This is a genomic window from Rhizobium sp. CC-YZS058 (assembly GCF_034720595.1).
Classification (GTDB): domain Bacteria; phylum Pseudomonadota; class Alphaproteobacteria; order Rhizobiales; family Rhizobiaceae; genus Ferranicluibacter.
In genome coordinates this window covers 1,332,653-1,388,998 of record NZ_JAYESJ010000001.1, presented here as the reverse complement: position 1 = coordinate 1,388,998, position 56,346 = coordinate 1,332,653, and the positions used below count along the sequence as shown (strand labels likewise).

The window sequence follows — 56,346 nt, the reverse complement described above, 5'->3', positions numbered from 1 at the left end:
GTGCCAAGGGCGACACGGCGCTGACGGGCACGGTGGTATCGACCAACTTCCTGGGCTCGGTCATCCGCACCCGCATGGCGGTCGGGCAAAGCACCATTTCCTTCGACATGTTCAACAGCCCCGGACTGACGCCGCCGGCGATCGGCGACACGGTGACGCTGCGCTTCACCGCCGGCGATCTCCTGATCGTTCGGGACTGACCGTCCCTCCTCCGCCCCGCCTGCGGCAAGAACACGCAGTTGCGATTTGACGGCGCGCCGCAAATTCGGCCAGAGTCGGCGCCAGTTTAGCGCGATCGGCGGCCGGGTCTTCCGGTCGCAACCGCTTATCCGGAGCTCTGGCCATGCTTGCTTCTTCCCGCTTCCGCGTTCTCCTGTCCGGCCTGGCGCTCGGACTCGGCATCGTCGCTGCAGCCGTCACGCTGCCCTCGCTGCCTGCCGGCGCCGCCGAGGAAGCCTTCGTCATCCCTGCCCCGTCGCGCGACGTGAAGGCCGAGAGCGGCACGGCCAAGGCCGTCTTCGCCGGCGGCTGCTTCTGGGGCGTGCAGGGCGTGTTCCAGCATGTCACCGGCGTCAAGAATGCCGTGTCCGGCTATTCCGGCGGCGCGAAGGAGACGGCGACGTACGAAACGGTCAGCTCCGGCACCACCGGCCATGCCGAGGCGGTGGAGGTCACCTATGATCCCGCCAAGGTCAGCTATGGCCAGCTTCTGCAGATCTACTTCTCCGTCGCCCATAACCCGACCCAGCTGAACTATCAGGGGCCGGACCACGGCACGCAGTATCGCTCGGAAATCTTCGCCGCGACGCCGGAGCAGGAGGCGGTCGCCAAGGCCTATGTGGCGCAGCTGGACAAGGCTGGCGTCTATCCGGACAAGGTGGTCACCAAGGTCTCGAGCCTGAAGGCCTTCTACCCCGCCGAAGCCTATCACCAGGATTTCCTGACGCTCAATCCGACCTACCCCTACATCGTCTATAACGACCTGCCGAAGATCGAGAACCTGAAGACGATCTTCCCCGCCGTCTATGCCGCCAAGCCGGCCCTGGTCTCGCAGGCGAAAAGCTGATCCACCCTTGTCGCGCCTCATGGGGCGTGGCGGACCGGCCTGAAGTTTGCACGTGCCGGATGCCCTTCATGGCCACGACCCTATATGTCGGGTTCGGGTCGAGAACGGAGCAGCAGGCATGGCAGGCGATCAGGTGGATGTGGCGATTGTCGGGGCGGGTTTTGCCGGTCTCTCGGCAGCGCATGCGCTGAAAGACAGGGGCTTCACCATCGCGCTTCTCGAGGCGCGCAATCGCGTCGGCGGCCGGGTCGAGCCGGTGGAAGCGCCCGATGGCAGCCGCTGGGATGCCGGCGGCCAGTTCCTGTGTGACGACATGCCAGAAGTCACCGCGCTCGCCCGACGCTACGGTCTGGAGACGATCGAGACCCGCTGGCGTGGCGAAGCGCATATGGTGCCCGAAACCGACACGGATGCGGCCTGCGAGGACCTCGACGCCCTGTTCGACGCGCTCGACCACGCCGACCCTTCGGACCCGGCCCTCGATGACGTCAGCGTTGCCGACTGGCTCGACCAACGGTCCGCCTCGGCGGAAGCCAAGCGCCGCTTCACCAGCATGGTCGAGGGGCTTTGGTGCCTGCCGCCGCAGAGCATTCCGTTCTGGCATCTCGCCGAAAGCGACCAGCGCAACACGGCCTCGGTTTCCGAACTGCAGTTTTTCTTGAAGGACGGAATGGCCGGCCTCGCCCAGGCCATGGCCAATGACCTCGCCCCTCATATCATGCTGGGGAGGCCGGTCGAGCGGATCGAGGTCGGCGACGATCGCGTCACCCTGCACACGCGCCAGGGAACACTGACTGCCCGCCATGTCGTCGTCGCCGTGCCGCCGGCCAAGGCAGGCGCGCTGGCCTACGCGCCGCCGCTTCCCGCGCCGCTCGGCAAGGCGCTGTCCGCCTGGAAGAGCGGCATGGTGATCAAGATCCTCATCCTCTACCCGCGCCGTTTCTGGCCGAAGAGCGTCTCCTCCGGCCTGATGTGGCGGGACATGCTCGGTCTCTTCGTGTTCGACGGCAGCGTCAGCGACGAGAGGGCCTGTTTCATCGCCTTCATCGGTGGCCCTCTGGCCGCGCAATGGCAGGACCGCGGCGAGGGTTTCATCCGCGCCGAAATCCTGCGCCGGCTCACGGCCCTGCTCGGGGCAGAGGCCTCGGCGCCCTCGGCCTTCCTGATGCGGGACTGGATCGACGACCCCTGGAGCGGCGGCGGCTATAGCGATGTCATCGTCGAGCCGGACGCGCGGGATGCGGAAACGCGGATTCGCGCCGGCCTGCCGCAGATCACCTTCGCCTGTTCGGAAATCTCGCCCCGTTTCCCCACCTATGTCGAAGGCGCGATCATCGCTGGCCGCGAAGCCGCCGACCGCGCTGCTGCCGCCGTGAAGGCCCCCCAGGTCAGGCCGGGAGAGCGCAATCCGGCGATCTCTCAAACACCGGACGTTTCGGCTGGCCGTGACTCAGCGATCTAGGAAGCTCGGGCGCAGCTTCTCGCCGATCAGGCAATCGCTCGTCTGCATTCCGATGATCGGGACGACGGAGGGTTTTGGCGCGAGGCCGCTGACCTCCAGGACCAGTTTCTGGCGGATGGCGATGGCGAAATCCTCGGCCCTCTGGACCGGAAGGACGAAGGCACCCGGGCCGCCGATGACGCAATCGGCATAATAGCGGTCGAGCGGCGGGCCGGAGGCCGAACCGGATGGCCGCAGCATGATGGCCAGCCCGTTGACGACGACCCCGCTGCGCACCGCGGCATCACGCGCCGGCACCACCGGAGGCCCAAGATTGTTCGGCCCGTCGCCGGAGACGTCGATGACGCGGCGCAGGCCGGAATAGGCGTTGTCGACGATCAATCGGGTGGCGAAATCCAGAGCATTGGAGATAGAGGTCCCGCGCCGCGTCGCCGTCGGGCGTGCCTCGATCTCGCGGGCAAAGGCCTCGGCATCGGCGGCATTGGCAATGACCCGCCACTCGACCAGTGAGGCCGGATTAACGGTGCCGGCCCATTCCACATAGCTGAGCGCGATCCGGCCGGTGAGACCGCCGGTCGCGGCTTCCAGGAATTCCGGGTGACGAAGGGCCTCGACATAGCCTGCCTTCTGCACCCGCGCCTCCTCGATATCCATCGATCCCGACATATCGACCGCCAGAACCAGCTCGACATCGACCTCCGTGCCGGTTGGAGCTGCAGCCGGAAGGGCAGTCAGAGCAAAAATGAGCGGAAGTGCAGCGAAGATCATGTCATCCAATCCCGGCCTTCGTTCGTAATCATACTCCTAGCCGCGACAGACGCGCGCGCGCCAAGGATAGATCAGACCGGGCTTCGACGCGATCTGTAAGTCTCGCCTACCGGTCAAGAATGAGTGAAACCTGCCGCAAGGCAGGGGAAAGAAAAGACGCCTCTTCATGCTCGTTGCCGATACCCCACAGGAGACCCTGCTCGACCAGCTCCAGCAGGGCGCGTTCCGCTACTTCGATGTTCACCGCAGCGAAACGACGGGGCTGATTGCCGATGCTTCGCAGCCGGACATTCCCGCCAGCATCGCCGCCACCGGCTTCGGCCTGGCCGTCGCCTGCATCGCCGCCGAACGCGGCTGGCTGACCCGGCAGGAGGCCGCCCGCCGCGTCGCCACCGCGCTGCGATTCTTCGCCGCCAGCGAGCAATCGCGCGACCGCATGGCGACTGGCTATCGCGGCCTCTACTACCACTTTCTCGACATGGAGACCGGCAAGCGTGCCTGGCGCAGCGAACTGTCGCTGATCGACTCGGCGCTTCTCCTGGCCGGCATGCTGACGGCCGCCGCCTATTTCTCCGCCGACACGCCCGAGGAACGCGAGATCCGCGACCTTGCCGACATGCTCTACGCCCGCGCCAACTGGGCCTGGGCGCTGGACGAGTCCGACACGCTGGTGCTCGGCTGGAAGCCGCGCGGCGGGTTTCTGCCCTATCGCTGGCAGGGATATAGCGAGGCGATCATCCTCTATGCGCTGGCGCTCGGCTCCCGCTCCTACCCGATCCCGGCCGCCAGCTACGAGAGTTTTTCCCGCCAATGCGGCTGGATGGATGTGGACGGCGCGCCCTATCTCTATGCCGGGCCGCTGTTCATCCATCTGTTTTCGCACGCCTTCATCGATTTTCGTGGCATACAGGATGCCGGCATGGCGGAGAAGGACAGCGACTATTTCGTCAACACGCAGCGTGCCATCGCCGTGCATCGCGACTATGCAATCCGCAACCCGCATGGGTTCACCGGCTATGGCGAAGACCTCTGGGGGTTGACCGCCTGCGACGGACCCGAGCGGCCGCGCCGGCTGCGGGATGGACGGCAGCAGGCCTTTTCGGGCTATCTCGCCCGTGGCGCCCCGTTCGGCCCGGATGACGGCACGATGGCGCCCTGGATTGCCGCGGCCTGCCTGCCCTTCGCGCCGGATGCGTCCTTACGCTCGCTCCGCCATATTCTGGAAACCTATCCTGGCGTCATCGACGAGGCCGGCTTCATCGGCAGCTTCAACCCCAGCATTTCCGGAAAGGACCCGGAAGGCTGGCGGAACAAGCGCAGGATCGGCCTCGACCAGGGGCTGCTGATCATGATGATCGAGAACCACCGCAGCGAATTCTTCTGGTCGCTCCTGCGCGCCAACACCGTGCTGCGCCGCGGCTTGCAGCGAGCCGGCTTCTCCGGCGGCTGGCTTTAAAGCGTGCGGGCCAGCTCGGCAAGCTGGTCGGCGCAGGTGCCCCAGCCCTCGTGGAAACCCATCTGCTCGTGGGCATCGCGGTCGGTCTTGGTCCAGTGCCGCACCCGCGCCGTGTAGCGCGTCTGGTCGCCTTCGGGCTCGAAGGTGATGATGACGGTCATGAACGGCTTTTCCGAGGGTACCCAGGCTGCAACATAGGCGTCGGTAAAGACCAGTTTCCGGTCCGCCACCACCTCGAGATAGACGCCGCGATTGGGCATGTCGACACCCTCCGGGCTGCGCATGACGATGCGGTTGGCGCCGCCGGCGCGGAGATCGATCTCGGCCTCGGCGATCGTCCAGGGCTTCGGCACGAACCATTGCTTGAGGAGATGCGGCTCCGTCCAGCAGCGAAACAGCACGTGCGGGCTGGCATCGATCAGGCGGGTGAGGACGAGTTCGAGCTCGTCGGCGGTTTCAAGGGTCATCGGCTCTCTCCTGCTGCATGGTCCGGCGATGTCGCCCGGCCGGTTGAAATCGAACGTCGTCACCGCCCGTCCGGCAAGGCGCGGATGCGACCGGCTGTCGCGGTGAAACGTGGCGCCTGCGGCGGCTCACCCTGGCGAAAGGGGAAGACGAGCGTGACCTTCAGTGGCACCGAGCGCCCCGGCGGCAGCCGCGCGATCACCAGCGCCTGATCCCGGCCCACGGCCCGGCAGGGCTCGGTGGCGCAGTCCTCCAGCCGCACGTCGAGATCGAAATAGTCGAGGAAGGCGGCACTGTCGTTTCGCACGGTTCCGCTTGCCACATAGCTGCCGGCTGGCTGGATCGGCGTGAAGGCAAGATCGATCAGAGCAATATCCTTCGCCTCGATCTGCACCTGCCCGCTGGCAGGAGCCAGGGCCGTTGCCGGATCGCGTTGCGTGTCCGTCCCGTCATTCAGCCAGACGATGAAGGCGGAGAGGAGAAGCAGGGCGACCAGCACCGAGAGAACAGGCTCGGCCACCCTTCGAAACCGTGTGAACCGCGTGGCAAACACCACGATCATCAAGCCCGCAGCCGCGAGCAGCAGTAAAACCATCCATCGTCCTCCTGCCGCCACTATAGGGGTCCCCTCGCCGGGGTCAAAGCGCGAAGAGGTGATGAGAGATTCCCGCATGACGAGTCGGAACAATCGCCCGGGGCACTGGTTCTCAGGGCGTCGAACATATCCACTCCATCCGAGAAAGGATTGAACCCATGGCTCAGAAGGCCCTTGAAGATCTGTTTTACGACATGCTGAAGGACGTTTACTACGCCGAGCGCAAGATCGCCAAGACTCTGCCGAAGATGATGCGTGGCGCGCAGGATGCCAAGCTGAAACAGGCGTTCGAGACCCACCGCGAGGAAACCGAAGGCCAGATCGAGCGCCTGCAGAAGGTGTTCGAAATCTTCGGCAAGCGCGCCGTCGGCAAGACCTGCGCCGCCATCGAAGGCATTATCGAGGAAGGTGAAGAGATTCTTGACGAATTCAAGGGCTCGCCCGCCATCGATGCCGGCCTGCTGGCCACCGCACAGGCGGTCGAGCATTATGAGATCGCCCGGTACGGCACGCTGAAGACCTGGGCCGGGCTGCTCGGCCTCGACGAGGCCGTGAAGCTTCTCGACCAGACGCTGCAGGAAGAAGGCAAGACCGACGAGCTGCTGACCCAGCTGGCCGAGACCGCCGTCAACAAGACCGCCCTCGGCAAGGCCGCCTGAGGTCCACCCTCTCCCTCCGGCACCTCCCGTCGGTGCCGGGACTCCCTTGATCCCCGTCGGCCGGGCAGCGCTCCGGCCGATGCAGACGTCAGTTCTCCGGCAGGCTCGCCCAATAGGCACCCCGGAAGGGAACCGCCGCGAAACGCTGGTTGATCTCTTCCAGCGTCGCCTGCGGATCGACATCCGCAAACAGATCCGGACGGATCCAGGTCGCGAAGGCCTCCGCCGCGACGATGTTTAGCGGCACGGCGTTGAAGAAATTCCACAGACCATGGACCCGCTTGTCGCGAATGGCCTTCAGGTTGGACAGGACCGGCATGGCCGTGATCCCTGACAGCCCCTTCCGGGCATCGTCAAGTGCAACACCAGGACCGATCGACAGGGGGCTGTAGGCACCGCCGGGCGAGGATGTGGCGATATAGACCTCCGGCTCGGCTGCAATCAGATATTCGCTGCTGACCATCCCGCCCTGTGGCGGCAAGTTTCGATCGGCGACATTGCGTCCGCCGGCAAGCGTGATGAATGCGCCGAGTCCACCCGTTCCATAGGCGTAGCAGCATTTTTCCGCATTCGGGAATGCGTCCATCAGCACGGTCGGCCCCTGCCGGGCATCGGCAGCCACACGGTCGCGAATGCGCGCGAGACGCTCCTCATAGAAGGTGGCGAAAGCCTCCGCCTCCGCCGCGCGATCGAGAACGGTGCCGAGCAGTCGCATGGCCGACGGTGTGTTGCCGATCGCGTTGCTGTTGAAATCGACGACGACGACCGGCACTCCCGTCTCCTCGAGCACGGCGATCAGCCGCCGGCCGTCCTCCGTTTCCGCCTGCCAGTTGGCGAGAATGGCGAGGTCGGATCTCAATGTCAGGATCACCTCCAGCGACAGGCTGCCCCCCGTTCCGTCCCCGATCGCCGGCAGATCGGCGAGTTCTGGAAAGCGGGTAGCAAAATCGGCATAGAGCTCCGGATTGTCGCCCTTGAGGTCGGTTGACCAGCCGGCGAGGCGCCGCACGGGATCATCCTCGATCAGCGAGAGGGCAACAAGATTGAAGCCGCTGCCGAGCAGCACCGCCTCCGGCCGCGCCGGGATCGTGACCTGGCGGCCAAGCGAATCCGTTACCGTCACCGGATAGTCGGTCGCCGAAGCGAGGGCCGGAATTAGGCAAAGACAGAGGATCATGAGCAGGCGGACCATCGCGGGCTCCTTCCGATTGGGGTCAGTGTCGCTGGGCGGGCAAGGCGCAGAGCGCGCCGCAGCTCGGAATGCCCGGCAGCAGATAGCGCAGGCAGCACACCTTCCGCCGGCAGACGAGCTGTCCCTGATCCGGGCCGCTCGTCTCTGCCTCGCGTCTCAGGCAGCCCTTGAACGGGTTCGGCCCGCCATCGGCAAGACGGTCGGTCTCGAACAAGGATCGCGATGGCCAGGCGGATGCATCCGCGGCCCGAGCGGTCGCATTGAAGGCATAGTCGAGATAGACGGCGGCGTTGTTCCAGGCGAGCTTGGGCGCCATGCCGGTCGCAGCACTCAGGCGCTCGATGGCCGGCGCCAGATGGTCGCGCACCAGCGGCACGACCACCTCGTCCAGATGCTCCGCGCCCTCCTCGCTCCAGACCCCTTCGTCGCGAAGGCCGAAGGCGCGCGGCAAGCCGTCCTCGCCGAGCGCAAGGCTCATCGTGTCGAGCGCGACGGGCAGCAGCCGGTCGGCCCGCCGCGCAACGATGAAGGGGATGGCGAGCGCCGAAAAATAGTAGAGCGACCACATGGACGCGACGGCCCGCCGGTCGCCCCCCTTATGGGCCGCGCCATAGCGGTCAAGCGCGGTGCGCAGCGCGCCGGAGGAGAAGAACTCGGAGAGCGGCACGGCATCGGCAAGCGCTGCCGAGACCATCATCTTCTCGCCACACCACGCATGCTCGCCGGAAAAGACGCTTTGCAGGCCGGGTGGGTCGAAGGCGGTCTCGGCGCCGAAGGTCGGTGAACCGTCCATGCCGCCTACCAGCTGTATTTCAGCGAGCCGATGACCGCGCGGCCCTGGTCGCGGTAGCAGAAGCCGGCCGAGCAGACGGGGTCGCGTCGGTCGAAGAGATTGGTGGCGTTCACCTGCAGCCGCAGGCCGTCATACTTCGGATCGAGCGCGGCGAAGTCGTAATGCACCGCCGCATCGACCAACGCCCGGGCGCTGTTCCGGAGCGTGTTCTCGTCATTGCCATAGCTCGCACCGATGAAGCGCACCCCGCCGCCGAAACCGAGGCCCGACCAGGCGCCATCGGCCTGCAGCGTGTAATCGGCATAGACCGAGGCCGTGTGCATCGGCACGGAGGAAACGAAATTGTCGATCGTCGCGTCCGGCCCCTCGATGATCTTCATGTGGGTGTAGCTGTAGGCCGCCGTCAGCGACAGGCCGGTGTCGAGACTGGTCACCGCCTCCAGCTCGAACCCGCGCGAACGCAGCTTGCCGCGCTGGACCTGGATATTGGCGGGCCCGGTCGGCAGGTCCACGACCTCGTAATAGAGACCATCCTTCTGGTCGATGTTGAAGACCGAGGCGGTGACGAGGGTGTTGCTGTCGGGCAGGAGAACCTTGACGCCCAGTTCCTGCTGCTCGCTCTTCGTCGGATCGAAGGGCGCCCCGGTTTCCTGGCTGACGCCGGCATTCGGGGAGAAGGCGGTGGAATAGCTCGCATAGGGCGCGATGCCGTTGTCGAACTGGTAGGTCAGCCCGATGCGGCCGGAGAAGGCCTTGTCGGTCTGCTCGGTGCGGGTCAGCGCGTCGGTGGCGAGGTCCGTCGAGCGGGTGGTGGTGTCCACCCAGTCGTAGCGGCCGCCGAGCGTCAGCGTCCAGGCGTCATAGCGGATCTGATCCTGGACATAGGTACCGAGCTGCCACTGGTCCTGCTTGACCTTGGTCTGGAACGGAATCCGATCGACGGGATCGCCGCGATCGGGATCATCGAGATCGAGCGGCGGGGAAATGCCGTTGCCGTTCAGCGAGTGATAGCGCAGCGTCGTCGCGTCGATGCCGACGAGCAGCGTATGGTCGAGCGCGCCGGTGTCGAACTTCACTTCCAGCTGGGTGTCGATGACGCCGGCGTTCAGCCGCTCCTCGAAGGTGCCGGCGCTGCGGTCGATCAGGCGCGGGTCGAGCGCGTTCGGCGCATAGGCAAAGGCCCAGTCGGCATCGGTCTTCAGGGTCGAGAACCGGGCGTTCTGGCGGATGGTGATCCCCTCATCGAAGCGGTGCTCGAACTCGTAGCCGATACGGCCCTGATGCTGGACGCTGTCATTGAAGGCGGGATTGCCGCCGAAATAGTCGGTCACCTCGTTTCTGGCAGCGTCGTAATAATAGGCCGCCGTGCCGCCGGTCTTGGTGCGGGAATATTCGCCGAGCAGAGTGAGCGTCGTGTCTTCATCCGGCTTCCAGGTGACGGCGGGCGCGATGTAGGCGCGGTCGTCCGCGACGGAAATCTGCTCGGTATCGGCGCTTCGGAGCAGGCCGGTCATGCGATAGAGAACGGCCTCGTCCTCGCCGAGCGGGCCGGAGACATCGAACTGCCCCTGCTTGCGCGCATGCGAGCCATACTGGACCTGTACCTCGTGCAGCGGCTCGACCGTCGGGCGCTTGGTGATCAGGTTGTAGAGGCCGCCCGCACCCGATGCGCCGTAGAGCGCCGAGGATGGGCCGCGCAGGATCGATACGCCTTCCAGCCCATAGGGCTCCGTCTTGAACAGCGACGAGCCGGCGCCCGGCTGGCGAAGATTGTCGCGGAAGATGCCGCTATAGGTGACATCGAAGCCACGCACCGTGAAGCTGTCGAAGCGCGGATCGAAGCCATAGGCGCCGATGCGAGTCCCCGGCGTGTAGGCGAGGGTTTCGACCAGCGTCTGCGGATTACGGTCCTTCAGCTGCGATTCGGTGACGGAGGAGATGGACTGCGGCGTTTCCAGGAACGGCGTGTCGACCTTGGCGCCGGTGGCGCTTGCCGTCCCGACATAGCCCTCCGCGGTGATCGTGCCGCCGCTGCCGCTCTTGACCACCAGTTCCTCAAGCTCCGTCGGAGCCTCCTGCGCCTCGGCGGCCAGCGTCAGGGCAAGAAGCGAGGTGCCGGCCGTCAGGACCATGCGGAGGGCGGAGAAGGCAGGGCGAGAAAGGGAGAGAGGCATGCGCAGCGATCCGAGAGAGAAGTTAAGATGAGTCCTTCTATCAAGTTTTTGCCGCAAAGAAAGCCGAATGGTGACAAATTCAGTCAACTTTCTTTCGCTCCTCGCGTGGCTGCCTGCAGGGATACGAATAGCCATGCCGCGACGATGCGCCCGCGACGGCGCGACGATCGCTTAAATTGGGCCGAGCCAGCCTCCTTCGGAAGGGTAGAAAGTAAGGCATGAACCCGGTGGAGCCGATCCCTCGGAAGAGCCTTTCATCCCGGGGTGAGAAGAGACCCTCGGTGCTGGCAGTTTTGAGGGAATGGGGTTCGATCTTTGCTGCAGAGCCTCAACCCGCCATCGCCCTGCCGCGCCTCGCAGGCCTCGAACGTGATGGAATGCGCCAAGGAAGAAGCTCGATCGACGACAGCGACATGATCGTGCCGGCTGCGGCCGGAAACGCGCCGCGGGTAGCCATCGCACACGCTGATTGCGCATTTGCCCAGCACCCGGACACCAGGCAGACCATACCCGGGAGAGCAGCGCGCTTAGTGCGGGGCGAAGGAGGCCATGGCGCCGGAATAGGGTTTGGCGAGCGGGGCGGCGTAGGATCCGCGCTTGCTGGTCGTCAGGCGCTGCGCGACCAAGGCTTCGGCCTGTTTCACCGCTGCCGAAACGCCGTCGATGACCGGGACCTGGTAGATCTGCTGAAGCTCGAAGGCGAGATCGGCCATGCCGGCGCAGCCCAGCACGATCGCCTCCGCCCCGTCCTCATGCAGGGCCCGCTCGATCTGATGGCGCAGCTTGTCGAGCGCGCCCGACCCCTCCTCCTCCAGGTCGAGCACTGGAATATCGGCGGCGCGCACCTTTACCCGGCCGCCGAAGCCGTAATGCCGGGTCAGGTTTTCCAGCAGCACGCGGGAGCGTTCCAGCGTGGTGACGACGGAGAAGCGCTGCGCGAGGAAGCCGGCCGTCATCAAGGCGCTTTCGCAGAGACCGAGGACGGGGATCGAGGCGAGCGACCGGGCGGCGTCGAGGCCGGTATCATCGAAACAGGCGATGACCGCGGCGTCCGCCCCCTGCGCCTCGCCGCGGCGGAGCGCCGCCATCAGGCCGGGAAGCGCCATCGCGCCGTCATAATGCCCCTCGATCGACGCCGGCCCCATGCTGGAAGTGGCCGACAGGATCTGGGTGCCGGCGCCGGCGACCTGGCGCCCGGCCGCGGCCGCCTTCTCGGTCATCGAGGCGGTGGTGTTCGGATTGACGAGGAGGATGCGCATGGAGGGGATCAGACTCGCTTGGCCTGCCGGCGGCGCAGAAGGGTGATCGTGCCGAGCGCGAGCAGGATGATGGTGAAGGAGAAGAGCGTCGTCACCGTTCCCAGCGCATAGAGCACCGGCGTCGTGACGTTGGTGGTCATGCCGTAAATTTCGAGCGGCAGCGTGTTGTATGTCCCGGCCGTCATCAGCGTGCGGGCAAATTCGTCATAGGAAAGGGTGAAGCCGAACAGGCCGACGCCGATCAGGCTGGGCGCGATCATCGGCAGAAGCACGTGCCGGAAGGTCTGCCAGGAGCTGGCACCGAGATCGCGCGCGGCTTCCTCATAGGAGGGCGAGAACCGGTTGAAGACGGCGAACATGATCAGCACGCCGAAGGGCAAGGTCCAGGTCAGATGCGCACCGAAGGCGGAGGAATACCAGGCAGGCTTCAGCCCCAGCTGCTGGAAGACGACGCCGATGCCGAGCGAGATGATGATCGACGGCACCACCAGGCTGGCGACGGTGACGTAGAACAGGGCGGTGGAGCCCGGAAAGCGGCGGCGGAAGGCGAGCCCCGCGAGCAGCGACACCACGACATTGACGACCATCACCATCAGGCCGAGCGTGAAGGAGCGGGTGAAGGAGGCCCCGAAATCGCCGACCGCCTGCTGTTCGAACAGATTGGCGAACCAGCGCAGCGAAACCCCGTTCATCGGAAAGGTCAGCCCGCCATTCGGCCCCTGGAAGGACAGGATCAGCACGGCGGAGAGCGGCCCATAGAGAAAGAGCACGAAGAGGGCGAAGAAGCCGGCCAGCAGGTAGAATTCCAGGCCACGTTTTTCGTGATGCATCTCACAGCTCCTTGCGGATATCGACGACGCGCAGGATGGCGGCGACCATCAGGAGGACGACGATGAGCAGCACGACGGCATTGGCGGCGGCCGCCGGATATTGCAGCAGCGACATCTGGTTGCGCATCATCAGCGCCACCGACGCGCTCTGCCCGCCCGACATGATCTGAACGGTGGAGAAATCGGCCATGACCAGGGTGACGACGAAGATCGAGCCGATGGCGATGCCGGGCTTGGCAAGCGGCAGGATGACGTTCCAGAGGATCTGCCAGCCCGACGCGCCGGCATCCCGCGCCGCCTCGATCAACGACCGGTCGATGCGCATCAGCGTGTTAAAGATCGGCGTCACCATGAAGAGCGTGTTGAGATGCACCATGGCGAGCACGACGGCGAACTCCGAATAGAGCAGCCATTCGATCGGCGCAGGAATGAGCCCCATCTCGATCAGCGTCGAATTGACCAGCCCGTTGCGCCCGAGCACCGGGATCCAGGAAATCATGCGGATGATGTTGGAGGTGAGGAAGGGCACGGTGCAGACGAGGAACAGCACCATCTGCATGGTGGTCGTGCGGATGTGGAAGGCGAGGAAATAGGCGACCCAGAAACCGATGACCGCGGTCAGGGCCCATACGATCACCGTATATTTGAGCGTGTTCAGGTACGTCTTCCAGGTTACCCAGGAGCCGAGCGTTTCCTCGTAGTTCATGGTGAGGAAATCGGGATAGAGCCCGGCGAAGTCATAGTCCCAGAAGCTGACGACGGCGATCATCAGGATCGGCAGAAGGAAGAAGAAGCCGAGAATGGCGATCAGCGGGGTGGCCTCCAGGCCGGAGATCAGCCCGGGCGAGAGGCGGAAGGACCGCACAGTCCCACCGTGCTTCTTCGCCTCCCCGGCGCTCGATGCAATGCTCGCCATGGCGTCTTTCCTCTCTGCCGGCCTTTGGTGTCGTCCGTTCGCGTCTCGTCTCGTCCGGCGCGCGGGTACGCGCACCGGACGAAAGCGGGCACGGCGCGCCTCGATAAGCGCCGTGCCGATCGCCAGGCTCAGGCCGCGATGAACTCGTTCCAACGGCGAACCATGTAGCGGTCCTCGTCCATGACGGAGTTCCAGCAGGCGACCTTGCCCATGCGGTCTTCGAAGGAGCCGCCATCGCGCACGGCGCCGGCCTTCTCCATCACCTTGCCTTCCGGAGACAGGATATCGCCCTGGGCAGGCTTGCCCTCGATCCAGTAGCCCCATTCGTCGGCGGTCATGTATTCCTTCGCCGTATCCATGGCAGCCGAGTAGTAGCCCTGACGGTTCAGGTAGCCGCCGACCCAGCCGGAGGTGTACCAGTTGATGTATTCATAGGCTGCATCGAGCTGCGCGCCGCTCAGATGCGCGGCGAGGCCGAGGCCGCCGCCCCAAGAGCGATAGCCTTCCTTCAGTGGTTGATACTTGCAGGCAATACCCTTGGAACGCACGGCGGCAACGGCCGGCGACCACATGGACTGGATGACCACTTCGCCCGAGGCCATCAGGTTGACCGACTCGTCGAAGGACTTCCAGAAGGCCCGGAACTGGCCGTCCTGCTTGGCCTTGACCAGGAACTCGATCGTCGTGTCGATCTCGGCCTTGGTCATGTTGCCCTTGTCGGCATATTTGATGATGCCCATCGCCTCGCAGATCATCGCCGCATCCATGATTCCGATCGACGGAATGTTGAGGATCGAGGTCTTGCCCTTGAAGGCCGGGTCCATGATATCGGCCCAGGTGGTGATCTCGCGGCCGACGAGGTCCGGGCGAATGCCGAGCGTGTCGGCATTGTAGATGGTCGGCACCATGGTGAAGAACTGGGTCTCGCCCTTGGCGAAGGTCTTGTCGCCGATCCTTTCGACATAGCCGACCGTGTGCGGCGCGGTGCCCTGCGCAATCACGCTGTCGGGCTTCAGCTTGCCGGTTTTGAAGAGCGGGACGATCTTGTCGTAGTATTTGAGCTTGGTCGTATCCATCGGCTGGATGACGCCGGCCGGGAACACCTTTTTCAGGATCCAGTATTCGATGTCGGCAATATCGTAGCTGTCCGGCTGGGTGACAGCGCGCTGGGCGGCGGCGTCGGAATCGGTGGCCGTCATCTCCAGCGTGATGCCGAGGTCTTCCTTGCACTTCTGGGCGATGGCATTGATGTTCGACACGCCGGTGCCGAACTGGCGCAGCGTGATCGGCGTCTGGGCCCAGATGGTCGGGAAGCCGGTGATGGCGCCCGAACCGGCGATCGCGCCGGCCGCCGCCGCACCGGTCTTGAGAAGGCTGCGGCGCGTCAGCCCGCTCGTCTGGCTCTTGGTAGTCTCGGTCATTGCTGCTTCCCCTTTATGTTTTGGCAGGATTGAGTGATGGACGGACGGCTAGTGGGCCCGGCCGAGCAAAACCGCGTCGTCGGGCGACCAGCTGAGCGCGACCGCATCGCCGACGCTGACGGGCTTTGCGAAATAATCGGCATCGCTGAGGATGACCGTGAAATCCTCGGAGCCGCCGCCGAGCACGGTGAGCTTCACCGAGGCGCCGCGATATTCGAGGTTGGTGACGACGCCGTTGAAGCCGAGATCGGGATTGGCCGGTTCGGCGATGCGGACTCGATCGGTGCGGATGCCGATATCGACCGGCGAGCCGACTTCCCTGCCCTCGCCGCGCACGGTGAAGAACTGCCCCTCGCCCACCTCCAGGCGCACCGTGCCCCCCTCGCAGGCCGCCGCCCGGCCGCTCAGCACGTTATGGTCGCCCATGAAGCGCGCGACGAAGGCCGTGGCCGGCCGCTCGAACACCTCGCGCGGCGTCGCCGCCTGCTCGATCCGCCCGTCATTCATGACGACGATCAGATCGGCGAGCGCCATGGCCTCTTCCTGGCTGTGCGTCACATGCACGAAGGTGATGCCGAGGTTTTTCTGCAGCTTCTTCAGCTCCGCCCGCATGCGGATCTTCAGGAAGGGATCGAGCGCGGAAAGCGGCTCGTCGAGCAGCAGGGCTTCCGGATCGGTGATCAGAGCGCGGGCGAGCGCGACACGCTGCTGCTGGCCGCCCGAAAGCTGGGCCGGTCGTCGGCTGGCATAGGGCTCCATCTGCATCAGCTTCAGCATGGCAAGCGCCTTGGTCCGCCGCTCCTCCTTCTCCACGCCCTTCATCTTCAGGCTGAAGGCAACATTGTCGATAAGGTCGAGATGCGGGAACAACGCATAGGACTGGAACATCATCGCCGTACCGCGCCGGGCCGGCGGCAGGTCGGTGACGACCGTATTGCCGAGCCGTATATCGCCTGAGGAAATGGTTTCGTGCCCGGCGATCATGCGCAGCGTCGAGGTCTTGCCGCAGCCGGACGGGCCCAGGAAGCAGCAATAGCTGCCGGACGGGATCTTCAGGCTGATCGCATGGACCGCGGTGGTCGTGCCGTAGGTCTTGGTCACGGACACGATATCGATCTCAGAGGCTTTGGACATGCTGGCTCCCTTGTTGCCAACATCGATGCATCAAGCGTGCCAACCGCAAACAGCGGCGAAGATCGCAACAGTTTCGACCCCTTAACGCCGCACTTACGTTGCCCAGGATTAACGCAGCACCATCCTCTGCCCAATAATTAGCCTATTGCACGCGATCTTGCACAAAACGGTATACAATCCTTGGCAGGGTCGTACGCAATTTTGCTTCTCCTGTTTCCCCCGCAGCGCTACACTGGGCTTTATGAACGACACCCCCTCTCCCTTTCTCGAAACCGCGCTGGCACCGGAGGCGCACGAGGAGGCCGCCGCCCAACCGTCGATCCGTGACGCTCTGCGCGATGCGATCGTCGATCGACGCCTGACGCCCGGCACCAAGTTGACCGAGGTGGAGATTGGCGCGCTCTTCAAGGTCAGCCGCACCCTGGTGCGCGGCGCCTTGCAGGCACTCGCCCATGAGGGGCTCGTCACCGTCGAGCGCAATCGCGGCGCCTTCGTTGCCAATCCCTCGCCCGAGGAAGCGCGGCAGATCTTCGAGGCGCGGCGGATGATCGAGCCGGGGATGCTCGCCGAAACCGCGCGACGGATGACGCCCGCCGATCAGGCCGAGCTCTACCGCCTGCTGGACCTGGAGAGCGGGCTGATGAGCGAACGCGGCCAGAGCGCCCGCCGCGCCGAGATCAAGGCCTCCGGCGACTTTCATCTGGCGCTGGCCGCCATCACCGGCAATGCCGTGCTGCAGCGCTTCATGGACGAACTGATCGCGCGATCCTCGCTGGTCATTGCGCTGTACGGGCAGTCGACCGTCTCCAGTTGCGGCCATCACGAGCATCATGCGATCGTCAAGGCCCTGGCGGCAGGCGACGTCGCAGCAGCAAGCGCGCTGATGGTCGAGCACATCGCCCATATCGAAGCGGATCTCGATCTGCGCGCGCGTTCGGCCGGCGATCTGCGCGCGGCCCTGCGTCTTTAACGCAAGTCGATCGGCACCCTGCCCGGTCGTTCAAATTTTTCGGAATTTGGCCGGAACCCTTCACCTGCACCCGCGTTACCCGCCCGCAATGACGTGCATGGTGTTGAGGCGAGTATGAGTGACAAGCGTTTCCTGCGGCCGGTCCGCATCATCCTTGAAGCAGGCAAGGATTTCATTGTCGCCACCGCCTTCGAAGCTGTCGAGTTCATCCGTCGCCTGTCGGGCGGCGCCATGCTCAAGGCTTTTCGCATCGCCCTTCAGCACTGCCTCGACGCTCTCGATGGCCTGTTGAGCCCCAAGAGGGCCCGCGCCTCCTTCGTGGCTGCGCTGGAACGCGCTGGCATGACGGCAGAAGACGTCGCGACCGCAAAGGCCTGAAACGCCCCCTGCTCGCTCCCTAACGCATGCGTTGCCGATTGAGGCTCGAAGGCCTAAAACCGCAGCAGCGCTATGGATGACGGCGCAAAGCAGGGAGCAAGCGGGATGGCCGAGGATCGGACCCCAGACACGAAACTGACCACGACCAAGCGGAAATGGGCCGATGAGGGCCGCTTCCTCACCGGTCGGGTGGCGCGGCCCGATGAAGATCGGCTGCCGCCCGGCCAGCATCTCGTCAAGAACTGGCCGGTGCTCGATCTCGGCCAACATCCGATCATCGATCCGCAGAGCTGGTCGCTCGCCATTGGCGGTCTTGTCGCCCATCCTCAGCGCTTTGACTGGGCGGGCTTTCAGGCGCTGCCGATGTCAAAGACGCTATCGGACATTCACTGCGTTACCACCTGGTCGCGCTACGACAACCATTGGCGCGGCGTCACGACGCGTGATCTTCTCGATCTCGTCCAGCCGCTGCCCGAGGCGGCGTTCGTCATGCTGAAAAGCTATGACGGCTACACGACCAACCTGCCGCTTGCCGATTTCGCAAGCGAAGACGCGCTGCTTGCCACCCATTGGGAAGGCGAGCCGCTGACGCGGGAGCATGGCGGGCCTGTCCGCCTCATCGTGCCGCATCTCTACCTGTGGAAGAGCGCCAAGTGGATCTCCGGCATCGAGATCCTCGGCGCCGATCGCGCCGGCTTCTGGGAAAAGAACGGCTACCACATGCTGGGCGACCCCTGGAGAGAGCAGCGCTACTCCGAGGACTGACAAAAAAGGGGCGTCCTTTCGGACGCCCCTTTTGTGATGGTCTCAGTTTGCCTTCTTCTTGAAGGGCTTCTTGAACGGCTTGGCCGCGCCGCCCTCGGGCTTGGCGAACTTGGGCTTGCCCGGCCCCTTGGCCCAGGGCTTGCCCTCCGGGCGATCGCCGCGTTCGCCGCGATCGGCGAAGGCCGGCTTGCCGCCCTCCTTGTTGAACCGCGGCTTGGCGTCGCCTTCCTTGTTGAAGCGGGGCTTGGCGTCGCCGTCCTTGCGCATGAAAGGCTTCGGCGAACGGGCCGGAGAAGAGAGATCCGGTGCGCCGTCGAGCTGCGTGACGACGATCCCCTTCTCCAGCATCCGCTTGGCGCCGATCGCCTCGACCAGCGCATCCGCGCCGTCGCGCGTCATTTCCAGGAAGGTGTGTTCCGGCATCATGCGGATCGCACCGATCTCCTGCTTGGTGACATGGCCGATGCGGCAAATGACCGGGATCAGCCAGCGCGGCTCGACATTCTGCTTGCGGCCGGCCGAAAGCGAGAACCAGACGCTGTCGCCGAAATCGCCGCGCGGCCCACGGGCCTCGTTCCGCTCGGGGCGGTCGCCGCGCTCGGAGCGGTCACCGCGCTCCGGCCGGTCACCACGTTTGCCGGGCGCAAAGACCTCGATTTCCATGATGTCCTCGGGCGCCGAGCGGCCGACGCGGGCCAGACGAACGAAGGCGGCCGCGACCTGTTCGGCGCTGTAGCGTGCCAGAACCTTGGCGGCGAAGTCGCCCTCGTCCTCGATCAGCGGATCGGTGAGCGCCGCGTCGCTGAGGATCCGCTCGTCATCGCGAGCCAGCACCTCTTCGGCGGATGGCGGCGTGGCCCAGACCGGCTCGATCCGGGCTTCGCGCAGGATACGCTCGGCCTTGCGGCGCGCCGAGGTCGGCACGATCAACGCGCTCACGCCCTTGTTGCCGGCGCGGCCCGTGCGGCCCGAACGGTGCAGAAGAGTGTCCGGATTGGTCGGTAGGTCAGCATGGACCACCAGTTCGAGACCGGGAAGATCGATGCCACGGGCGGCGACGTCGGTCGCGATACAGACGCGGGCCCGTCCGTCGCGCATCGCCTGCAGCGCGTGGGTGCGTTCGCTCTGGCTCAGTTCGCCGGAAAGCGCCACCACGGCGAAGCCGCGATTGTTGAACCGCGCGGTCAGATGGTTGACCGCAGCGCGGGTCGAGCAGAAGACGATGGCCGTGCGGGCTTCGTAGAAGCGCAGCACGTTGATAATGGCATTTTCCCGGTCCGCCGGCGCCACGACCAGCGCGCGATATTCGATATCCACATGCTGGGCCTTCTCGGCCTCGGTCGAAATGCGCAGCGCATCGCGCTGGTAGCTCTGGGCCAGCGCCGCGATCGTCTTCGGCACGGTTGCCGAGAACATCAGCGTGCGACGATCGTCGGGTGCGGTCTCGAGGATGAACTCCAAGTCTTCGCGGAAGCCGAGGTCGAGCATCTCGTCGGCCTCGTCGAGCACGACGGCGCGCGTCTCCGACAGGTCGAGCGCGCTGCGGCGGATGTGGTCGCAGAGCCGGCCGGGGGTGCCGACGACAATATGGGCGCCACGCTCCAGCGCCCGGCGCTCCGAGCGGATATCCATGCCGCCGACGCAAGAGGCGATCACGGCGCCGGTCATCTCGTAAAGCCATTCCAGCTCGCGCTTGACCTGCATGGCAAGTTCACGCGTCGGCGCGACGACGACGGCAAGCGGAAGGCCGGCGGCCTTGAAACGCTTCGCATCGCCAAGCAGGGTCGGCGCCATGGCGAGGCCGAAGGCGACCGTCTTGCCGGAGCCGGTCTGGGCGGAGACCAGAGCGTCACGCCCGTCCATCTCGGTGTCGATCATCGCCTGCTGAACGGGCGTCAGGGTGGAGTAGCCGCGCTTTGTCAACGCTTCGGCGATCGCGGGGACGATGCCTGCGAATTCGGTCATGGATCCGTCTTTCGGAAATCTGGTGCCGCGCGACTGGTTCGACAGGGAGAGCGGCGTCATCGGGCCCATCCGGGGCTCGCTTCATGGCGCTCTCATACTGCAAGCAGCCACTTTTGTACAGGGCAGCTATCCTGCGACCCGCGCACGGCACCTTTGCAGGCGATGGCGGAACAATTCTGCAATCTGGCGTTCACTTAACCGTTAACGCCGATTGAAACGCCGCCATTTAGGCCTACATTCCTATCATCGCTCGGAACCTTGAGTACGGGCGAACTTGGGAGGAGACTATCATGCAAGCCACTGATCATCTGCGCGTGCAATACGACTTCCGGAGCGGCACCGTGCTGCTTCAATGCAGGGATCGCAGCCATGTGCTGCCGGAGCGATTCCGCACGAAGGAGAGTGCCGAGTCTGCCGCGATGCAGTTCGCCCGCGAAAACTGGGAATATACCGAGCCGACAGCCGGCCCCGCACATTGATGGCGAGCCGCCCTTGAAGTTCGACGAGGGCACCCCATCTAAAGCGTAACGAATTCGTCTCCGGCAGTGACCACGGATGTACTGGCACAAGGCCGTCGAGACGATCTGGAGAGGTCGGGTTTAACAGCCCGGCCTTTTTCTTTGTCTGCGCGAACGAAGAGTTACAGCGCAGACCGGCGGTGACTGAAACTCAGTGGCGGGCCGGATCGACTTCGCGCTGCAGCGCTTCCAAAGCATCGACCGCATCTTCGGCCGACCAGCCCGCTTCGACCGCCGCCTTGATCAGCCGCGCTTCGGCTTCCAATTCCAGGCGCAGGTAAAGAGGCTCCAACGCTTCACGCGCCGTCACCACATGCTGATGGGGCGGGGTGACGGGAAGACTGGCTGCGGCTGAACGCATCGGTTGCTCCTTTGGTTGGATTTCGGACAGAGTCGTGTTCGCAATGCGCGAATCCGCGATCGGTTCCTTTCGACGAACCAATGAACGCGAAAAACCTGGGCAGGAGCGTGGCGGGCTCGAAAGCATCTCCTCCTGCCCGGTCGTTTAGCCTCAACGCTGGGGCTGATGCAGATCGCGCTCGGTCATGCCGAAGTGATCGAGGATGATCGCCAGATTGCGGCGATGCGACTTGAAGAACAGGTCGAAGACATCACCCAGCAGCGGCACGGAGCCGCAGGCCGCATCGACACCGATGTTCGAGATCATTTTCACGATCTTGTGGCGCGGCAGGCCAAGGCGCCGCGCCTCGTTGACGATCGCCAGGCCGACAAGCGCGCCGGCGGCATCGCCGACGATTGGCACGAGACCCAGAACGGAATCAGCGCCAAAACGCAGCCGCGTACCCGGGATTCCGATGGCCGTATCCATCAGGCGCGCGACCTTGGCCAGACGGCGGAGACGAAGCAAACGCTCGGCGGGGGGAATGATCCCGGCGGCACGTTCGAATGTACCTGCTGCTGCAACCATGTCTCGCTGTTCCTTTCAAACCTGGTTCGAAAGGAAGATGGGAATGGTCGACGCGCAACGTAAGAGGAAGTGTACGAAAAAGATGCGCGGGACCAGAAGGGGCCAGGCTGAAACGCGAGTTTTTTGATCCAACAGCACGCGAATTCGGCTCACATCTCGTCGCATAGCGCGAGGAAAACAATCGGCAAGACCATTGTTTTGTTGCATTGGCAAATGTCATGCACCGCAGGGTGGCAAAGAAAAAAGTCAATCCTAACTGGTAGTTAAAGGTTACGCTTTAATGTGGTCCGGCAATGCCTCCCTCATTGGACGTAAACCTCACATGAACATCTTTTCCAGTGCCGACAAGGCGACCCTGCAGGCGCTTGACCAATCGCAGGCGATTATTGAATTCGATTTGACCGGCACGATCCTACGGGCAAATGACAATTTCTGCACCGCCATGGGCTATGCGCATCAGGAGATCGTCGGTCGGCATCACCGGCTGTTCGTCGATCCTGCTGAAGCAGCATCGGCCGATTATGCCGAGTTCTGGCGGTTGCTCGCCAACGGCACGTTCCAGCAGCGTCAGTATCGCCGCATTGCCAAGGGCGGGCGCGAGGTCTGGATCGAGGCGTCCTACAATCCCGTCAAGCGCAACGGCAAGCCGTTCAAGATCGTCAAGTTCGCGACCGACATCACCGAAACGAAGATGCGCGCGCTCGCCGAAGCCGGCAAGCTCGAGGCTCTGTCACGCGCACAGGCCGTCATCGAATTCGACACCGCCGGCCGGATCCTCTCCGCCAACGACAATTTCCTCGCCACGCTCGGCTATCGTCTGGACGAGATCGTTGGACAGCATCACGCGATGTTCTGCGATCCCGATTATGCCCGCTCGGCGGACTATCGCCGTTTCTGGGAAGCCCTGAACCGAGGCGAGTTCGCGACTGATCAGTTCATGCGCTTCGGAAAAGGCGGCCGCAAGGTCTTCATCCAAGCCTCCTACAACCCGATCCTCGACGACCGTGGCCGGGTAATCCGTGTCGTGAAATTCGCGACCGACATCACCGAGCGCATGCGGGCCATGGAAGAAATCGGCGCTGGCCTCGGCCGCCTTGCGGAAGCCAATATCCGGCAGACGCTGGATACCCCCTTTGCTGCCGAATTCGAAAAGCTTCGCTCGGATTTCAACACCTCGATCGGTACATTCCAGGAAACGCTGGAGAAGGTGCTGGCGCAGACCCAGGCGCTGAACGAACACAGCGAAACGCTCCGCGAAACTTCCGACGCCCTGGCCCAGCGCGCCGAACAGCAGGCCGCAGCGCTCGAGGAAACCTCGGCAGCCTTGAGCGAAGTGACCGGCACGGTGCGCAGCTCCGCCGAACGCGTGCATGACACGCGGGACCTGGTGAAACAGACCCGCAGCGCCGCCACCTCCTCCGTCGCCGTGGTCGGCGACACGGTGGCCGCCATGCAGCGCATCGAGTCCGCTTCGGCCGAAATCGCCAAGATCATCGGCGTCATCGACGAAATCGCCTTCCAGACCAATCTGCTGGCCCTGAACGCCGGTGTCGAGGCCGCCCGGGCCGGCGAAGCCGGCAAGGGATTCGCCGTCGTTGCCCAGGAAGTGCGCGAGCTTGCCCAGCGCTCGGCCGGTGCCGCCAAGGAGATCAAGGCGCTGACCGGGAATGCGTCCAACCAGGTGCTCGAGGGCGTGCGCCTGGTCGGCGACACGGGCAAGGCCCTGCATGAGATCGAGGCCTTCGTCGAGAAGATCAACTCCAACATCGACGCCATTGCCGCTGCGGCCTCGGAGCAGAGCGCCGGCCTCAGCGAAATCGCCAGCGCTGTCGGCACGCTCGATCAGATGACGCAGCAGAACACGGCGATGGTCGGGCAGACGACGGAGCTCAGCCATACCTTGGCCGAAGGCGCGGTGACGCTGACGTCTCTGGTCGGGCAGTTCAAGCTCAACCGCCGCAGCCGCCGCCGGGAACCGGGCTCCGACGCTGCCGCGAGCGCGCCCGCCGATCTGCGCGATCACCGCCGTATCGCTTGAGACAGACAAGGCCGGAGCGCTCGTCGCTTCGGCCGTCAGAAACGCGAAAAGGCCGGAAGATGGGAAACCCCATCGTCCGGCCTTTTTCCATGCGTCATCGATCCTGAGGGGCCTTTATCGCGTGTCTTTCGCTCCTGTCCCCTATGAGATCAGGCGGTCAGTGCCTGCGGTTCGCCAGGCGGCAGGATGAGTTCGCCGACGGGCACGGGGCGCCCGAACAGATAGCCCTGCACCTCGTCGCAGCCCTCGCCCACCAGAAGCTGCAGCTGTTCGTCCGTTTCCACGCCTTCCGCCAGAACCGAAACGCCGAGGCTCTTGCCGAGCGACACCATGGCGCGGACGAAGGCCTTGGACTTTACACCGTCGAGCCCGGTCAGGAAGCTGCGGTCGAGCTTGACCTTGTCGAAGGGGAAGGAGCGAAGGGTTTCGAGCGAGGAATAGCCGGTCCCGAAATCATCGATGGCGATGGTGACTCCCATGGCTTTGAGCTGGCGGAGGATGTGGAGCGCCTGGCGCTTGTCGCCGATCACCGCACTCTCCGTCACCTCGAGCTCGAGCCGTGCCGCCGGCAGACCTGTTTCGATCAGGGCGTTGCGAACGGTGTCGATGATGCGGATCGATCCGAGCTGAAGCGGCGAAAGATTGACGGCCACCTTGACGAGGCCGAAGGCCATGGCGTCGCGGCAGGCCTGGCGAATGACAAACTCGCCGAGCGGGACGATCGCCCCGCTTTCCTCGGCGATGGGAATGAAGACATCGGGACCGATCGCGCCCAGAACCGGATGGCGCCAGCGCAGCAGGGCTTCATAGCCACTGATCCGCTCGGCGGCCGCGTCCCGCTGCACCTGATAGGCGAGGTGAAACTGCGCCTCCTCCAGCGCCTTCCACACATCGCGCTGCAGGCTGCGGCGGGTACGGGCGAGTTCGTCCATCGCCGGCTCGTAGAAGCTGATCCGCTCTTCGAGCTTTCCCTTGGCGCGGTAAAGCGCGAGGTCAGCGTTGCTGAGCAGCTTCTCGCGATCCGGCGCATCGTCCGGATAGAGCGCGATGCCGAAACTGGCATTCGCCTGAACCTCTGCCGTTTCGGTGAGGAACGGTTGCTTGAAAATGTCCGAGAAGCGGGCGATGACGTCGGAGACCTCGGCCTCGCTGCGCACCATGCGGGCGATCAGGAAGTCGTCGCCGCCGATCCGGCCGATCATGTCCTGCGGTTTGGCGGCTGCGCGCATGCGCTCGGCGATCATGCGCAGCACGGCGTCGCCGCAATCATGGCCGAAGCCGTCATTGATGTCCTTGAACCCGTGCAGGTCGATGCTGATGGCCACCATGCGCTGGCCGCTGGCGATCTCCGGGAGGGCGGCATCCAGCGCCTCGCAGACCGCGAGCCGGTTGGGCAGGCCGGTCAATCCGTCGTGGCGGGTGATATAGGCAACCTGCGCCTCCGACTTCACCTGTGCGGTGATGTCCTCGATGGTGGTGACGAAGGAGCCGTTCTCGGCCGGCGAATGGATCGTGCGGATGACCTTGCCGGCCGCCGTCGTGCAGAGATGCTCGCCGCCGCCGGGCCGGGTGAACAGCGTCCGATGCTGCTGGTAGAACTCCTCCGAACTGACATCGGCCGTGAACTCATGCTGATGCCGGGCAAGGCACAGCTCGCGGAAGGTGCGGCCGGTCAGCACGACATGCTCCGGAATGTCGAGGATCTCCCGCATCCGCTGATTGTGGAGGATCAAGCGCTCATCGGCATCATAAAGGCAGATCGCGTTGTTCATCGTGTTGAGCGCGATCGATAGATTGTCGGAAGCCTGCTTCAGCCGCGCGGCATCCTGCATGCGCTGCGTGCAGTCGCGGGTGATCTTCGCGAAGCCCAGATGGCGGCCGTCCTCGTCATAGACCGCATCGATGACCACATGCGCCCAGAAGCGGCTGCCGTCCTTGCGCAAGCGCCAGCCTTCGGCCTCGAAGGTGCCCTCGCGCAACGCCGTTGAAAGGCTTGCCTCCGGCAGTCCGGCCAGGCGTTCCTCGGGGGGATAGAAGGTGGAGAAGTGGCTGCCGACGATCTCGTTGGCCTTGTAGCCCTTGGTCCGCTCGGCCCCGGCATTCCAGTTGGCGACGATGCCCTTGGGCGTGAGAAGATAGATGGCGTAATCGGTGATGCCGGCGACGAGCAGGCGAAAGGCGCGCTCGCCATCATTGGCACGCCGTTCGGCCCGCTTGGCCAGCACCACGGCGCCGAGGCCGGAGAAGAGCAACGAAAAGGCGACAGTCGCGATCATCATCACCATTGCGGGACGCGACAGGGTTTCGATCGGCGGCAGATCGTCGGCCAGCAGCACCGGCGACGCGGCACCCATGGCGGTGAAATGCAGGCTGGCAATGCCGAGCAGCATCAGCACTGCCGAGGGGAGCATGCTCCGGCGCGAGGTAGCTCGGTGCTCGGCGATGAGAAAGGCCGGAACGCCGAAAACAGCGGCAAGGATGACGGCCGCGCCGACGAGCGCCTGATCCCAGACGATGACGCCCTGCAGATCGATGCCGGCCATGCCGACGAAATGCATGGCGGAGGTGGCCATGGCGAAGATGATGCCGGCAGCCGCCGCGCCGAAGGGGCCGGCAAGAACGCTCGCCGCCATCAGCGCGGTCGCTGTGCCGGCGATGGCGATGGCGAGCGAGGTCAGCGTCAGCCCTGCTTCATAGCCGATGGTCAGCCCGGGATCATAGGCGAGCATGGCCACGAAGTGCGTGGCCCAGATCCCGAACCCGCCTGCCATGCCGCCGCTGACGATCCAGGTGAAGCGGGCAACGCCGAGGCTCTGGCGCGCCCGGGCGAGCAGCAGGAATGTGGCGAAGGAGGCGAGGAAACAGAGCAGGACGGCCAGGGCGACAAGCGTCGGATCATGCTCCACCAACAGACACGTCACCACTTTGATCATCACTGCACTGCCTATCATGCCTAGCGCTGCTGCCGGCCCCGAACCCGGGGACGCGACGCGTGCGGCGACCATGCCGCCCTCTTTCTTGAGGAGCGCTTAAGGCGGCGGCGGCGACGGCGGTCATGGTAAGCGAAGCGTTATTCTTCCGAGGCTGACCGCTGGAACGCGGTGCGAACGATCCGATGGCGTTGCAGCTTGTCGTAGAAGGTCTTGCGGGGAATGCCGAGCGCCTCGATCGTCCGGCGCACATCGCCGCCGGTTTCCTTCAGCGTCGCCCGGATGATGTCCGCTTCCACTTTCTCCAGCCGCTCGGGAAGCGAGCCGGGCGGCACGGGGTCCGGATCCGTCTCGCGGGCCTGCCCGGGAGCAAGGCCGAGCACCGTGCGCTCGGCGAAATGGGCGAGCTCGCGCACATTGCCCGGCCAGTCATGGCTGTCCAGGTGTCGGCGCACCGCATCCGAGAGCGGCGGCACCTCCCGGCCGAAGCGGCGGGCCGCCCGATCGGCGAATGTGCGGTAGAGCAGCGGAATGTCGTCGCGCCGCTCGCGCAGCGGCGGGATGACGAGCGTGACGACGTTGAGCCGGTAATAGAGATCCTCGCGAAACGCACCCCGCGCGTGGGGATCGCCGAGATCGACCTTGGCCGCCGCCACGACGCGCAAGTCGACCGGGCGGACCTCGTTGGTGCCGAGCGGCGTCACCTCGCGCATCTCCAGCACCCGCAGCATGTGAATTTGCGTGGCGGGCGGCATGCTTTCGATCTCGTCCAGAAACAGCGTGCCGCCGCTTGCGTGTTCGATACGGCCGATGCGCTTCTTCTGCGCGCCGGTGAAGGCGCCCGCTTCATGGCCGAACAGTTCGCTCTCGATCACCTGCTCGGGCAGCGCCCCGCAATTAAGCGCGACGAAATGCCCCCTCGCCCGCCGGCTCCAGCGGTGCAGAAGGGTGGCGACGACCTCCTTGCCGCTGCCGGTCTCGCCCAGCATCAGCACGTCGACATCCGTATCCGCAATCTGGCGGATGGTCGTGCGCAGCCGCTCCATCACCGGGGTCTGGCCGATCATCAGCCCCGCGCCTTGCGCCTCTTCGGCCGCTTGCCTGAGACTGCGGTTTTCCAGGATCAGCCGCCGCTTTTCGAGCGCGCGTCGTACGCTTTGAACGAGCCGGTCGCCGGCAAAGGGTTTGGGCAGGAAGTCGTAGGCACCATCCTGGATGGCCTTGACCGCCATCGGAATATCGCCATGGCCGGTCATGAGGATGACCGGCAGGTCCGCATCAAGCGCGCGGATGCGGGCGAAGAGCTCCAGACCGTCCACCTGCGGCATGCGGATATCGGACACCACCACGGCGGCAAAATCGCGGTCGAGTTGACCGAGCGCGTCGAGCGCGCTGCCGGCCGTCATGACCGTCAAGCCCGCCAGCTCCAGCGTCTGCCGCGTCGCCTTCAAGAGATCGCGGTCGTCATCGACCAGAAGCACCCGTCCGGTTTCGCTCATTGCAGCGTCTCCTCGCCTGCCGCCTTCGGCAGCGTGATGGTGAATATCGTGCCGGCAGGCCCCGTCTCGACGCCGAGCGTGCCGCCGTAATCGGCCAGAATATCCTTGGCGATGACGAGGCCGAGGCCGAGGCCGCGCTCCTTGGAGGTGTTGAAGGGCGTGAAGAGCTGCGCGAGGATTTCGGGCGCAATCCCCGGACCATTGTCGGCGACGGTGATCCGCACAGCCTCGCCCGCTGCCGCAGCCGCCACCCGGACCGCACCATCCGCGCGCGGCGCGACAGCTTCGAGCGCGTTCTGGACGAGATTGATCATCACCTGCTCGAGTCGCAGCCGGTTTGCGGTCACCTGTAGCGCCGGATCGAGCGCCGTGAGCGTGAGCCGGTTCAGCGGCCCGGAGAACCGCGATTTCAACAGCATGACGACGCTGTCGATCGTCTCGGCAACCGACACGGCATCGGCTGGCGCCCGTCCCTTCCGGGCAAAGCCCTTCAATTCGTCGGTAATCCGGCCGATCCGCTCTGTAAGGGCAGCGATCTCTTCCAGATTGTCCTCGACGGCTGGTCGCTGCTCCCGGTCCATAAAGATGCGGGCATTGTCGGCATAGGCCCGGATGGTGGCCAGCGGCTGGTTGATCTCATGGGCGACGCCGGCCGCGACCTGTCCGAGGATTGCCAGCCGGTTGGCATGAACGAGATCGTCCTGCACCCCCTGCAGCTTGGCTTCCGTTGTGCGGTGATCGGCGATCTCGCTTTCCAGCCGATCCCGCGCCCGCCGCAATTCGTCGGTGCGCGCCGCCACGCGCGCTTCGAGCTCTTCGCGAGCGGCAAGTTCGCGGCCGAGCCGTCTGGCAACACTCTGTCGCCGCGCAAGCAGCAGCGCCGCCAGGGCGACGACCGGCGCCACCCCGGCAAGCGCCAGAAGCCGCTGCTCCCGGACCAGGGCCGCCACTGCACCCCGCGTCGCGACCAGCGAATTCAGCTGCCAGCCCGTCGACGGAACCGGAGCGGTGATGCGCAGGAATTCGGTTTCCCGGCCTCCGGGCAACACGCCCCTGAGCCGGTCGACGCCGGGCCCCACCCTCTCGGTGACCGACAGCGGCAAGGGCGTCAAAGGGGCATCGCCGAACTGCAGGCTGTTGCGGATTGCCGCGAGATCGGCGTTCGCCAGCGCCCTGGTCGCCATGAAGCGCCACGAAGGCAGGCTGGTGATCAGCACCACGCCATTCTCGTCCGCCACATAGGTGGGGCGGCGCGCGGCCTGCCAGTCGGCCTCGATCTGGTCGAACTCCATCTTGGCGACAACGATGCCGAGCGGTCCATTCGCCCCCTCCACCCGCTGCGAAATATAGAGGCCCGGCCGCTTGCTGACCGAACCGAAGGCGAAGTGCTCGGCCTTGCCGGCGGCCATGCCCCGAATAAAGTAGTCGCGGAAGGAATAGTCGTTGCCGACGAAGCTGGTCGGGTCCTTCCAATTGCTGGAGGCGATCGCCACCCCGTTGCGACCGACGACATAGATCACGGCGGCATCGGTCCCGGCCACGATGGTGGCGAGCTTGGCGGACAGGGCCTCGTGATCGGCGGGAGACGAACTCTGCAAAGCAGCCGCCACCTGGCCATCCTCGGACAGGAGAAACGGCAGGGCACGCGGCCGCTCGAGGACGGCGCGCAGATGAGCGACCTTCAGGCTAGCGTCCGTGCGTGCCTGCGCCGACAGAGCAGCCAGCGCATCGCCGCGCGCCATGATTCCGGCGGCAAGCCAGGCGGCACCCGCCAGCGCCAGTGCCGCAACGAGAAAGGCGATCCAGACCGGCGAGACCGCCCAGCGGGTTCCTTCTCTCCAAATTCCATGTCGCTGCGTGTCTGATGACATCTGTCTATTGTGCCGAAATCCGCACAGTGAGCAAAGCGGAAAGTGCGGAGAACCGCACAGCAGTGGGCTGAAGGACTGTTCTCATGCAGAACGGATAAGGCGTTCGCGCCTAAAAACAAGGACTTATGCATAGCACGCAGGTCTGGCATGCATGTTGCAAGCATAAGGTCAGGATGACACGGCGCCTCGGGAGAAGCTCGGCAAGAGGCGCGCAAGGAGGACGATCATGCACACCATCCCCGAAAGCACGACGCCAGCCGTCCGGCTGCCGTTCTACCGCCATCTCTATGTCCAGGTTCTGACGGCGATCCTCGCCGGCATCCTGCTCGGCCATTTCTATCCGGATCTCGGCACGCAGTTGAAGCCGCTCGGCGATGCCTTCATCAAGCTCGTCAAGATGATCATCGCCCCGGTGATCTTCCTGACGGTCACGACCGGTATCGCCGGCATGAGCGACCTGAAGAAGGTCGGTCGCGTCGCCGGCAAGGCGATGCTCTATTTCCTGACCTTCTCCACCCTGGCGCTGGCCGTCGGTCTCGTCGTCGCCAATGTGGTGCAGCCGGGCGCCGGCATGCATATCTCGCCGGCCTCGCTCGATGCCACCGCCGTCGAAACCTATGCCGCCAAGGCCCATGATGCGAGCATCGTCGGCTTCCTCATGAACATCATCCCGACGACGATCGTCGGTGCCTTTGCAGATGGCGATATCCTGCAGGTGCTGTTCTTCTCGGTCCTGTTCGGCATTGCTCTCGGCATGGTCGGCGAGCGTGGCAAGCCGGTCACGGACTTCCTCAATGCCGTGACCGCGCCCATGTTCAGGCTCGTCGCCATCCTGATGAAGGCCGCTCCCATCGGCGCCTTCGGCGCCATGGCCTTCACCATCGGCAAGTACGGCATCGCCTCGATCGCCAACCTCGCCATGCTGATCGGCACCTTCTACCTCACCTCGCTGATCTTCGTCTTCGTGGTGCTGGGTGCGGTCGCGCGTTACAACGGCTTCTCGATCCTGGCGCTTATCCGTTACCTCAAGGAGGAACTGCTGCTGGTGCTCGGCACCTCGTCCTCCGAGGCTGCCCTGCCCGGCCTGATGGCCAAGATGGAACGGGCCGGCTGCAAGCGCTCGGTCGTCGGCCTGGTCGTGCCGACCGGCTACTCCTTCAACCTCGACGGCACGAACATCTACATGACGCTGGCGGCGCTGTTCATCGCCCAGGCGACGGATATCCCGCTCTCCTTCGGCGACCAGATCCTGCTGCTGCTCGTTGCCATGCTCTCCTCCAAGGGCGCGGCCGGCATCACCGGCGCCGGCTTCATCACGCTCGCCGCCACGCTGTCGGTCGTTCCTTCGGTCCCGGTGGCCGGCATGGCGCTGATTCTCGGCATCGACCGGTTCATGTCCGAATGCCGGGCGCTGACCAACTTCGTCGGCAATGCGGTCGCCACCGTCGTCGTCGCGCGCTGGGAAAACGAGCTGGACAAGGGACAGCTCGACGCGGCGCTGAGCGGCGCACCCTTGGCCGTGGAACCGGCCCTTCGCCCGGCACCAGCCCTCCAGGCTGCAGAATAGGTCTCCCAAGACCCGCAGGCCGCAAGGCCGAACAGGCCTCCGCTCGCAAGAGCGGGGGCCTTTTTGCTGTGACTTGCTCGAGCAAGGGCATGCTCCCCGCTGATCGGACGGAGCAGGCCCCTGAAACGCGAAACGCCCGCGACAAGCGCGGGCGTTTGGGGACTGTCCGGCCGGAACCGGCAGGACGATGGTCTTGGACTTAGCGGGTGGCGGCGCGGGCGACCGAGCGGATGTCGGCGCGGGCGATACCGAGGTCGTTGAGTTCGCGGTTCGACATGCGGCCGAGTTCGAGAACGGTCTGGCGATACTTGACCCAGTTGTTGAAAGAGCGTGCGACGTTCATGATGATCACCTTTTGATCTTGAGCCTGATCTTGCGGGGCTGACCTTGCGTCTGTCTTTCCCGCTTTCTTGAGAGTGTTTTACGCAGGTCGCGCCGCTGCAACCAGCGCGAAGCCTTCACGGCACCCATGCGGCAGTCGCATGGCTAAACCGTTTTAGACGATTTCGATATGCACTCTTAAGGGATCTGAAAGCTTTTCATGATCTGAGAAGGTCGCCGAAGCTCTGTGCTCCGCACCCCCTCCCCCTCATCGCCGCCGCGCTCACGCGCACGAACACCTGCCTACCGCAGACAGGGAAAGGCCGGCCACGCGGGAGGTGCGTGGCCGGCCGGAACAGGCAGGCGTCAGGGGTCTCGTCTGCCTGGCAGAGGACTTACGACTTCGGCAGCAGGACCTTGTCGATGACGTGGATGACGCCGTTCGACTGCTTGACGTCGGCGATGGTTACATGCGCAACGCCGCCGGTTTCGTCGGTGAGCGTGATCTTGCCGCCCATTTCCTTGGCCTTCAGCACGCAGCCGCCGACCGTCTTCACGTCATGCTCGCCGCCATCGTCCTTGATCATCTTCTCGATGGCCGTGGACAGGGCGTCGGCAGCCACGACATGGCAGGTCAGCACCTTGGTCAGCTGGGCCTTGTTCTCGGGCTTCAGCAGCGTGTCGACGGTGCCGGCCGGCAGGGCGGCGAAGGCTTCGTTGGTCGGGGCGAAGACCGTGAACGGGCCCTTGCCCTGCAGCGTCTCGACCAGGCCTGCGGCCTTCACGGCAGCGACCAGGGTGGTGTGGTCCTTGGAGTTGACCGCGTTCTCGACGATGTTCTTGTCTTCGAACATCGCAGCCCCACCAACCTTCGGGTTGGCGGCATGGGCGGAAACGACCGCGGCGGAAACGAGAGCGGCAGCAGTGACGGTGCGCAGTGCGAATTTCAGCATGATAGGCTCCTCTTCCTCTCTTCTGGGCTCTGCCCGGCGCAATCCGCACCCTGGCAGCAAAGCCGGTCACATCGTGGTGACGGGCAAGAGACGAGAGGTCTTCGGGAAGAGTTTCAGGGAAGCGGCCAATCAACGAAGAAAAATCTTAACCCATTCGAAAGACGGGTTAATTTTTCCAATCAAGGATGCATGGCGCGGCCGGCGACCAGGGGAGCCCCGGACGGACGGCCAGTCGGAGAGCCGCCGAAGGGCTCGAGCGTGATGGCGAAGGTGACCCCATCGCTCAGCTTCGCGCGCAGCGCGTCCGGCACCTCGAAGCTGCCCTCGCCGCTCTGCGGCAGAACACCGATCGCGATCGGCGCCGCATCGGCACCCGGAATGACCCAAAGCTCCAGCGAATGGGTGGGTTCGGCCTTGGCGGCTACGGGGGTCACGGTGAAGCGACCGTTCTCCGGCTGGTAGCGGGCAAGCAGCGACAGGTTGGGATCGGCACCCGACATGGCGGCCACCAGCGGCGCCTGTGGCTCGGTGGGCACCAGCCCGCGCAGCTGCATGCCGAGCGAGATGACGAGGCCGAGGAAGCAGGCAGCCGCCAGGCCGCGCCACAGCGAAACGGAGGACCAGGCGCCGGCTGCGCGCCGGCCGCCCTCGCCGGCACCCGAGGTGCCGAACAGCTGCCGTTCGATCCGCTCGTAGAGCTCCGGCGACACCGGTTCTTCGCCCGTGTCGTCGAGGGTCAGCAGCCTTTCCTCCCAGCGGGTGACGAGCGTGGCGAAGCCGGCATCGCGGCGGATGCGCAGTTCAGCCCGTTTGCGCTCGACGAGCGACGACACGCCGAGAACATATTCGGCGGCAAGAAGCTCGTCGCGGGCGCGATCCTCCCCGCTTTCGTCCGGCATGGTCATCGGTCCAGGCACTCTTTCAGCTTCAAAAGGCTGCGGCGCAGCCAGGTTCTCATCGTATTGAGCGGAACACCATGGCGTTCCGCGAGGTCCTGATAGCTCAGGCCCTCTACATAGGCACTGCGCACGGCGTCCGCCCGCTCCGGCGGCAGCTCCGCCATGCACGTGTCGATCCGCCGCCCTTCGCCGCGCACGATCGCGGCTGCCTCCGGATCCGGCGCCGAATCGGCGACCTCGAGCCCCTCGACGCCGATCGGCTCTCCGAAGGGCCGGCGGGCACGGGCGAGGTCGATCGCGTGGTTGCGCGCAATCGCCGAAAGCCATCCGAGCGGGCTCCCGCCACTCAGCGCGAACGCATCCGCCCGGCGCCAGATCTTGACGAAAATCTCCTGCAGGGCATCCTCGGCGTCCGTCCTGTCCCTCAAGATACGCAGGCAGATTGCAAAAAGTTTCGGTCCGACCTGACGGTACAGCGCCGAAAGCGCCGCCCGGTCGCGCAAGGCGACACGCGCGATCAGATCGGCAATATCGGAGGGTGCCACGCGGCGCCTTTCTCAAACATTCGGTCGGTGATGGCGCGAACCATACCGCGCCTATCCGCCCTGTCCAGAGCTCGTTGGTGAGGAGCGGCTGACAGTCGCGCCGCAGACGCCGTCGTCTAGTAGTTCGCCCTGGCGTCCTTGTAGGTCGCGACCCGGTAGCCGTAGAACAGCACGAGGCCGATGGCGATCGCGGTCGAAACCGGATCGACATAGCTCGACACGACGTCGTACGCCTGGCCCAGCACATAGCCGGCCAGCGCCAGCCCCGCCGTCCAGATCACCGTGCCGATGGCGGAAAACAGTGTGAAGGTCGCAAGCGACATCTGTGCCACGCCGGCCGGCACGGAAATCAGGGTGCGCACGGTTGGAATCAGCCGGCCGACGAGGATGGCGAGCGGGCCGTGACGGCGAAACTTCTGGTTGGCCGTATGCACGTCGTCTTCGGAGAGCGTCAGCCAGCGGCCATGTTTGCGGGCGAACTGCTTCAACCGCGCCTCGCCGAGGAAACGCCCGGCATAATACCAGGGCATGACGCCGAGCAGCGAGCCGATCGACCCGGCGATGATGACGGTGACGATCGACATGTCCCCCTGCGAGGCCCGATAGCCGGCCAGCGGCATGATCAGCTCGGAGGGGATCGGCGGGAAGATATGTTCGAGAAACATCAGAAGCGCGATGCCGAAGGCACCGAAGCTCTGCATCATGCTCTGAACCAAGTCTTCCATTGCTGCGCCCTGACTGTTTCGACAGGCCTAGAATAGGGTGCTGCAGTGCAGCACGGCAAGGCAGGCCCGTTCCCAATTCGCGCTCACGCGATAACGGACGCGTGATCGTCGCGGTCAAAGAACCAGAAGATAGTCCGCGATGAGCTTGATCGAGAGCAGGAACAGGGTCGCCTGGATCAGACGGTAGAACAGCACTTCCGGGATCATGACCGTCAGGCGCTTGCCGACGACGGTGCCGAGGATTGCGGCCGGCGCCAGGATATAGAGCAGCGACGTGTCGAAATGGTCGAACTGGGACAGGGCCCAGTAGGGCAGGATCTTCGCGGCATTGACGATGGCGAACAGAATGGTGGAGGTGCCGGCGAACACCATCTTCTCCAGCCGCTGCGGCAGGACATACATCTGGTAAGGCGGCGCGCCCGAATGCGAAACGAAGCTGGTGAAACCGGTCAGCGCCCCCCAGAACAGGCCGGAGGGCACGTCGGCGCCCTTCGGGGCGCTGCCACGGAAGCGGGCGCCGAACCAGGCGTTCAGGCAAAAGGCAAGACCGGTCAGGCCGACGAGGAAACCGACGAAGAGCGGCGAGACATGGGCGCTGAACGCCCAGCCGATGCCGACGCCGACCAGCGCGGCCGGAATGAGGATCGCGAGGTTCCGGGCGGAGAACTGGCGGCGGTAGAGATAGAGGCCCACCATGTCGCTCGCCACGAAGATCGGCAGCAGCAGGGCCGCGGCCGTGACCGGCGAGATGACCAGCGCCAGAAACGGCACGGCGATGGCGCCGACCGAAGGCAGTCCACCCTTCGACAACCCGACCAGAAAGGCGGACATGACCGCAATGGCGATCACCAGCGGCGTATGCTCGATCATGACGCGTGAGGCTCGATAGAGCGCGGAGGGAGGAGCGGCGCGGCCCCTCGCGCTCCGGGTCCGGCATGCCCATGGATCGCCGACCGCCGCGCCACCGTCAACCCCGCAAGACTTGCCTATGTCAGCCGAAGTCAACATTACCAATGCGCTGCGCCCTCCCCGCCACAAGCGCGCAGTCCGGCGTCGACAAGCAGAAAGCGGGCCGTTAGAGCTGAGCGACTTTTTCCTGCAGGACATGACGATGACCGAGATGACCCCGCCGCCCTTCATCACCGATGCTGAACGGGAGGAACGCCTCTCTCGGCTGCGCGCGGCGATGGAAGCGGTGGGGGTGAGCGGCCTGCTTCTCGGCTCCAGCGAAAGCCTGCGCTACTTCACCGGCCTCGTCTGGCATGGCAGCGAGCGACTGCTGGGCGCGCTGGTGACGGCGGATGCGCTCACCTATGTCGTGCCCGCCTTCGAGGAGAGCCGCGTCGATACGCTGCCGCATCTGCCGGGCGCAATCGCGATCTGGCAGGAGGAGGAAAGCCCTGCCGCCCTCGTTGCGACCCTGCTCGGTGGAGCGGGGAAACTGGCGCTGGACGAAGCCCTGCCGCTCTTCCTCTACCATGCGCTTGCGGCCGCCCTCGGCCCGGAGCGGCTCGTCGATGGCGGACCGCTGATCGGCCCGCTGCGCGCCGTGAAATCGCAGGCGGAGATCGCCATCATCCGCTATGCCATGGGCCTGACGCTCGAGGTTCATCGCCGCGCCCATGCGATGCTGGCGCCGGGCATCCGCGCCTCCGAGGTCGTGCGCTTCATCGATGCCGAACACCGGCGCCTCGCCGGGCGGGGATCCACCTTCTGCATCGTCTCCTTCGGCGCGGCCACGGCGCTGCCGCACGGGGCGGACGGCGACCAGGTGCTGGCCAAGGGCGACGCGATCCTCGTCGACACCGGCACGCGGATCGACGGCTATCATTCGGATCTGACACGCAGCTACATGCTGGACGAGCCGGATGCCGCCTATGCGGCGGCCTGGGCTGTCGAGCGGGCCGCCCAGCAGGCGGTCTTCGAAGCAGCGCAGCTCGGAAGCCCCTGCCACGCCCTCGATGACGCAGCCCGCGCCGTTCTGGTACGAAACGGGCTTGGCCCGGATTACCGCCTGCCGGGCCTGCCGCACCGGGCCGGCCACGGCCTGGGCCTGGAAATCCACGAGGCGCCCTATATCGTGCGCGGCAACCGGACCCCGCTCGCTCCGGGGCACTGTTTTTCCAACGAGCCGATGCTGGTCTATCCCGGCCGCTTCGGCATCCGGCTGGAAGACCACATCACCATGGCCGAGGACGGCGCCCACTGGTTTACCCTGCCTTCGAACAGCCCGACCGAACCTTTCGCCTGATCGCTGCCAGCCTTGCGTTTCTTTGGAGGCGCAGGGCGAATTCGTCCGATCCGCAACTTTCCGGCAATTTAGGCCTGCAGGAAGGGTGGATCGTGCGATCGGCACTGGCAGGAAGGCCGGCATTTCCACACGAAATCGTGTAGCCTCTGGCCGCTCCGCTCAGTCGCTCTACTTCGTTCGCTTCCGGACAAACCCCGCGATCGAGAATGGAGAGAGACATGCCCCCTCCCACATTGATGGAACTGACGCGACGCGATCTTCTTATCACGACAGCCGCGGCATCCGTCGCGGCCAGCACTGCCTCGGCGGCCGGCACGGCCGCGTCCGCTGCGGCTCCACCCGGATCAAAGGAAGGCGCCCCGGTCTTGTCTCAAGTCTCCTTCACCGTCAACGGCGAGCAGAAAACGCTCGACATCGACACCCGCACCACGCTTCTCGATGCGCTTCGCGAGCATCTTCACCTCACCGGCACCAAGAAGGGTTGCGACCACGGGCAGTGCGGCGCCTGCACCGTGATGGTCGAAGGCCGGCGGATCAATTCCTGCCTGTCGCTCGCGCTCATGCATGACGGCGACGACATCACCACCATCGAAGGCCTCGGCCAGCCGGACAATCTGCATCCGATGCAGGCCGCCTTCATCAAGCATGACGGCTACCAGTGCGGCTATTGCACGCCGGGTCAGATCTGTTCCGCCGTCTCGGTGCTTGAGGAGATCAAGGCCGGGATCCCGAGCCATGTCAGCGGCGACATCACCGTTGCGCCGGAACTGAGTGAGATGGAACTGCGCGAACGCATGAGCGGCAATATCTGTCGGTGCGGGGCCTACTCCAACATTGTCGAGGCGATGACCGAAGTCGCCGGGAGGAAAGCATGAGAGCCTTCACCTATGAGCGCGCGACCTCGCCCGCCGAAGCCGCGGCCCTCGTTGCCCGCACGCCCGGCGCCCGCTTCATCGCCGGCGGCACCAACCTGCTCGATCTGATGAAGCTCGAGATCGAGACGCCGACGCATCTGATCGACGTCAACCGGCTCGGGCTTGATACGATCGAAGACACGCCGGAGGGTGGCCTGCGCATCGGCGCGCTGGTGCGCAACACCGATCTGGCTGCCGACATGCGCGTTCGCCGCAGTTACGGCGTTCTGTCGCGCGCCCTGCTCGCCGGCGCATCCGGGCAGCTGCGCAACAAGGCGACCACCGCCGGCAACCTGCTCCAGCGCACCCGCTGTCCCTATTTCTACGACACGGCCCAGCCCTGCAACAAGCGCCAGCCCGGCAGTGGCTGTTCCGCCATTGGCGGCTTTGCCCGCCAGCTCGGCATTGTCGGCGTGAGCGATGCCTGCATCGCCACCCATCCGAGCGATATGGCGATCGCCATGCGCGCGCTCGATGCCACGGTGGAAACGGTGAAGGCAGATGGTTCGACCCGCGCCATCCCGATCGCCGACTTCCACCGCCTGCCCGGCGACACGCCGCATATCGAGACCGCGCTGGAGGAAGGCGAGTTCATCACCGCCGTCACCCTGCCGAAGCCGGTCGGCGGCAAGCAGATCTACCGCAAGGTCCGCGACCGCGCCTCCTATGCCTTCGCGCTGATCTCGGTCGCCGCGATCATCAAGGACGACAGGACCGGCGCGATTGCCGTTGGGGGCGTTGCCCACAAGCCGTGGCGTGTCGAAGCCGCCGATGCCGAATTGCCGAACGGCGCCGCTGCGGTGCGCGGCAAGCTGCTCGCCGAGGCCCGTCCTCAAGAAGACAATGCATTCAAGATCACTCTGGTCGAGCGCACCATCGGTGCCGTCCTCGAAGAAGCGCGAGGCTAAGCCATGAAGTTCGAAAATCCCGCCACCACCAACCCGATCGACCGTCTGACGGTCGTCGGAAAGCCGACGGATCGCATCGACGGACCGCTCAAGGTGTCCGGCCGCGCGCCCTATGCCTATGAGCGCCATGATGTCGTGCCCAACCAGGCCTATGGCTACGTCGTCGGTGCCACCATCGCCAAGGGCAAGATCCGCGGTATGGATCTCGCCGCCGCCAAGGCCGCACCCGGCGTCGTCGCCATCGTCACGGCCGAGAATGCCGGCAAGCTCGGCAAGGGCGAGATGAATACGGCGCATCTTCTCGCCGGGCCGAATGTCCAGCACTACCACCAGGCCGTCGCTCTGGTCGTCGCCGAAAGCTTCGAGCAGGCGCGCGCTGCTGCCAACCTCGTCAAGGTCGATTACGAAACGGAAGACGGAGCCTTCGACCTGAAGGCGGTCAAGGACCAGGCCGTCAAGCCCGACAGCGAGGACCCGGACACCGCTGCCGGCGACTTCGCCGCCGGATTTGCTGCCGCACCGGTCCAGCTCGACGAGACCTACACGACGCCCGATCATTCGCATGCGATGATGGAGCCGCATGCCTCGATCGCCGCCTGGAACGGCGACCAGCTGAATGTCTGGACCTCCAACCAGATGATCAACTGGACCAAGGGCGATCTCGCAAAGACGCTCGGCATCGACAAGGAAAAGGTGCGGCTGATGTCGCCCTTCATCGGCGGCGGTTTCGGCGGCAAGCTGTTCCTGCGGGCCGATACGCTTCTGGCAGCGCTCGGGGCGCGGGAAGCCAAGCGGCCGGTCAAGGTCACGCTGCAGCGGCCGTTGATGGCCAACAACACCACCCACCGCCCTGCCACCATCCAGCGCATCCGCATCGGCACCGACGAGGCCGGCAAGATCCTGGCGATCGCGCATGAGGGTTGGTCCGGCGACCTGGAAGACGGCCAGCCGGAAACCGCGGTCAACCAGACCCGCCTGCTCTATGCCGGCCAGGACCGGATGACGAAGACGCGGCTTGCCGTGCTCGACCTGCCGGAAGGCAATGCCATGCGCGCGCCGGGCGAAGCCCCGGGCATGATGGCGCTCGAAATCGCCATCGACGAGATGGCCGAGCGGCTGAAGATGGACCCGGTCGAATTCCGGATCCTCAACGACACGCAGGTCGATCCGGAGAAGCCGGAGCGTCCCTTCTCGAAGCGCCAGTTCGTGGAGTGCATGAAGATCGGCGCCGAGCGCTTCGGCTGGAATGCCCGCAAGGCCCAGCCCGGCGCAACGCGCGAAGGCTCGCTGCTGATCGGCCACGGTGTCGCCTCCGCCTTCCGCAACAGCATGGTCATGACCTCGGGCGCCCGCGTGAAACTCGACAATCGCGGCGTCGTCACCGTCGAGACCGACATGACGGACATCGGCACCGGCAGCTACACGATCATCGCGCAGACGGCGGCCGAGATGATGGGCCTGCCGCTGCACAAGGTCGAGGTGCGGCTTGGGGACTCCTCCTTCCCGGTCTCCGCCGGGTCCGGCGGCCAGTGGGGGGCGAACTCGTCCACCGCCGGCGTCTATGCCGCCTGCGTCAAGCTGCGCGAAGCGGTTGCTGCAAAGCTCGGCTTCAACTCGGAGGACGTCACTTTCGAGAATGGCGAGGTGCGCTCCGGCAATCGTTCGGTCCCGCTTGCCGAAGCGGCCGGCGATGGCCTGACGGTCGAGGACAAGATGGAGTATGGCGACCTCGACAAGAAGTATCAGCAGTCGACCTTCGGCGCGCACTTCGTCGAAGTCGGCGTCGATTCGCTCACCGGCGAGGTGCGGCTGCGTCGGATGCTGGCCGTCTGCGCGGCCGGCCGCATCCTCAACCCGAAATCGGCCCGCAGCCAGGTGATCGGCGCCATGACCATGGGCGCCGGCGCGGCACTGATGGAAGAGCTGGCGATCGACAAGCGCCGCGGCTTCTTCGTCAATCACGACCTCGCCGGCTATGAAGTGCCGGTGCATGCGGACATTCCGCATCAGGAGGTGGTGTTCCTCGATGACGACGACCCGATCTCCTCGCCGATGAAGGCCAAGGGTGTCGGCGAACTTGGCATTTGCGGTGTCGGTGCGGCGGTGGCGAACGCGATCTACAACGCGACCGGCATTCGCGTGCGTGACTATCCGATCACGCTCGACAAGCTGATCGACCGCCTGCCCCAGGCCTGACGCCTGAGACAAGAACGATCTGCGGCCTCAGGGCCGCAGATCATGCGCGACGATGGCGCCCGGATGCTGGATGACATGGGCCGCCACGTGTGCCGCAAACTGCGCCGCGGCGCGCGGATTCCCATGCGTCGCGAGATGGGCGAGAAACGAGCCGTTGAAGCTGTCTCCGGCGCTGGTCGTATCCACGACGCGCGCGACCGGCTCGGAGGCGACATGGATCGCCTCGCCGCCGAAGGCCAGCGTGACCCCGGACGCTCCGTCTTTCACCACGACATCCTGCGCACCTGCCGCGCGGTAGCGCGCGATCGTGGCGGCGACCGTGCCGTCACCGAAATGGGTTGCCTCGTCGTCGAAGCTCGGCATCAGCAGCGTGGCGGCGGACGCGCCCTCCATGAGCGTCGCGCGCATCGTTTCGGCATCCTCCCAGAGCCTCGGACGGATATTGGGGTCGAAGACGACGCGGGCGCCGGCCTGCCGGGCACGGCGCATGGCGGCGATCAGTCGCTGGCGCCCCTCGCCTTCCAGGATCGCCAGCGTGATCCCGGAGACGACGAGGATGTCCGCACCGTCGAGGGCGCGCGAGAGCGCCGCCTCGTCGGCCGCGAGCTGGCGCGCGGCCGAGGACGAACGCCAGTAGGAGAAGCTGCGCTCCCCCTCATGCACATGCACCATGTAGAGCCCGGGAAGCCGATGCGCCAGGCGCTGGATGGCCCCGGTGCCGATGCCTCTCGCCTCCATGAAGGCGATCATCTCGTCGGAGACCGCGTCGGTGCCGAGCGCGGTCACATAATCGACCGCCCACGAGGCCGGCAGAGCGAGCCGCGCATAGTAAGCGGCGTTGAACGTGTCGCCGGCATAGCCCTTCCGCAGAAGATCGGGCCCGCTTCCCGTCAGCTCCACCATGCATTCGCCGACCGAAACGAAACGTTGCACCTGTCTCTCCATCCCGCTCCTCCCAGAGCTTCTCATGCGGCAGTTCAAGGCCGATCCGGTTTGAACGTCATATGCTTAAGTCCGGTCGGCGGATTCAGTTCGTGAAGATCTTCACACGATGCGTCCACGCGCGACCACTGGCCAGGCCTCCGGTTGCGACCGCCCTTCGCCGATCACATGCACCGCGTCGACCAGGTTGGTGACCACGCAGGCATGGTTGGGCACGATCCGCAGACGATCGCCGACCTTGAGCCCGATCGGGCCTTCACTGACCAGCCGCCCATGCTCTTCCGACAATTGGTCGATGGCGATATCCTCGCGGCCGAGCACGAGGCCGTAGCCGCTGAGGCCGAGAAGATCGGAGGTCAGCGCCTTCGAGCCAGCATCGATGATCGCCCGGTTCTCGGCCGGAACGGAAACGACGGTCGCCACGACGGTCAGCGCGCAGTCCTCCAGCGAACAGGTGCCGAAGGCCACCAGCGAGCGGTCGTTGTAGACATAGGTGCCGGGGCGATATTCGGTCGCGACCGGGGCATCGGCCGCCGTCATCATCGAGGGCGACCCCCCTGAGGTCACGGCCTCGACGGCGATGCCTTTGCTTTCGATCAGGGCCTTGGCCTCGCTCATGAAGGCCTGCACACGCGCCTCACCGCGTGCCGGCGGATAGGTCATCAGGCCGCCCAGCGCCAGACCGGGAGCGGCGGCGATGCGCGCGGCCAATTCGGCGGCGGCCTCCGGCGTGGACACGCCGCAGCGATTGGCGCCGGTGTTGCACTCGACGAACACCTTGAGCGGGGCCGGCTCGCCGGCAAACCGGGCCGAAAGTCCGTCCACGACATCGGCGCTGTCGGCGACGACGGCGAGCGAGACGCGGGTGGCGAGTGCCGCCAGATGGTCGAGCTTCTCGGACCCCAGAATGTTGTAGGTGATCAGGACATCGCGGATGGCCGGGCTGGCGGCCACCATGGCCTCGGCCTCCGACACCTTCTGGCAGGTGATGCCGACGGCTCCGGCGGCAAGCTGCATCTCCGCAATCGCCGGCAGCTTGTGGGTCTTGATGTGCGGGCGGACCTTCAGACCATGCTGATCGGCATAGGCTTGGAAACGCTCGATATTGCGGCGGGCGATATCGAGATCGACGACGACGGCAGGCGTGTTCAGCCTGTCGAGACGAGGATCGGAATACGGCATGGGGCACCTGTCTGAAGAGTCGCAAGAAGGCTACAGGCACCACAGCAAGCCGCCCGACGCAAGGAGAAAGGCATCTTGCCGGAGCGGCCGGCCGATCTCGACGCTTGCAAAATGGTCTGCTAGGACCCTCCGGTCGCCCGGCTTCAGGCTCTTCACCGCGGGAGCTTTGGCGACAGGAGGCAGAGGGGGAGACCGATGATCATTTCCGCACCCACCGATTTCCGCGAGACGGCGCGTCGTCGCCTGCCGCCCTTCCTGTTTCATTATGCCGATGGCGGCGCCTATTCCGAATATACGCTGAACCGCAATGTTGCCGATCTTGCGGAAGTCGCGCTCAAGCAGCGGGTCTTGAAGAATGTCGAGGGCTTGAGCCTGGAAACGGAGCTGTTCGGCCGGCGCATGGCGATGCCGGTTGCGCTGGCGCCGGTGGGGCTGACCGGCATGTATGCGCGGCGTGGCGAAGTGCAGGCCGCGCGCGCGGCGACCAAGAAGGGCATTCCCTTCACGCTCTCCACCGTCTCCGTCTGCCCGATCGAGGAGGTGCAGTCCAAGGTCTCGACGCCGATCTGGTTCCAGCTCTATGTGCTGCGCGACCGCGGCTTCATGAAACAGGCGCTGGAACGGGCGGCTGCGGCCGGGATCACCACGCTGGTCTTCACGGTCGACATGCCGACGCCGGGCGCGCGCTACCGCGATGCCCATTCCGGCATGTCGGGCCGCCATGGCCCCATGCGCCGCGTTCTCCAGGCCATGATGCATCCGCGCTGGGCCTGGGATGTCGGCATTCACGGCAAGCCGCACGATCTCGGCAATGTCTCGCACTATCTCGGCAAGCCGACCGGGCTCGCCGACTATATCGGTTGGCTTGCCAAGAATTTCGACGCCTCGATTGGCTGGAAGGACCTGGAATGGATCCGCGACACCTGGAAGGGGTCGATCGTCATCAAGGGGATCCTCGATCCCGATGACGCACGCGATGCGGTGCGCTTCGGCGCAGACGGGATCGTCGTGTCCAATCATGGCGGTCGCCAGCTCGACGGCGTGCTCTCCTCCGTGCGCGCCTTGCCGGCCATCGTCGATGCGGTGAAGGGCGAGTTGAAGATCCTCGCCGATTCCGGCATCCGCTCGGGCCTCGACGTGGTGCGGATGATCGCCCTCGGCGCCGACGCGGTTCTGATCGGCCGCGCCTTTCTCTATGCGCTGGCGACCGCCGGGGAAGAGGGGGTGACCACGCTGCTCGACCTTTTCGAGAAGGAGATGCGGGTGGCGATGACGCTGACCGGGGTCAAGTCCCTGTCCGAACTCGACCGCAGTTGCCTCGTTTCCGACGCCAAGCCGCTGCCGCTGCCGGCCTCTCCGTAAGCACCGATGACGATCCGGCTGCGTCCGCATCACCTGCTCTGCATGCTGACCTATGTCGGCAAGGGCTACAGCGCCGCCTTTGTCGACAATTACGACCGGATCGCCGCACGGCTCTCGGCCGGCGAAGACATGCTGATCGTCGAAGGGCCGGACGATATTTGCGGACCGGTGGCGGACACGGACGGATCGCACTGCCGCACCGAAAGCGTTTCGACGCGGGATGCACAGGCGGCGGCGGACGCGGGCGCCCTGCTTGGCCAGACGATCCGGCCCGGACTGGCACTCAGCCTCACCGGCACGCAGATCGAAGCGCTGCGAAGCGCCTTCCGGACCGGCCACATCCGGCCTGCCTGCGCCGGATGCGAATGGAGCGCGCTCTGCACGCAGATTGCCGACGGCGGCTATCGGGACGTCCGGATCAACGTCCAGGCTTCCGGATCATTGAGCGGGGCGGGCACGGAAAAAATCCATCCCCGCCCCGCTGACGCCGCTACTTGATCGGTGCGGGACGCAGGGATTCCGGCAGGTCCTGATAGGAGACCGGCCGCAGGAAGCGCTCGATCGCGCGGGTGCCGACCGAGGTGGTGCGTCCGTCCGAGGTGGCCGGGTACGGCCCGCCATGAACCATGGCCGGAGAGACCTCGACACCGGTCCCGAACCCATTGACCAGGATACGCCCGGCCAGCAGTTCGAGCGTCGGCAGCAGGCGACGCGCGTCCGCCTCGTCGGCCTCGTCGATATGCAGCGCGATCGTCAGCTGCCCTTCCAGGGCGTCGAGCACCTGCTCGAGTTCCCGCAGATCCGCGCACCGCACCACGAGACCGGTGGCGCCGAAGACCTCGTCCTGCAGCGCGTGATCGGCCAGGAACTGCGCCGCGCTGGTGACGAACAGGGCGGCGCGCCCCTGCGAGGCATTCCCCCCCAGCCCCTCGGCCACCAGAGACACGGCCTCGTGTTCGGCCAGCTTGGCGCGGTTCGTCGCATAGGCCTTGCTGATGCCGGCCGTCAGCATGGTCTGGGCCGGGATCGCGGAGAGGGCCTCTCCCGCTGCATCGAGAAAGGACTGCAGGCCGGGGCCGTCGACGGCAAGGAGCAGACCCGGATTGGTGCAGAACTGGCCGGCACCGAGCGTCAGCGAGCCCGCGAAGGCCTTGCCGATCGCCTGTCCCCGCGCGGCAAGCGCATGGGGGAACAGCAGCACGGGGTTGATCGAGCTCATCTCCGCATAGACCGGGATCGGCTGCTTGCGTCGGGCGGCGATGTCCATCAGCGCCAGCCCGCCGGCGCGAGAGCCGGTGAAGCCGACGGCGCGGATGCGCGGATCGGCCACCAGCGCCTGGCCGATCTCGAGCCCGCTGTCATAGAGCATGGAGAACGTCCCCTCCGGCATGCCGCTGGCCGCCACCGCCTTCTGCACGGCACGGCCGACCAGAGCCGAGGTGCCGGGATGGGCGGAATGGGCCTTGACGATGACCGGGCAGCCGGCCGCCAGGGCCGAGGCCGTATCGCCACCTGCCACGGAAAAGGCGAGCGGAAAGTTGGATGCGCCGAACACGGCGACCGGGCCGATCGCAATGTTGCGCAGGCGCAGGTCCGGCTTCGGTGCCGGCTTGCGCTCGGGATCGGCCGCATCGAAGCGCAGATCCTGGAAACGGCCGGCGCGAACTTCTGCCGCAAACAGGCGCAGCTGGCCGACGGTGCGACCGCGCTCGCCCTCCAGACGACCGCGCGGCAGACCGCTTTCGGCCATGGCGCGCTGGATCAGCGCGTCGCCGACCGCGAGGATCTCCTCGGCGATCGTCTCGAGGAAAGCCGCCCGGGCCTCGAGCGTCGTTTCGCGGTAGAGCGGAAAAGCCTGCCAGGCCAGCGCCGCAGCCGCTTCGAGGTCGGCCTTGGTCGCGCCGCCGAAGCTTGTCGGCAGACGCTCGCCCGTGGCGGCATCCAGCCCGTAGATCTCGCCATTCGTGCCATGCACGGCCTTGGCGCCGATCAAGAGATCACCGGTAAACATGGTCGTTTCCTTCCTCGCTTCGTCGACCGGCGCTCGGAGCACCGGTTTCGTAAGCTCCTCATGCCGGATAAGGGGGGCGAAAGGCAACAGGCGGCGTGCAGCCGGGTCGGGGCCCAGCTGGAGCATGTTCAGGGATGACGGGATTGATCGGACCTGCTTCATTCTCTCTTTTCCCCCGCTTTGTCCGAAGCCGAAGCGATCGTGCTGCGGCAGGACATGCTCTACCCGAGGCGCGAGGCGGCGCGCGGCGCATCCGGCATGCGCGCGTCGATCCAGTCGATCAGCACGTCCATCGGCACGGGACGCGAGAAGAAATAGCCCTGATAGGCCTCGCAGCCGAGCGCGCTCAGCACGCGCAACTGCTCAGCATTCTCGACGCCTTCGACGATGCACTCAATGTCGAGCGTGCGGCAGAGACCCTGGATCGATGCGACGATCTTGCGGCCGGACACATTTTCCAGGCCCGCCACGAAACTGCGGTCGATCTTGACCTCGTCGATCGGCAGGCGGTGCAGATAGCCGAGGCTCGATTGACCGGTGCCGAAATCATCGAGCGCCACTTGCGACCCGAGCCGACGCAGAAGGGTGATCGATTCGACCGCCGTGTCGAAGTTGCGGATCACCGCGGTCTCGGTGAGTTCGAAGATGATCCGCCGCGCGTCGATCCGCCCCTCGCCGATCGCCGCGATCAGCGCGAGGATGGTGGGAGACGAGGTCACGTCATGGGCCGAGAGGTTGAAGGAGAGCTTGATGCCGGCCGGCATCTTCTCCATCTCGCGCAAGGCCTTGCGGAACAGCGCCAGGGTCAGGGGATGGACGAGACCCGTGCGTTCGGCCACCGGAATGAACTGGTCCGGCCCGATCCGCCCGAGATCCGGATGGTCCCAACGGGCGAGAGCCTCGACCGCGAAGACGGCGTTGTTGCGGCCGGAGACGATCGGCTGGAAGACGACGGAGAATTCCGCCTCGAAATCCGCGCCACGCAGCGCGGTCTCGATCGCCTGGCCGGAGCGGATCTTGTTCTCGTGATCGACCGAGTAGAGCGTTGCAAGGCCGAGCCTGGCGCTTTTCGAGCTGTAGAGCGCATAGTCGGAGCGGTCGAACAGCGTATGGGCGGTGGTGCCGGCCTCGGGAAAGGCCGCCAGCCCGCAGGAGCAGCCGATCGAAAGCGAGATGGCATCGACCTCGTAAGGCTCGGCGAGCCGATCGCAGATCGCCTGCGCGACGATCAACGACTCCGGGCCGGGCCTGGCGATGAGGAACCCGAATTCGTCGCCGCCGAGTCGTGTCACGACGATCTCGTCATTGGCAAAGCTCGCCAGCCGCAGCCCGACCTGGTCGAGCAGCCGGTCGCCGACCAGATGCCCATAAGTATCGTTGACCGGCTTGAAGCGATCGAGATCGATCGTGCCGACCGTGAAGGCGCTGCCGGACGCGGCAGAGGCCGCGATCAAGTCTTCCAGGCGGGTGAAGAAGTAGCGCCGGTTCGGAAGACCCGTCAGCATGTCGGTATGGGCGAGCCGGGCATTCTCCAGCGCGAGACGCTCCGTTTCCGATTGCTTCTGCGCCAGGGCGGCCTGCGACTGGATGAGCCGTGTAAAGCCATAGAAGCTGTTGAACAAAACCTGCAGCATCACCACGGTGACCAGCAGAATATTGAGCGCGATCGCGTAGAAGACCGTATTGCCGAGGTGAATGTAATAGATCGCGTAGGGAATGGTGACGAGCAGCGTCACCACCACCGCCGCCTGCGGCAGATGCATGAGACAGAAGATGCAGCCGATCACGGTGACGGCGATGAAGATCGCCACATGGCCCTGTTCGTAGGGACCGCCATATTCGTTCAGCACCAGCGACCAGGTGATATAGGCGACGGCGATGATCCCGGCCAGCCGCACGGTGCGCCGCAGCTTTGCAACGACATCGCGCGGGTCGGTCTTCTGATGCCGGCGGACAAGCCAGACGAGCGTGCGCACCACGCAGATCGACACAAGAACAAAGGGCACCGCAACTGTCAGCGCCCAGGGCGCAATGTCGCGGTGGGTATAGGCGACGGCGACGGCATTGACGGTCAGGAGGAGATAGAGAAGCGGAACCTGACGCTGCAGCTCGATCAACTGCGCTGCCGCAAGATCCGATTGCTGCGTATCGATCATCAGCCAGGCAAAGAACTTGGACAGTCTCGTCATGATGGGCCGCGCCCCTCCCGTTTTCTCGATGATGACGGGAATGGGCTACATCTCTGTTAAGAGCGGATGCCCAGTCTTCGCATAGTTACCGAAGATTGACGCAATTGCGGGGCAACAGGCGGGCGCGCCGGTCGGCGGGCGCCTTACAGCCCCTCGCGCAGCACCGGTCGAACGAGGCAGGTCGGCCCGCCCTCGCAGGCGATGCAGAGCGCATCGGCTGCGAAGGTCGAGACCGTGCAGCCTGCAGCTTCGAGAGCGGCCTTGGTCTTCGGATAGCCGTCGATCATGATGACAGCGCCGGGACTTGTCGGCAGCACGTTGAGGCTGAGGCCCTGGCTCGCGCGGAACTCGTCCTCCGGCGCCTCGACCAGCGCCAGGCCCCATTCCTCAAGCAGTTGATAGAGCGCCGCCGGCAGAAGAGGCGAATGGACGAGCGCCGTGTCGCGCGTCAGCGGGCTGATCAGCGACAGAAGGTGCAGGCAGGCGCTCTCGCCCTTCCAGCTCGGCAGGTCGTAGCTCAGCACGTCGATGGACAGCGGCGCCAGGATATCGGCCAGCTGCACGATTCCCTCTTCATTGGTGCGGAAACCGCGGCCGACGATCAGCGTCTGCGCGTCCAGCCAGAAACAATCGCCCCCTTCCACCGTGCCCGGCGCCTTGATGCGGCCGAGAATGGGGATGCCGGCCTTTTTGTAGGCGGCCTCGTGCAGCGCGACCTCGCGCTCCCGCGCCGCCTTGCCCATGCGCAGCAGAACCGCGCCCTCCCGGGTCACGAGCGAGGGGTCGCAGGTGAACATGGCATCCGCGAGCCAATCCCCCCGGTCCTCGATCCAGAGGATTTCCGCGCCCGAACGGGCGACGAGGCCGGCAAACTGCTCATACTGGGTGGCCGCGCTTACCGCGTCGAAACCCGGCCCATAATGCCAGGCGGCAGGATCGGCTTTCGAAAGGCTCGGCCCCGGCCGGCGCATGAGGACGCGCGCCAGCGTCTGCGCCATGTCCTGCGCACCATAGTCCGCCATGTCGGTCTCTCCCTGTTCGTTCGGCCGGGACGCTACAGCGCCACCTGGCCCGGCGGCAAGATGCGATCCCAGGCGGGTCGCACCGGAGAGGTCAGGCGGCACCGTCTTCGGCCGACCACCAGGCATGGAAGTGATGCACCGGCCCTCGCCCCGTACCGATGCCGAGCGTGCGACCGGCAGCGAGCGCAGCGGTCAGATAGGCCTTGGCTGCCGTGACCGAAGCGGTCAGCCCCTTGCCGCGGGCAAGGCCTGCGGTAATGGCGGCTGCCAGCGTGCAGCCGGTGCCGTGGTCGTGCCGGGTCTCTATGCGCGGCACCGTGAAGCGGCGCAGGCCTTCGGCATTCAACAGGATGTCCGTGCTGTCCGGCCCTGCCCCATGCCCGCCCTTGACCAGCACCGCGGCAGCGCCGAGCGCCAGAATCGCCTCGCCCTGGGCGATCATCTGCGCCTCGCTTTCGGCCATCGGCAGGCCTGTCAGCAGGGCGGCTTCCGGCAGGTTGGGCGTGACCAGCGCCGCGCGCGGCACCAGCCGGGTTCGCAGCGCTTCGATCGCCTCTTCCTGCAGCAGCCGGTCGCCGGAGGTGGCGACCATCACCGGATCGAGCACCACCGGACCGGCAAAGCCCGCCAGTCCCTCGGCGATCGCCTCGATCGTCGCGCAGCGCGAGACCATGCCGATCTTCAGCGCATCCACCCGCAGATCGCCGAACACGGCGTCCATCTGCGCTGCGACCATGGCGGGCGAAACGTCCTCGACGCCGGTTACGCCCCGCGTGTTCTGCGCAGTGATGGCGGTCACGACGCTCGCGCCATAGGCACCGAGGGCCGAGAAGGTCTTGAGGTCGGCCTGGATGCCGGCGCCGCCGCCGCTGTCCGAGCCGGCAATGGTGAGAGCGATCGCCGTCATGCGCCGCGCTCCGCAAGCGCCGCATCCACCGCAGCCCGGAAGGCACGCGCCGTGCCGACGACGTCTCCCGAGCGGAACAGGGCGGCGATGACCGCCACGCCATCCGCCCCGGCGGCGATGACAGGCGCCACCCGGTTGAGGTCGATGCCGGCAATGGCACCGACCGGCAGGTCGGGCCGTTTCTCCGCGAGGCCCCGGCGCAGCGCGCGATAGCCGTCGAGACCGAGCGGCGGATTCGTATTGACCTTCGACGCCGTGGCGAAGACGCCACCGATGCAGGCGTAATCGATCGGCGCGGCCGCGGCATGCTGCGCGTCCTGCTCCGTCTTGACCGTCAGCCCAATGATCGCGAAGGGGCCAAGCAGCCGCCGGGCCGTTTCCGCCTCCAGATCCTCGGCACCCAGATGCACCCCGTGCGCCCCGGCGGCGAGCGCCACATCGACACGATCATTGATGAGCAGCGGCACGCCACGTCCCTCGATCGCCGCCCGGATCGCCACCGCCTGCTCGACCATGCGGCGGGACGAGGCCTGCTTGTCGCGATACTGGACCAGCGTCGCGCCGCCCCGTACGGCCTCGGCCGCCAGGACGGCCAGATCCGCCACATCGGCGAGCGATCCGTCCACGATCGCATTCAGCCGGAAATCGACCGTCGTCATTCTGCGTCTCCCTGTCCTGCCACAAATCGTCCTGCCGCAGATTGTCCTGCCGCATAGCGCGCCCGCGCCTCCAGCGTCTGCCCATCGAGCGAATAGAGGTGGTCCAGCAAGGCCGTGCCGAAGCTGCCGGGGCCGGATGCGCTTTCCGCGGCCAGTTCGGCCGCCACACCCGTGATCGACAGAGCGGCGGCCGCCGCCGTGAAGGGATCGGGCTCCACCGCCATGCAGGCCGCGATCACCCCGCCAGACAGGCATCCGGTCCCGGTGACCGCCGCCATCAGGCCATGGCCGTTCTTCACGTCGATCAGTCGGGCACCCTCGCGAAGCCGGTCCGCCGGTCCGGTGGTGATGCTGAGGCCGTCGGAGCGCTCGCCGATCAACGCCATCTCCGCCCGGTTGCCGCGCACCGCGCTCGGGCCGCGCTCGATCAGCAGGCGGGCGAAGGCGAGCCGGCTTTGCGAATAGTCGCAATGGACCGGATCGAGCACCCAGGGAATGCCGCGCGCGGCCGCGCCCTCTACCGCCGTCAGGATCACCGCCCGCCGGCCGGCATCCAGCGTGCCGAGGTTGACGGTCAGCGCATCGGCACGTCCCACGAAGTCCTCGATCTCCTCGGGCGACGCGGTCATCGACGGAATGCCGCCGACCGCCGTAATGCCGTCGGCGGTAAACTTCTGGACCACCGTGTTCATCAGGCAATGCACGCGCGGACGCCGGGTTCGCAGCCGTTCGAGGATTTCGGCCGCCTGTCGGCCCGTAAGGATGCCCGTCATCGGCCGAGCTCCACGGCAAGCGAGGCGATGTCAGGCGCTGCCTTCAGAAGGCCTGCCTCGACCAGGAAGGTCCCGAAGCGCCGGTAGCGCGCGGCATCGAGCGCCGCGGGGCGCTTGGCAAAGCGGGGCAGCGTGTCGGCAAAGGCCTGGCGATTGAGCGCATCGTCGAGGGCCGGATAGGCCTTCAGAAACAGATCAAGCGACTCCTGCGGGTGATTGGTCAGGTAGATCGTTGCCTTTTCCACCGCCGCCAGGAGGCGCGGCAGGCGCGGATCGTTGATCAGATCATCGCGGGTGACGAAGATCAGTTCGTCATAGGCCGGAACGCCGTTCTCCTCGGGAAAGAAGGCGCGCCCCTCATGACCTTCGAGCCGCATCTGGGTCAGCTCGAAATTGCGATAACCGCCGATCGTCGCATCGACCTTGCCGCCGATCAGCGAGGGGGTGAGCGCGAAATTGACATTGACGAAGGTGACGGTGGCCGGATCGACATTGGCGGCCGTCAGCATGCGCTTGACCAGCGCATCCTCGAAGCCCGAGACCGAGAAGCCGATCGTCTTGCCCTGGAGATCGGCAATGCCCTTGATCGGGCCGTCCTTCAGCACCGTCAGCGTGTTGAGCGGCGTTTCGACCAGCGTGCCGAACCGTTTCAGCGGCAGCCCGGCTTCGCGATCGAGATAGAGGCTCGGCTGGTAGTGGAGGCCAATCTCGGCCTGGCCAGCCGAAACGAGCCGCGGCACGGAGGAGGGATCGGAAGGCGGCACCAGCGTGACCTCCAGGCCCTCCTGCGCGAAGAACCCCTTCTCCTGCGCCACAACCAACGGCGCGTGATCGGGGTTGACGAACCATTCGAGCATGACGGTCAGCCTGTCCGCTGCAGCGGCAGGCGGGGCGCTTGCCAAAGCGGTCGCTGTCAGGAGAACGGCTGCTGCAAGAAGGCGCAGGATCGGTCGGGGCATCGAATTTTCCTAAAACTGTCAGTCGGATGTGGGTGGGGTTTCGCGCGCCCAGGGGGCGAGACCGGCGGTCAGCCGGTCGATGGCGAGGCGCAGGACCACGCAGAGGAGCGCCAGCAGCGCCATGGCGGCAAAGACCATGTCGGCCTGCATGCGCGCATTGGCCTGCACCATGACGAAGCCGAGGCCGCCGGAGGCGCCCACCCATTCGCCGACGACGGCGCCGAGCGGGGCGAGCGGCGCGGCGACCCGCAGGCCGGAGACGAGGCTCGGCAGAGCCAGCGGCACGCGCAGGCGGGTCAAGACCTGGAACGGGCTTGCCGCCGTCAGCGCCGCCGCATCGAGCACGGCCGGCGGCGTGCGGTTGAGCCCGTCGGCAAAGGCGGAGGCGACGGGGAAGAAGATGATGATCAGCGTCATCGCCACCTTGGAGGCCATGCCGAAGCCGAGCCAGAGAACGAGGATCGGCGCCAGCACGAAGACGGGAAAGGCCTGCAGCACCACGAGCATCGGCCAGGCAATGCGCCCGATCCGGGGACAGGCGGCGAGCCCGAAGGCGACCGCTGCACCGAACAGGCTGCCGAGCACGAGCCCGGCCCCGATCTCGCCGAGCGTGATCGCGGTCTGGTCGAGGAGGAAGTCCCGTTGCCGCCACAGCGTTGCCGCCACCGCGGCGGGCGCCGGCAGCACATAGGAGGGCAGCAGCCTTGCCGCGACTGCTCCTTGCCAAAGAGCGAGGACACCGAGGAGGCCGAGCGCCGCATGCCGCGCCTGCATGGCGGATCAACGCTCTGGCTGGCGGCGGGATCGGCGGAAGGCGAAAAGCGGGACGGCAGCACACATCAACGATCTCCTGACACACATCATGGAGATCCGAGCAAGCGAAGACGGGGGAAGGTGCATCACCGAAGCGCCTGTTTCCGTTCCTACGCCGGTATGACCCGGATCAGGTTCAAGGGTCCAGGCTCCACGCCCATCTCAGCACCGTCCGGTGCTCCCCTCGGAAGAGCCAAGGAGTGGCGGGAAAAGGCGATGATGTCAACCGGGCATCCACCGGATGCTCCGGCGTCGCCTCACACGGATCGTTCCCGCACGGCGTTCGTGTTGTTGATCCGAGCGTCAGCCGGTGGCGGCCCTTGCCGGATAGGCGGGAACTTCGGTTTCCTCTTCGCCGGGCAGCGGGGGGTCGAGCTCCGTTTCGACGCGATTGCGGCCAGCCTGCTTGGCGCGGTAGAGCAGCCGGTCCGCCGTGGTCATCAGCGAGCGCAGCGTATCGTCGGTGCCGACAGCAACCAGCCCGGCGCTGAAGGTGACATGGCGGGTCACGGCCGTTTCGGCGAGAACCTCCACCGTAAAGCGGGCGGCAATTGTTCTGAGAAGCTGCTGGGCGGTGGCGAGATCCCGGCCGACGAGCAGTGCCGCAAACTCCTCGCCCCCCATGCGGGCGACGCAGTCCTCTTGACTGAGGACGTCTTTTGCAACGCGCGCGAAGATCGTCAGCACCTGGTCGCCGGATTCATGGCCGTAGCGGTCGTTGATCTGTTTGAAATTGTCGAGATCAAAGAGCACGAGCAGGGGCGCGGAACCCGCATCCGCCGAATGGGCGGCGATGACGGGCGTCGCGCGCTGCGTGAAGGCGCGGCGATTGTCGAGCCCGGTGAGGAAATCCGTCTGCGAGGCGCGGAGCAGCAGGTGGCGGCTTTCCTCGCGGGTCAGGGAAAGAAGCGCCATCGGCGCCGCCATGGAAAAGAGCACGCCTTCGAACATGGTGAACAGGGCGACGCTGTCGAGAACGCCTTGCTGGTTCAGCGAATAGGCGAAGGGGATGACGACGACGCGCGCCAGATAGACCATGCCGTGCAGGCCGAAGACGACGGATGCCAGGACCCAGGAGCGCGTGGTTCCGGTCGTGCCGTTCAAGACCAGCATCAGCGCCAGCGTGAAGCAGGGGATGGCGATGAAGAAGCTGCCGACCGCGCTCCAGGCCGCGTAGGAGAGAAGCGGCCCGACGAAGAGCCAGATCACGCCGACGACACAGGATATGACCAGCACGGTCCGCGGCAGGCGCACACCCACAAACGGCATGGCGCCCGCCAGCAGCAGCAGATAACCGCTGACGATGAGGATATTGGTCACGCCCTGGCTGACGACCATGGGCAAGGTGGGCCTGCCGAGAAGCAGCGCACACCCAAGCCCCATGATCGCATAGCCGATGGTCCAGAAGGTCAGCTCGCGTGCGCGCTCGGAATTGAAGTGGCGTTCCCAGATCGTCATCACGGCGGCCACGGCCAGCGTTCCGAGGCCGATCGTATAGAGTGTGAAGAGACTCAACTGCATGATGACGTTCCGGTTTCGAATGCGACCATAGAGGCTCGGTTCTTTCCGGTTCCCTACCGCAGCCACAAGATTGCCGCGTTTGGTTGACAGCAGGTTACAACCTCACGGCGCATGCCCAATTCCGGCAATGCCACGGTGGCCAGCCTGTTGACAAGCTGTGGATAAGAGAACATATAGGGAACAGATCGAACGCCCCCGGCACAAGTTCCCTGCCCCGGTTCCGGGGGCGATTCGGTCTTCCAAGCCTTTGACGGCATCCGAGGAATGGATGGCAAGGGCCGAACGGCGGCATCGATCCGCCGGCTGACGGTCAAGCAGTGAGGTCGAGATGGAAGAGCAGATCGAAATTCGCGAGAGCGTGCGCATGCTTCTGGCCCAGGGCGAAGCATCGCGCCGGCGGGCTGAAGCCGCGCGTGAGGAAATGCGGGTTCGCGTGGCGGCCCTCTCCGCCAAGCCGGGCGAAAAGATCCTCGCCGCCATTCGCGAAGCGCGCGAGCGGACCAGCCACTGATCCCCTTCCCCATGGCGGCTGGCATCGGCAGGCCGCCCAACGCCAGGCCTGTCGGCCCCGATCGACATCCGGCGTCAGGAAAGGCCGGCCCGCTCTGCCTCTCGTCCCCTCGTGATGGCACGGGAGAAGTCTGATCGGCCGAGACCAGACGTTTGTTCGTCCTT

At 65.5% G+C, this 56,346-nt stretch carries 52 protein-coding genes and 1 riboswitch (1 of these 53 running past the window's edge); of the genes, 18 read left to right on the top strand and 34 right to left on the bottom strand.

Going from position 1 to position 56,346, the window contains the following annotated elements:
* From U8330_RS06675 to U8330_RS06665, 3 genes are all read left to right on the top strand, one after another.
* Positions 1-200, top strand: the end of a protein-coding gene (locus U8330_RS06675; RefSeq protein ID WP_323104379.1) for an ABC transporter ATP-binding protein. It extends 862 nt beyond the left edge of the window; the window shows 200 of its 1,062 coding nt (coding positions 863-1,062); the start codon falls outside the window, past its left edge; its stop codon occupies positions 198-200.
* A gap of 143 nt (positions 201-343) precedes the next feature.
* Positions 344-1,066: a peptide-methionine (S)-S-oxide reductase MsrA gene (gene msrA / locus U8330_RS06670; protein WP_323104378.1), complete on the top strand. Its 723-nt coding sequence runs from the start codon at positions 344-346 to the stop codon at positions 1,064-1,066.
* A 118-nt stretch (positions 1,067-1,184) separates the two neighbouring features.
* Positions 1,185-2,528, top strand: a complete 1,344-nt coding sequence (locus U8330_RS06665; RefSeq protein ID WP_323104377.1) for a flavin monoamine oxidase family protein — start codon at positions 1,185-1,187, stop codon at positions 2,526-2,528.
* Here the strand turns inward: U8330_RS06665 and U8330_RS06660 are convergent.
* Positions 2,517-3,296, bottom strand: a complete 780-nt coding sequence (locus U8330_RS06660) for a DUF1194 domain-containing protein (RefSeq protein WP_323104375.1) — start codon at positions 3,294-3,296, stop codon at positions 2,517-2,519. The genes U8330_RS06665 and U8330_RS06660 overlap by 12 nt on opposite strands.
* A gap of 166 nt (positions 3,297-3,462) precedes the next feature.
* Between U8330_RS06660 and U8330_RS06655 the strand changes: the two genes are divergently transcribed.
* Positions 3,463-4,752: a glucoamylase family protein gene (locus U8330_RS06655; protein ID WP_323104374.1), complete on the top strand. Its 1,290-nt coding sequence runs from the start codon at positions 3,463-3,465 to the stop codon at positions 4,750-4,752.
* Here U8330_RS06655 and U8330_RS06650 read toward each other — a convergent pair.
* Together U8330_RS06650 and U8330_RS06645 are read right to left on the bottom strand one after the other, a co-directional pair.
* On the bottom strand, positions 4,749-5,219 hold the full coding sequence (locus tag U8330_RS06650) for an SRPBCC family protein (protein WP_323104373.1): 471 nt from the start codon (positions 5,217-5,219) through the stop codon (positions 4,749-4,751). The two genes, U8330_RS06655 and U8330_RS06650, sit on opposite strands and share 4 nt — an antisense overlap.
* A gap of 59 nt (positions 5,220-5,278) precedes the next feature.
* Complete coding sequence (locus U8330_RS06645; protein WP_323104372.1) at positions 5,279-5,812, bottom strand: hypothetical protein; 534 nt, start codon at positions 5,810-5,812, stop codon at positions 5,279-5,281.
* A gap of 158 nt (positions 5,813-5,970) precedes the next feature.
* Between U8330_RS06645 and U8330_RS06640 the strand changes: the two genes are divergently transcribed.
* A complete protein-coding gene (locus U8330_RS06640) occupies positions 5,971-6,471 on the top strand; it encodes a ferritin-like domain-containing protein (protein WP_323104370.1) in 501 nt (166 codons plus the stop codon).
* Between the two features lie 88 nt (positions 6,472-6,559).
* Here U8330_RS06640 and U8330_RS06635 read toward each other — a convergent pair whose 3' ends face one another.
* From U8330_RS06635 to U8330_RS06600, 8 genes are all read right to left on the bottom strand, one after another.
* A complete protein-coding gene (locus U8330_RS06635) occupies positions 6,560-7,663 on the bottom strand; it encodes an ABC transporter substrate-binding protein (RefSeq protein ID WP_323104369.1) in 1,104 nt (367 codons plus the stop codon).
* Between the two features lie 22 nt (positions 7,664-7,685).
* Entirely contained in the window at positions 7,686-8,456 is a 771-nt protein-coding gene (gene fhuF / locus U8330_RS06630) for a siderophore-iron reductase FhuF (RefSeq protein WP_323104367.1), read from the bottom strand.
* Between the two features lie 5 nt (positions 8,457-8,461).
* Positions 8,462-10,630, bottom strand: a complete 2,169-nt coding sequence (locus tag U8330_RS06625) for a TonB-dependent siderophore receptor (protein WP_323104366.1) — start codon at positions 10,628-10,630, stop codon at positions 8,462-8,464.
* Positions 10,631-11,157: 527 nt separating this feature from the next.
* Complete coding sequence (locus tag U8330_RS06620) at positions 11,158-11,889, bottom strand: aspartate/glutamate racemase family protein (RefSeq protein WP_323104365.1); 732 nt, start codon at positions 11,887-11,889, stop codon at positions 11,158-11,160.
* Positions 11,890-11,897: 8 nt separating this feature from the next.
* Complete coding sequence (locus U8330_RS06615) at positions 11,898-12,719, bottom strand: ABC transporter permease (protein ID WP_323104364.1); 822 nt, start codon at positions 12,717-12,719, stop codon at positions 11,898-11,900.
* 1 nt (position 12,720) lies between these two features.
* A complete protein-coding gene (locus U8330_RS06610) occupies positions 12,721-13,635 on the bottom strand; it encodes an ABC transporter permease (RefSeq protein WP_323104362.1) in 915 nt (304 codons plus the stop codon).
* A gap of 128 nt (positions 13,636-13,763) precedes the next feature.
* Positions 13,764-15,056, bottom strand: a complete 1,293-nt coding sequence (locus U8330_RS06605; protein ID WP_323104361.1) for a PotD/PotF family extracellular solute-binding protein — start codon at positions 15,054-15,056, stop codon at positions 13,764-13,766.
* Positions 15,057-15,104: 48 nt separating this feature from the next.
* Complete coding sequence (locus U8330_RS06600) at positions 15,105-16,190, bottom strand: ABC transporter ATP-binding protein (RefSeq protein ID WP_323104360.1); 1,086 nt, start codon at positions 16,188-16,190, stop codon at positions 15,105-15,107.
* Positions 16,191-16,431: 241 nt separating this feature from the next.
* Here U8330_RS06600 and U8330_RS06595 point away from each other — a divergent pair, with 241 nt between their 5' ends.
* From U8330_RS06595 to U8330_RS06585, 3 genes are all read left to right on the top strand, one after another.
* On the top strand, positions 16,432-17,160 hold the full coding sequence (locus U8330_RS06595; protein WP_323104359.1) for a GntR family transcriptional regulator: 729 nt from the start codon (positions 16,432-16,434) through the stop codon (positions 17,158-17,160).
* 114 nt (positions 17,161-17,274) lie between these two features.
* Positions 17,275-17,538: a DUF982 domain-containing protein gene (locus U8330_RS06590; protein ID WP_323104358.1), complete on the top strand. Its 264-nt coding sequence runs from the start codon at positions 17,275-17,277 to the stop codon at positions 17,536-17,538.
* A gap of 105 nt (positions 17,539-17,643) precedes the next feature.
* The gene (locus U8330_RS06585) at positions 17,644-18,303 is read left to right on the top strand and encodes a sulfite oxidase-like oxidoreductase (protein ID WP_323104357.1); all 660 of its coding nucleotides are present in this window, start codon (positions 17,644-17,646) and stop codon (positions 18,301-18,303) included.
* Between the two features lie 42 nt (positions 18,304-18,345).
* On the opposite strand, the gene U8330_RS06580 is transcribed toward U8330_RS06585, so the two are convergent.
* A complete protein-coding gene (locus tag U8330_RS06580; RefSeq protein ID WP_323104356.1) occupies positions 18,346-20,268 on the bottom strand; it encodes a DEAD/DEAH box helicase in 1,923 nt (640 codons plus the stop codon).
* Positions 20,269-20,558: 290 nt separating this feature from the next.
* Here U8330_RS06580 and U8330_RS06575 point away from each other — a divergent pair, with 290 nt between their 5' ends.
* Positions 20,559-20,747 (top strand): hypothetical protein, encoded by a 189-nt coding sequence (locus U8330_RS06575; protein ID WP_323104355.1) that lies wholly within the window; start codon positions 20,559-20,561, stop codon positions 20,745-20,747.
* Positions 20,748-20,937: 190 nt separating this feature from the next.
* Here U8330_RS06575 and U8330_RS06570 read toward each other — a convergent pair whose 3' ends face one another.
* Together U8330_RS06570 and U8330_RS06565 are read right to left on the bottom strand one after the other, a co-directional pair.
* On the bottom strand, positions 20,938-21,147 hold the full coding sequence (locus tag U8330_RS06570) for a hypothetical protein (RefSeq protein ID WP_323104354.1): 210 nt from the start codon (positions 21,145-21,147) through the stop codon (positions 20,938-20,940).
* A 150-nt stretch (positions 21,148-21,297) separates the two neighbouring features.
* On the bottom strand, positions 21,298-21,714 hold the full coding sequence (locus U8330_RS06565) for a DUF4112 domain-containing protein (protein ID WP_323104352.1): 417 nt from the start codon (positions 21,712-21,714) through the stop codon (positions 21,298-21,300).
* A gap of 322 nt (positions 21,715-22,036) precedes the next feature.
* On the opposite strand from U8330_RS06565, the gene U8330_RS06560 reads away from it, so the two are divergent.
* Complete coding sequence (locus U8330_RS06560) at positions 22,037-23,752, top strand: PAS domain-containing methyl-accepting chemotaxis protein (protein ID WP_323104351.1); 1,716 nt, start codon at positions 22,037-22,039, stop codon at positions 23,750-23,752.
* A 149-nt stretch (positions 23,753-23,901) separates the two neighbouring features.
* Here U8330_RS06560 and U8330_RS06555 read toward each other — a convergent pair whose 3' ends face one another.
* The 3 genes from U8330_RS06555 to U8330_RS06545 form a co-directional block, all read right to left on the bottom strand.
* Entirely contained in the window at positions 23,902-26,673 is a 2,772-nt protein-coding gene (locus U8330_RS06555) for an EAL domain-containing protein (protein ID WP_323104350.1), read from the bottom strand.
* Between the two features lie 149 nt (positions 26,674-26,822).
* Positions 26,823-28,181 carry a sigma-54 dependent transcriptional regulator gene (locus U8330_RS06550; protein ID WP_323104349.1) on the bottom strand — a complete coding sequence of 453 codons (1,359 nt, stop codon included), beginning with the start codon at positions 28,179-28,181 and terminating at the stop codon, positions 26,823-26,825.
* Positions 28,178-30,052 (bottom strand): sensor histidine kinase, encoded by a 1,875-nt coding sequence (locus U8330_RS06545; RefSeq protein WP_323104348.1) that lies wholly within the window; start codon positions 30,050-30,052, stop codon positions 28,178-28,180. The genes U8330_RS06550 and U8330_RS06545 overlap by 4 nt, the downstream gene beginning before the upstream one ends.
* Positions 30,053-30,278: 226 nt before the next feature.
* Here U8330_RS06545 and U8330_RS06540 point away from each other — a divergent pair, with 226 nt between their 5' ends.
* A complete protein-coding gene (locus U8330_RS06540; RefSeq protein WP_323104347.1) occupies positions 30,279-31,619 on the top strand; it encodes a dicarboxylate/amino acid:cation symporter in 1,341 nt (446 codons plus the stop codon).
* Positions 31,620-31,818: 199 nt separating this feature from the next.
* Here the strand turns inward: U8330_RS06540 and U8330_RS06535 are convergent, their stop codons facing one another.
* The 6 genes from U8330_RS06535 to U8330_RS06510 all read right to left on the bottom strand — a co-directional run bounded on the left by U8330_RS06535 (position 31,819) and on the right by U8330_RS06510 (position 35,932).
* Entirely contained in the window at positions 31,819-31,962 is a 144-nt protein-coding gene (locus tag U8330_RS06535; RefSeq protein WP_323104345.1) for a DUF1127 domain-containing protein, read from the bottom strand.
* A 373-nt stretch (positions 31,963-32,335) separates the two neighbouring features.
* Positions 32,336-32,893, bottom strand: a complete 558-nt coding sequence (locus tag U8330_RS06530; RefSeq protein ID WP_323104344.1) for a fasciclin domain-containing protein — start codon at positions 32,891-32,893, stop codon at positions 32,336-32,338.
* A 179-nt stretch (positions 32,894-33,072) separates the two neighbouring features.
* A complete protein-coding gene (locus U8330_RS06525) occupies positions 33,073-33,798 on the bottom strand; it encodes an anti-sigma factor domain-containing protein (RefSeq protein ID WP_323104343.1) in 726 nt (241 codons plus the stop codon).
* The gene (locus tag U8330_RS06520; RefSeq protein ID WP_323104342.1) at positions 33,795-34,337 is read right to left on the bottom strand and encodes a sigma-70 family RNA polymerase sigma factor; all 543 of its coding nucleotides are present in this window, start codon (positions 34,335-34,337) and stop codon (positions 33,795-33,797) included. Before U8330_RS06520 ends, U8330_RS06525 begins: the two co-directional genes overlap by 4 nt.
* A 116-nt stretch (positions 34,338-34,453) precedes the next feature.
* Positions 34,454-35,062 carry a DedA family protein gene (locus tag U8330_RS06515; protein WP_323104341.1) on the bottom strand — a complete coding sequence of 203 codons (609 nt, stop codon included), beginning with the start codon at positions 35,060-35,062 and terminating at the stop codon, positions 34,454-34,456.
* A gap of 114 nt (positions 35,063-35,176) precedes the next feature.
* On the bottom strand, positions 35,177-35,932 hold the full coding sequence (locus U8330_RS06510) for a sulfite exporter TauE/SafE family protein (RefSeq protein WP_323104340.1): 756 nt from the start codon (positions 35,930-35,932) through the stop codon (positions 35,177-35,179).
* Positions 35,933-36,173: 241 nt separating this feature from the next.
* Here U8330_RS06510 and U8330_RS06505 point away from each other — a divergent pair, with 241 nt between their 5' ends.
* The 4 genes from U8330_RS06505 (at position 36,174) to paoC (ending at position 41,331) form a co-directional block, all read left to right on the top strand.
* On the top strand, positions 36,174-37,313 hold the full coding sequence (locus U8330_RS06505; protein WP_323104339.1) for a Xaa-Pro peptidase family protein: 1,140 nt from the start codon (positions 36,174-36,176) through the stop codon (positions 37,311-37,313).
* 206 nt (positions 37,314-37,519) lie between these two features.
* The gene (gene paoA / locus U8330_RS06500) at positions 37,520-38,188 is read left to right on the top strand and encodes an aldehyde dehydrogenase iron-sulfur subunit PaoA (protein ID WP_323104338.1); all 669 of its coding nucleotides are present in this window, start codon (positions 37,520-37,522) and stop codon (positions 38,186-38,188) included.
* Positions 38,185-39,135: a xanthine dehydrogenase family protein subunit M gene (locus U8330_RS06495; RefSeq protein ID WP_323104337.1), complete on the top strand. Its 951-nt coding sequence runs from the start codon at positions 38,185-38,187 to the stop codon at positions 39,133-39,135. Before paoA ends, U8330_RS06495 begins: the two co-directional genes overlap by 4 nt.
* Positions 39,136-39,138: 3 nt before the next feature.
* Entirely contained in the window at positions 39,139-41,331 is a 2,193-nt protein-coding gene (gene paoC, locus U8330_RS06490) for an aldehyde oxidoreductase molybdenum-binding subunit PaoC (RefSeq protein ID WP_323104336.1), read from the top strand.
* Between the two features lie 27 nt (positions 41,332-41,358).
* On the opposite strand, the gene U8330_RS06485 is transcribed toward paoC, so the two are convergent.
* Positions 41,359-42,264, bottom strand: a complete 906-nt coding sequence (locus U8330_RS06485; RefSeq protein ID WP_416236827.1) for a sugar kinase — start codon at positions 42,262-42,264, stop codon at positions 41,359-41,361.
* A gap of 111 nt (positions 42,265-42,375) precedes the next feature.
* Positions 42,376-43,455: a D-TA family PLP-dependent enzyme gene (locus tag U8330_RS06480; RefSeq protein ID WP_323104334.1), complete on the bottom strand. Its 1,080-nt coding sequence runs from the start codon at positions 43,453-43,455 to the stop codon at positions 42,376-42,378.
* 195 nt (positions 43,456-43,650) lie between these two features.
* Between U8330_RS06480 and lldD the strand changes: the two genes are divergently transcribed.
* Together lldD and U8330_RS06470 are read left to right on the top strand one after the other, a co-directional pair.
* Positions 43,651-44,817 (top strand): FMN-dependent L-lactate dehydrogenase LldD, encoded by a 1,167-nt coding sequence (lldD, locus tag U8330_RS06475; RefSeq protein ID WP_323104332.1) that lies wholly within the window; start codon positions 43,651-43,653, stop codon positions 44,815-44,817.
* 6 nt (positions 44,818-44,823) lie between these two features.
* Complete coding sequence (locus U8330_RS06470) at positions 44,824-45,315, top strand: DUF1284 domain-containing protein (RefSeq protein WP_323104331.1); 492 nt, start codon at positions 44,824-44,826, stop codon at positions 45,313-45,315.
* Here the strand turns inward: U8330_RS06470 and U8330_RS06465 are convergent.
* The 9 genes from U8330_RS06465 to U8330_RS06425 form a co-directional block, all read right to left on the bottom strand.
* Positions 45,308-46,828, bottom strand: coding sequence for an aldehyde dehydrogenase (NADP(+)) (locus tag U8330_RS06465; protein WP_323104330.1), 1,521 nt, complete (start codon positions 46,826-46,828; stop codon positions 45,308-45,310). The two genes, U8330_RS06470 and U8330_RS06465, sit on opposite strands and share 8 nt — an antisense overlap.
* 221 nt (positions 46,829-47,049) lie before the next feature.
* The gene (locus U8330_RS06460; protein WP_323104329.1) at positions 47,050-49,017 is read right to left on the bottom strand and encodes a putative bifunctional diguanylate cyclase/phosphodiesterase; all 1,968 of its coding nucleotides are present in this window, start codon (positions 49,015-49,017) and stop codon (positions 47,050-47,052) included.
* Between the two features lie 143 nt (positions 49,018-49,160).
* Entirely contained in the window at positions 49,161-50,039 is an 879-nt protein-coding gene (locus tag U8330_RS06455) for a dimethylarginine dimethylaminohydrolase family protein (RefSeq protein ID WP_323104327.1), read from the bottom strand.
* 91 nt (positions 50,040-50,130) lie between these two features.
* Positions 50,131-50,946, bottom strand: a complete 816-nt coding sequence (thiD, locus tag U8330_RS06450) for a bifunctional hydroxymethylpyrimidine kinase/phosphomethylpyrimidine kinase (protein ID WP_323104326.1) — start codon at positions 50,944-50,946, stop codon at positions 50,131-50,133.
* Positions 50,943-51,605 carry a thiamine phosphate synthase gene (gene thiE, locus U8330_RS06445; protein WP_323104325.1) on the bottom strand — a complete coding sequence of 221 codons (663 nt, stop codon included), beginning with the start codon at positions 51,603-51,605 and terminating at the stop codon, positions 50,943-50,945. The genes thiD and thiE overlap by 4 nt, the downstream gene beginning before the upstream one ends.
* On the bottom strand, positions 51,602-52,378 hold the full coding sequence (locus tag U8330_RS06440; RefSeq protein ID WP_323104324.1) for a hydroxyethylthiazole kinase: 777 nt from the start codon (positions 52,376-52,378) through the stop codon (positions 51,602-51,604). The genes thiE and U8330_RS06440 overlap by 4 nt, the downstream gene beginning before the upstream one ends.
* Entirely contained in the window at positions 52,375-53,325 is a 951-nt protein-coding gene (locus tag U8330_RS06435) for an ABC transporter substrate-binding protein (RefSeq protein WP_416236904.1), read from the bottom strand. Before U8330_RS06435 ends, U8330_RS06440 begins: the two co-directional genes overlap by 4 nt.
* A 30-nt stretch (positions 53,326-53,355) precedes the next feature.
* Positions 53,356-54,111 (bottom strand): ABC transporter permease, encoded by a 756-nt coding sequence (locus U8330_RS06430; RefSeq protein WP_323104322.1) that lies wholly within the window; start codon positions 54,109-54,111, stop codon positions 53,356-53,358.
* Between the two features lie 129 nt (positions 54,112-54,240).
* Positions 54,241-54,345: riboswitch (TPP riboswitch) on the bottom strand.
* A 108-nt stretch (positions 54,346-54,453) separates the two neighbouring features.
* Entirely contained in the window at positions 54,454-55,671 is a 1,218-nt protein-coding gene (locus U8330_RS06425) for a GGDEF domain-containing protein (RefSeq protein ID WP_323104320.1), read from the bottom strand.
* 328 nt (positions 55,672-55,999) lie between these two features.
* On the opposite strand from U8330_RS06425, the gene U8330_RS06420 reads away from it, so the two are divergent.
* Positions 56,000-56,182 (top strand): hypothetical protein, encoded by a 183-nt coding sequence (locus tag U8330_RS06420; protein ID WP_323104319.1) that lies wholly within the window; start codon positions 56,000-56,002, stop codon positions 56,180-56,182.
* Positions 56,183-56,346 lie beyond the last annotated feature (164 nt).

Coding starts and splice junctions, on each gene's coding strand:
- msrA (WP_323104378.1), top strand. CDS start 344: ATGCTTGCTTCTTCCCGCTTCCGCGTTCTCCTGTCCGGCCTGGCGCTC.
- U8330_RS06665 (WP_323104377.1), top strand. CDS start 1,185: ATGGCAGGCGATCAGGTGGATGTGGCGATTGTCGGGGCGGGTTTTGCC.
- U8330_RS06660 (WP_323104375.1), bottom strand. CDS start 3,296: ATGATCTTCGCTGCACTTCCGCTCATTTTTGCTCTGACTGCCCTTCCG.
- U8330_RS06655 (WP_323104374.1), top strand. CDS start 3,463: ATGCTCGTTGCCGATACCCCACAGGAGACCCTGCTCGACCAGCTCCAG.
- U8330_RS06650 (WP_323104373.1), bottom strand. CDS start 5,219: ATGACCCTTGAAACCGCCGACGAGCTCGAACTCGTCCTCACCCGCCTG.
- U8330_RS06645 (WP_323104372.1), bottom strand. CDS start 5,812: ATGGTTTTACTGCTGCTCGCGGCTGCGGGCTTGATGATCGTGGTGTTT.
- U8330_RS06640 (WP_323104370.1), top strand. CDS start 5,971: ATGGCTCAGAAGGCCCTTGAAGATCTGTTTTACGACATGCTGAAGGAC.
- U8330_RS06635 (WP_323104369.1), bottom strand. CDS start 7,663: ATGGTCCGCCTGCTCATGATCCTCTGTCTTTGCCTAATTCCGGCCCTC.
- fhuF (WP_323104367.1), bottom strand. CDS start 8,456: ATGGACGGTTCACCGACCTTCGGCGCCGAGACCGCCTTCGACCCACCC.
- U8330_RS06625 (WP_323104366.1), bottom strand. CDS start 10,630: ATGCCTCTCTCCCTTTCTCGCCCTGCCTTCTCCGCCCTCCGCATGGTC.
- U8330_RS06620 (WP_323104365.1), bottom strand. CDS start 11,889: ATGCGCATCCTCCTCGTCAATCCGAACACCACCGCCTCGATGACCGAG.
- U8330_RS06615 (WP_323104364.1), bottom strand. CDS start 12,719: ATGCATCACGAAAAACGTGGCCTGGAATTCTACCTGCTGGCCGGCTTC.
- U8330_RS06610 (WP_323104362.1), bottom strand. CDS start 13,635: ATGGCGAGCATTGCATCGAGCGCCGGGGAGGCGAAGAAGCACGGTGGG.
- U8330_RS06605 (WP_323104361.1), bottom strand. CDS start 15,056: ATGACCGAGACTACCAAGAGCCAGACGAGCGGGCTGACGCGCCGCAGC.
- U8330_RS06600 (WP_323104360.1), bottom strand. CDS start 16,190: ATGTCCAAAGCCTCTGAGATCGATATCGTGTCCGTGACCAAGACCTAC.
- U8330_RS06595 (WP_323104359.1), top strand. CDS start 16,432: ATGAACGACACCCCCTCTCCCTTTCTCGAAACCGCGCTGGCACCGGAG.
- U8330_RS06590 (WP_323104358.1), top strand. CDS start 17,275: ATGAGTGACAAGCGTTTCCTGCGGCCGGTCCGCATCATCCTTGAAGCA.
- U8330_RS06585 (WP_323104357.1), top strand. CDS start 17,644: ATGGCCGAGGATCGGACCCCAGACACGAAACTGACCACGACCAAGCGG.
- U8330_RS06580 (WP_323104356.1), bottom strand. CDS start 20,268: ATGACCGAATTCGCAGGCATCGTCCCCGCGATCGCCGAAGCGTTGACA.
- U8330_RS06575 (WP_323104355.1), top strand. CDS start 20,559: ATGCAAGCCACTGATCATCTGCGCGTGCAATACGACTTCCGGAGCGGC.
- U8330_RS06570 (WP_323104354.1), bottom strand. CDS start 21,147: ATGCGTTCAGCCGCAGCCAGTCTTCCCGTCACCCCGCCCCATCAGCAT.
- U8330_RS06565 (WP_323104352.1), bottom strand. CDS start 21,714: ATGGTTGCAGCAGCAGGTACATTCGAACGTGCCGCCGGGATCATTCCC.
- U8330_RS06560 (WP_323104351.1), top strand. CDS start 22,037: ATGAACATCTTTTCCAGTGCCGACAAGGCGACCCTGCAGGCGCTTGAC.
- U8330_RS06550 (WP_323104349.1), bottom strand. CDS start 28,181: ATGAGCGAAACCGGACGGGTGCTTCTGGTCGATGACGACCGCGATCTC.
- U8330_RS06545 (WP_323104348.1), bottom strand. CDS start 30,052: ATGTCATCAGACACGCAGCGACATGGAATTTGGAGAGAAGGAACCCGC.
- U8330_RS06540 (WP_323104347.1), top strand. CDS start 30,279: ATGCACACCATCCCCGAAAGCACGACGCCAGCCGTCCGGCTGCCGTTC.
- U8330_RS06535 (WP_323104345.1), bottom strand. CDS start 31,962: ATGAACGTCGCACGCTCTTTCAACAACTGGGTCAAGTATCGCCAGACC.
- U8330_RS06530 (WP_323104344.1), bottom strand. CDS start 32,893: ATGCTGAAATTCGCACTGCGCACCGTCACTGCTGCCGCTCTCGTTTCC.
- U8330_RS06525 (WP_323104343.1), bottom strand. CDS start 33,798: ATGACCATGCCGGACGAAAGCGGGGAGGATCGCGCCCGCGACGAGCTT.
- U8330_RS06515 (WP_323104341.1), bottom strand. CDS start 35,062: ATGGAAGACTTGGTTCAGAGCATGATGCAGAGCTTCGGTGCCTTCGGC.
- U8330_RS06510 (WP_323104340.1), bottom strand. CDS start 35,932: ATGATCGAGCATACGCCGCTGGTGATCGCCATTGCGGTCATGTCCGCC.
- U8330_RS06505 (WP_323104339.1), top strand. CDS start 36,174: ATGACCGAGATGACCCCGCCGCCCTTCATCACCGATGCTGAACGGGAG.
- paoA (WP_323104338.1), top strand. CDS start 37,520: ATGGAGAGAGACATGCCCCCTCCCACATTGATGGAACTGACGCGACGC.
- U8330_RS06495 (WP_323104337.1), top strand. CDS start 38,185: ATGAGAGCCTTCACCTATGAGCGCGCGACCTCGCCCGCCGAAGCCGCG.
- paoC (WP_323104336.1), top strand. CDS start 39,139: ATGAAGTTCGAAAATCCCGCCACCACCAACCCGATCGACCGTCTGACG.
- U8330_RS06480 (WP_323104334.1), bottom strand. CDS start 43,455: ATGCCGTATTCCGATCCTCGTCTCGACAGGCTGAACACGCCTGCCGTC.
- lldD (WP_323104332.1), top strand. CDS start 43,651: ATGATCATTTCCGCACCCACCGATTTCCGCGAGACGGCGCGTCGTCGC.
- U8330_RS06470 (WP_323104331.1), top strand. CDS start 44,824: ATGACGATCCGGCTGCGTCCGCATCACCTGCTCTGCATGCTGACCTAT.
- U8330_RS06465 (WP_323104330.1), bottom strand. CDS start 46,828: ATGTTTACCGGTGATCTCTTGATCGGCGCCAAGGCCGTGCATGGCACG.
- U8330_RS06460 (WP_323104329.1), bottom strand. CDS start 49,017: ATGACGAGACTGTCCAAGTTCTTTGCCTGGCTGATGATCGATACGCAG.
- U8330_RS06455 (WP_323104327.1), bottom strand. CDS start 50,039: ATGGCGGACTATGGTGCGCAGGACATGGCGCAGACGCTGGCGCGCGTC.
- thiD (WP_323104326.1), bottom strand. CDS start 50,946: ATGACGGCGATCGCTCTCACCATTGCCGGCTCGGACAGCGGCGGCGGC.
- thiE (WP_323104325.1), bottom strand. CDS start 51,605: ATGACGACGGTCGATTTCCGGCTGAATGCGATCGTGGACGGATCGCTC.
- U8330_RS06440 (WP_323104324.1), bottom strand. CDS start 52,378: ATGACGGGCATCCTTACGGGCCGACAGGCGGCCGAAATCCTCGAACGG.
- U8330_RS06430 (WP_323104322.1), bottom strand. CDS start 54,111: ATGCAGGCGCGGCATGCGGCGCTCGGCCTCCTCGGTGTCCTCGCTCTT.
- U8330_RS06425 (WP_323104320.1), bottom strand. CDS start 55,671: ATGCAGTTGAGTCTCTTCACACTCTATACGATCGGCCTCGGAACGCTG.
- U8330_RS06420 (WP_323104319.1), top strand. CDS start 56,000: ATGGAAGAGCAGATCGAAATTCGCGAGAGCGTGCGCATGCTTCTGGCC.